The organism is Bradyrhizobium sp. SHOUNA76 (assembly GCF_023006445.1).
Classification (GTDB): Bacteria; Pseudomonadota; Alphaproteobacteria; order Rhizobiales; family Xanthobacteraceae; genus Bradyrhizobium.
The window spans coordinates 1-57,367 of sequence record NZ_JALBHA010000002.1; the positions used below are offsets into that span (position 1 = coordinate 1).

Here is a 57,367-nt window from a genome sequence, read left to right on the forward strand (position 1 = left end):
CGCCTTCTTCGACTCGATCTTGTCGCCCATGGCTGCAATCGCGCCCGGGTTCGGGCCGATGAAGACGATGCCGGCCGCTTCCAGCGCGCGCGGAAATGCCTCGCGCTCGGACAGGAAGCCGTAACCGGGATGCACGGCCTCGGCGCCGGTCTTGCGGCAGGCCTCGACGATCTTCTCGATCACCAGATAGCTCTCGGCTGCCGCGGGCGGGCCTATCAACACGGCCTCGTCGGCCATCTCGACATGGAGGGCGTCGCGATCTGCCTCGGAATAGACCGCAACCGTCTGAATTCCCATCTTGCGGGCAGTCTTGATGACCCGGCAGGCGATTTCGCCGCGATTGGCGATCAGAATCTTCTTGAACACAGCTCTTCCTACAACGGCAAATTGTCGTGCTTCTTGGCCGGAATTTCCATCTTCTTGTCACCCAGCATCGCCAGCGCTCGCGCGATCCGCTTCCTCGTCGAATGCGGCATGATGACGTCGTCGATGTAGCCGCGTTCGGCGGCGATGAACGGGGACAGGAAGCGGTCTTCGTATTCCTTGGTGCGCGCTGCGATCTTGTCGGGGTCGCCAATGTCACTGCGGAAGATGATCTCGACCGCGCCCTTGGCGCCCATCACCGCGATCTGGGCGGTCGGCCAGGCGTAGTTCATGTCGGCGCCGATCTCCTTGGAGGCCATGACGTCGAAGGCGCCGCCATAGGCCTTGCGGGTGATGATGGTGACCAGCGGCACGGTGCACTGCGAATAGGCGAACAGCAGCTTGGCGCCGTGCTTGATCAGGCCGCCATATTCTTGGCTCGAGCCCGGCAGGAAGCCCGGCACGTCGACGAAGGTGACGATCGGGATGTTGAAGGCATCGCAGAAGCGAACGAAGCGCGCGGCCTTGCGCGAGGCGTCCGAGTCGAGCACGCCGGCCAACACCATCGGCTGGTTGGCCACGAAGCCGACGGTGCGGCCCGCAATGCGGCCGAAGCCGGTGACGATGTTCTTGGCAAAGCTCTCCGCGATCTCGAAGAAGTCGCCCTCGTCCACGACCTTCAGGATCAGCTCCTTCATGTCGTAAGGCTTGTTCGGATTGTCGGGGATCAGCGTGTCCAAGGACATGTCGACCCGGCCGATGTCGTCGAAGCTCGGCCATTCCGGCACGCCGTCGGTGTTGTTGGACGGCAGGAAGTCGATCAGACGCCGCATCTGCAGCAGCGTCTCGACGTCGTTCTCGAAGGCGCCGTCCGCGATCGAGGAGCGTGTGGCGTGCACCGAGGCGCCGCCGAGCTCTTCAGCCGTGACGACCTCGTTGGTGACGGTCTTCACCACGTCCGGGCCGGTGACGAACATGTAGCTGGTGTTCTTCACCATGAAGATGAAGTCGGTCATCGCGGGCGAATAGACGTCGCCGCCGGCGCAGGGGCCCATGATGACGGAGATCTGCGGGATCACGCCGGAGGCGAGCACATTGCGGCGGAACACGTAGGAATAACCGGCGAGCGCGGCGACGCCTTCCTGGATGCGGGCGCCGCCGGCATCATAGAGGCCGATGATGGGCGCCCTCGCCTTCATCGCCATGTCCTGGAGTTTTGTGATCTTCAGCGCGTGCGTTTCCGACAGCGAGCCGCCGAACACCGTGAAGTCTTTGGCGAAGACGAACGTCTTGCGGCCGTTGACGGTGCCCCAGCCGGTGACGACGCCGTCGCCGGGGATCTTGTTCTTCTCCATCCCGAACTCGGTGGAGCGGTGCTCGACGAACATGTCGAACTCCTCGAACGATCCCTTGTCGAGCAGCAGCTCGATCCGCTCGCGCGCGGTCAGCTTGCCGCGGGCGTGCTGCGCCTCGATGCGCTTCTCCCCGCCGCCGAGCTTGGCACCGGCACGACGTTCCTCAAGTCCAGCGAGTATCCCCAACACAATCTTGCCCCTTACGCCGATGCCTGGTGCTGGAAGCGACCTTTGCAAAACTCTACGTTTCATGTAAACTTAGCTAACTCTCACAGAAAACTGGAGGGCCAAAATTGCTGATTTTTGCCTACAAACCTCTCGGTATTGCTAATTTTGCAAATGCGCCAAGCTAACATTTTTGCCGGCGATCGGGTCCGCCGACTTCGGAAGGCGCGCGGTATAAGCCAGGCGGAACTGGCCATAGCCCTCGGGATATCGTCGGGCTATCTCTGTCAAATCGAAGCCGATGTACGCCCCATCACGGGCGACGTTTTGCTTCGGCTCAGCCGACAGTTCGCACTAGACGTCTCCTATTTCGGCGACAATGACGACATGCGGATTGCGAGCGAGCTCCGCGAAACCGCAAGCGACCCTCTCTTTGGAGGCGGAGTGACGGGTGAGGAAGCCAGCGCTGCGGTACGCTCAGCGCCCAGCATCGCCAACCGATTTCTTCATCTCTACAGAGCCTATCTGGCACTAGAGGAAGAACACCGGACGCTGCAAACGACGATCGCGCAGGATGATGCGAGCACGGCGAGCCGCTTTCCTTACGATGAGGTCCGCGATTGGGTGCAGGCCAATCGCAATCATTTTGCACCGTTAGATCGAGCGGCCGAGCTCCTTGCAACAGATCAGCAGTTTCGCTCCGGAAGTCACGGCGAAGACTTTCTGCGATATCTGCGCGATTTTCGGGGCATTAGAGTTATTCGCTCGCAGCAGCCCCTCGATGCCGGCATGATCTGGCGGCTTGATAGCAATGCGAAGACCTTACATTTATCCGAAGGCGCACCGCTGGAAAGCCGCGTCTTTTGGATTGCCCACGTGATCGGCTTGATCGAGCAAGGAGAAACCATCGAGCGCCTTGTCCGAGGCGCCAAATTGAGCAACCCGGAGGCCTGCGCCCTCGCGCGCGTCGCTTTGGCAAACTATTTCGCCGGAGCCCTGGTGATGCCGTACGAGGTGTTTCTTCAAGCTGCTCGAGACACTCAATACGACATTGAGCGCCTTCAGCTGCGATTCAAGACCAGCTTCGAGCAAGTTTGCCATCGACTAAGCACCCTTCAGCGACGCCAATCTCCCGGCATTCCATTCTACTTCTTGAAGATCGATATCGCTGGAAATGTCTTGAAGCGAAGTAGCGCCACGCGCTTTCAATTTGCCCGCTTCGGCGGCCCCTGTCCGCTATGGAATGTCCATCAGTCGTTCGCGCAGCCAGGCCGAACACTCGTCCAACTTGCATCCACGCCGGACGGAACCACTTATCTTTGCATAGCGCGGACAGTTAGCCTTCCCAGCAATTCATATCTCGATCGGCCGCGGGCCGTGGCGGTGGGACTTGGATGCGAGGTCACTTATGCGGCTCAAACCGTCTACGCGAAGGGCATAAACCTAGATGACAAACAAGCCGTTGATCAAATAGGACCCGGATGCCGCGCATGCGAACGCATCGACTGCCGCCATCGCGCGCTGCCACCTATTGGCCGCGCACTGGACGTCGGCACGGCGGAGCGCGGCGTAGTTCCCTACAAGATCGACCTCCGTCGAGACTGACAAATTCATCGGCCTGAGCTCGATTTCGCTCGCAGCGGACGAATCCGCTGTCCTGGCATCTTCGCAGCTCGCCCAGAATAGGAGCTCGCCCCGGGGTGCGATCCCCACCGTCGCACATGGCTTCGACGGCCGCTGGATCCGCTATGCCGCCCTCCGTTGCGCGGCTAAGCGAGGGGCATCATCCTGCCTGCCAAGCGCCTGACTTCAACAAGAGCGGCATGCTGGACACCGTACCTGCTCCAGCAGCGGTGCGGCCTTCCGATCCGCCGTCAGCTTCATCCCGCTCGAGGCGAAAATTGTGGAAGAGATCTGGTTCCGCACGACTCATCCGATGGCTGGATGCATTTCGAAACCGGGAGTCCGTGCGCGGAAAGTGGCCGTTGATTGTCGATCGCCCGCATTCATGACGGCACCGAATCAATGCTCGCAACGTCGATCCAGGAGAGCCTGATAACGTAGTTCTGTTGGCCGCGGGGTTCGGCAAATATGCCGTGGCCCTCGACGGCTGATGGAGGGTGCACTGGCCGCACCGATCAGACCGCCTGGGCTCGCCGGCTCATACGGACTGGCGGTTGCGGAGGCGCTAGTTGACCAGGCTGCGACAGCCCCCTCAAGCCGGCTTGGCGCGCGGTCAGAATTGCCGTCGCCCCCCACTGCAGTCAGCAACTCTCGAAGGCAGCGATACTAGATACTTCTGCTGGCGGACCGGTCGCAACTGGGATTTCAGACTCGCCACGAAACGTTCGGTCGAATAGGCCGGCGTGTGTTCCGCGAGTATTGAATTGCCCTACGGACTTGGCAACGCGAGCATAACGTTGTCGATGAGCCGGGTCGAACCGACATAGGCTGCAGCACAGAGTGCCGCAGTCCGGCGCAGCGGACTGTGAGCGGCCTTGAGTGTATCGCCGTCAACAAGTTCGAGGTACTGAAGCCGGTCAACGACCTCCAAATGCCTCTTGGCAATCGCGACCAACTTTTCCACGTCGCGCTCCCCCGAGCGAAATTCATCAACGGCGGCGAGCAGCCCACGACTGATGGCAAGGGCTCGGCGGCGTTCTTCCTCGCTGAGGTACCGGTTGCGACTGCTCATCGCAAGCCCATCGGGTTCACGAACGGTTGGGACGGTGATGATCTCAATGGGAAGATTGAGATCGATCGCCATGCGACGCACGACCGCACATTGCTGAAAGTCCTTCTGTCCGAAGAATGCGACGTCCGGCTGCACCATGTTGAACAGCTTACAAACAACCGTCGCAACACCCCGAAAATGTCCTGGCCTGAAAGCGCCACACAACGGCTTTGCCAGCTCGCCCGACTCAACGTAGGTCTCAAATTGACTCGGATAGACCTCTTGAGCATCCGGCGCAAAAAGGACCGTGACACCGGCATCGCGGCACAGTGTCTCGTCGCGCAGGAAGTCGCGCGGGTAAGTACTGAGATCCTCGTTTGGTCCGAACTGAGTGGGATTGACGAAAATGCTGACCACGGTCACCTCGCATTGCGCACGGCTCGCCGCAACCAGCGCGAGATGGCCGTCGTGGAGATAACCCATTGTCGGCACGAATCCGACCCGTCCACCGGCGCGACGCGCCTGAGTGAGCGTCTGGCGAAGCTCAGAGACCGTCACAATTGTTTGCATGTCGAGCTATTACCTCATCAGGCTGCGTCGGAGGGCGCCCAGTTTGCGATTGCGTCGCCAAGGCCTTCGGGAAGCCGATAGGACTCCTGGCGGCCCGGGAATCCACCGCTGCGGACATCTGCCGCCCACCGCAAAAGCGCATCATGCAACAGCTGAAATCCCTCAACATAGGCGCGAACGAACTTGGGATGGCGACCTTCAGTCAGGCCCAGCACATCGTGAAACACGAGCACTTGACCGGAGCAGCCTGGACCAGCGCCGATTCCAATCGTCGGTATGCCCAGGATTTCCGTGGCTCGAGCAGCAAGCTCGGCTGGAATTCCTTCCAGCACCACCGCGAAACAGCCGGCCTGCTCCAGACGATGAGCATCATCGAGCAAACGCAGCGCCTCATCGGCTCTACGTCCCTGCACCTTGAAGCCACCCATGACATTGACGCTCTGCGGGGTAAGACCGAGATGGCCCATCACGGGTATCTCGCAATCGACCAGGGCACGTACCATTTTGATACGTTTTCCTCCGCCCTCCAGCTTCACCGCCGCGGCGCCTCGCTGCAGGAACCCGCCGGCGTTCCGTATGGTTTCCTCGACACTAAGGTGATAGCTGAGAAACGGCATGTCGGCGACGAGCAATGCACGAGGCTTGGTGCGCGCAACGGCTTCAAGATGATGGTTCATCATCGCTACGCTGACGGGCAGTGTGTTTTCAAATCCTAGGCAAACGTTGCCAACACTATCACCGACCAGGATGATATCGACGGCGGGGTCCGCGATACGTGCCGCGACCGCATCGTAAGCGGTGGTCATGACGAGACGCCGCCTCTCCTCCTTCCACCGCTGCAGAACGGGAATCGTAACACGTTCAGCCGGCTGCTCCGAAACATGGCTCATTTCCGATTCCCATCCATCGATGATCTCAATTCGATCCTGCACCGCGAAGTGGCAAGGCTTTAGTGTCGCCCAGCTCGCCTATTATTTCAAAACCGTAGTCTCCCGCAGAGTCCAAGGAGACCGAGTGGGTCAGGCGATCAGTTACCTGATTGCTGCGATCGAACGAGAGAATCCTTGGCTTCAAATCAACAATTCGCCGCTCGTCGAGGTATGCCGAACTGCAGATGATCAGTGGGTCACCTACCTAGCAGGTCCGCGCAGCGGCACCGTTGAGGACACAGCAGCGCGAGCCGCGTTTGCCAAAAATGACATATGTCGAGATGCGTGCCCCGGAGTTCTTGTTCCAGATCTCCACGAACTCCATCGGCAAAATTCCGGCCTCGTGACAGTGCTCGGGGTCGAGAGTAACGGAGCCGTGGTATTGAAGATCGGCCTCCGTAACATGGATACCGTGCAGCTTTGCAGCGAGTACTTTTCTCATCTGAACACCGTCGAGCTGAGGGTGGGGTCCTAGAGACTGCGCGATAACACTGTCAATCGGCTGAGAAAAAAAGAAATCGACGTCTTCAAAACGACCGAGGACGTATTGGGATCTCCTAATGATTGCGCGATCATCGAACGAGACATACTCGGCTGGTTATTCGGTCGTGCGAAAACACCGCCGGATGGAAGCTCCATGGGACGTCAGCCCGAGATAAACAAACGAAATGGCAGATCGGCAACCAGCAACGCCTTAGGCGCGCAACGGCGCTGAAGTGTTGCTTCATCATCCCGAAAGCAAACCTCTTCTCAACTTCCTGGCAAAACGTTGCCGACGCCGCCGCCGACAAGAACCACATTGAAAACAGCTTGCTCAAGCCGGGCGCAAACTGCCGTGACCGGCGCTGATTGCCAGGCGCCGCCCCTCTTGATTGCAGCGCTGAGGCTAGGCACTCGCCGAGCACAGCGGACAAATGGCTCATCCGGACCTCAACTCGTTGATTGCGCGAGGTATCGGCCAGCCGCCGGTGCGAGCTGGCAGCCGGCAATGACGTTATCAGGCACAAGATTCGGCCGGTCGGGTACGGGTGAAGTTCGACCGTCAGGGCATGACAAGAACAGCCTTCAGAACCTTTCCGGATTCTGAATCCGCAATCGCCTGATTGATCGACGCAAGCGGGTACGTGGTCACCATACGATCAAGGGGAAGTTGGCCTGTCCTGTAGTACCTAACCATCTCCGGTATGAATGTCTGAATGTCGGAGTCTCCCTCAACCACGCCGCGCCAGGTGAGACCGGCTCCGGAGAGCACATGAGATGGGATGCAATACTGTGTTCCCCTGGGGGGCGCAGCCAGATGGGCTCCTACGCCAAGCTTCCGAAGGCAATTGGTCGCCTCGGTAATTACCGGCGGATGGCCGGTCGTATCGATACTGAAATGCGCGCCCTTTCCTGTGATCGCCTTGATCTGCAGCGCGACGTCGGCCGAGCGTCCGTCGATCACGTGGGTGGCCCCGAAAGAGCGAGCGGCTTCCAATCGCTCCTGAACAAGGTCCACAGCAATGATGGGGCAACATCCCACGATTTTCGCCGCAATGATCGACGACATGCCGACTGCACCCACGCCGAACACTGCGATTCCAGTTCCAGGCGCAGGCTTCAGCACATTTAGCACCGTTCCCATCCCCGTCTGTATTCCGCAGCCCAGTGGGGCAAGCAATTCCAGGGGTAGCGAAGCGTCCACCTTCACCAGATTTCGCGGATTTGCGATCGCGTGAGTGGAAAAGGCAGCCTGCGAAAAGAAATGCTGTCCGATGGGCAGTCCGTTTTGACGAAGCGGGGCCCCTCCGTCCCGTTTGCCGGCGATATTGATCGCAAGAAAGTCGTCGCAATATGCTGGCCTGGCGCTAGCACAGCTCTCGCAGCGACCACAGGAGCCAAACGTCATGATCACATGATCGCCCGGCACAAGCGAGGTGATTTCGCTGCCAACTTCTTCGACGACGCCGGCTCCTTCATGACCAAGGGTCTGCGGAAAGGGCACTGGAAGGTGTTGAAGCCTCGCCGCGCTATCGGTGTGACAGATGCCACATGCATGAACCTTCACCCTGACCTCGCGGGCTGACGGCCGAACGAGCTCGCATTCCTCGATCACAAATGGCTGCTCAGAGGATCTGGCAACCGCTGCAAATACTTTCATTCCGGACCTCGATACGACCTTTGGGGCTACACGTTCGTCTCTTACTTCTCACACCTGCGCTTCACATGCGCGCCACTTGACTTCCACTGGCTCACAGCAGTGAGACTGGAAATCAACCTGCGCCGGACGCATCTTCCAAGGCTGCGGATATCTCCTCCCGCGGCATTCGCGTTCCTCGGAGAGGTCCTCGCTTAGGCAATCGTGCTGAGCGAGTTCTCCTTGATTTTCTCACCTCGCAATACAATCGCGAGGCGGCTGCTCTCGGTTTGCTTGCATCCTCGTCCTGCGCGACACGCACGTCATTGGCTACCAAAGCTCCCCTCATCGTGCCGCCACCACGGCGCCGTTGTCATCTGACCTCAAGACGATGCCTCCTGTTTAGGGCGCCGGAAACTTCTGCACTTCCTCGTATCTGGGATAGCCTTTCAAGACCCACCACTCGAAGATCCCGTATCCGTTCCTCTTCCCGTCGCTGAATTCGAACACGTTGTCGCCGAGCGTGCGCGCTTCCGTGCGCGTGCCGGCATCCGAGAGGTCCCACACATCGTGTTCGAAGTGATACGGCCCCTTGTCATCCCCCTGAAACCAGCCCCGATATCCCCCATACATCCCGCCCTTCAGGAAGTACCTCGCCGGGAGCGCGCGGAGAGTGAACTTTCGCGATTGCCCATTGGCGAACGTCACGATCAATGTACCGGACTCGACGGTCTGCCCGTGCGGGTCATTGGCCCAACGCAAATCATGTTCCACATCCTTGATCGCCCATTGGCCATCACGCGGCAGATCTTGCTTGAATACCAACTCGCCGGTCAGATACAGCGGTCTTCCAGGCTGGCTCTCCTGCATGAACAAGTGAAGGGCGCAATCGTCGAACTGCGCGACAAGCCACGTGAACAGGTGCGGCGGGTATTCGGACATCGGCGGGTGCGCAGGATCCGTACGCAGCTCGCGTCGCAATCCCCAGGAGTGATCCCGCTGCCCCCACCATGCATCGGCCGTAAGGTCAAAGCGCGTCTCGTGCAACTGGACCCAGCCCGAATAGCGGCCGCTCTGCTGATAGCGCGTAATGTCGTGCTGGAGGCGCAGGTTGCGCCGGACGGTGTGCCGGTTCTCTTCATGCGGATTCAACACCGAGCTGAATTCAATATCGAATGAAAGGCCTGCCTCATTCGGCTCCAGAACCAGCCTGTGACGTCGCAAGCCCTCCAGAACCTGAAAACGCAGCGGTCCGATCGCCGCGGACAGCGGGTCCGCCCCAAGGCGCTGCGAAAATCGTAAATTATGCTGCCGCTTTCCGACGGTGATGCCCGCATGTGCGTCAAACACATTGCGATTTGGATGATAGCCGCAGCCGACGTTCAGGATGACATCGCCACCTGGCACGGGGTGGGCAGAATACCAGAGTCGCTCCATCCAAGTCGGATCGCTCGTTCCAGTATAAGCGAAGCTGTGCGGGAGCTGATGCCCGATGAGGTCATCCTGCGGAACGATCATCTTGATTCCTCGGCGTCATGTTGAAGCGTCCCCAGAGAAACCGCCGGGGTCCGCTTTGCCTCTATCTCGTAGTGGAGCTTGATGTACTCGAGAATTGCCGTGCGTAAGGCCCAGACTGGAACGCCAGGCTTCGAAATGCATTCGGCGAGTTGATCCTGAAGCCGGCACAAATAGCGGTCGCCCTCATCGCGCAGGGCTTCAAGTACGGCACCAGGCAACGTTTTGTCCACGGAACGAAACGGCGGTCGCGACCAGTCGACCGACATCTCTTCCAAGACATCCACAATGTCGCAGAATGTGGCGGCCTGGGCCTCCACTTGCCGAAGCAACCAGTCGCGTGACCATTCGGTTCTGAGCCTGAGCTCGGACAACGTGGTCAAGACCGCCACAAGCTGACCACGACGAACCTCGTCCCGGACGGCCGGGAGCAAATGGTCGCGGAGCGCATCAATCGCGCCATCGAATATTCTTTGAAGATGCTGACTCACATGCGTTCCATCAGCTCGGCCAATTTTCTCAACACGAAGTGTCCGCTCGATCCCATCACAGGCAATCGTAGGTCATGCGAATGCCCGACGAAGAACGCGTGATTTCCCGAAAGACAAATGACAGCGAGCTTGAAGAGTGCGAGAACTTCGTAATACGCGATCGATTTCGGCCGGAGAGAAAGACCTGTTTTCCGCTCATAGCGCTCGAACACTTCCTCTCGCGGCAGTGCTCCGAAAAGCTTTGACGTTCGACCATTGAAATTCGGAAGCAATGCCCACCCCCAATCCTCGTGCGGATCTCCGATGTGCGTCAGCTCCCAGTCAAGAATTGCGTCGATGCTGTCGCGCGCCAGGAAATTGCCAAGGCGGTAGTCGCCATGCACGATCGATAGTTTGGGAGCGACCGGAGCGCTTTCGAGCAGCCAGTGATATACAAACCTCAATATCGGAAGTGGTCGCAGAGCGACCGTTTCGGCGATCTGGTTCCAGTGATCGACCTGACGCACGGCAATATCGCTGACGGTCGCCCCCAGGGCGGTATTCTCACCAAGCACTGCGACCCAGTCGATGTTATGAAGTCGCGCGAGGATATCTGTGAACTGCTCAGCCCATTTCGACAGTAGCGGGATTTGCTCCGGCAGCGGCGGCGCCCCCGCAAGAGTGTGTGGCGCGCCCGGAGCCTTTGAACAGATCAAGAAAGGTGCCCCGAGCTCCTTTCGATCGTCGCTGTAAAAAACCGGCTGTGGGACTGGCACTCCTCGGCCAAAAATGGCCGTCAGGACGTCGAACTCTGGCTTTGCCGCATAAGGCGGCAGAATCCCAACTGGAGGCGCAAGCCTTAAGACCAACTCGCGGCGGATCACACCGGCGGGTTGTTCAGCGAGAGTAAATCCATACGTCATCCACGAAAAACCGACCGGATAACGCGTAAGATCCTCAATCTTGAGGTCGCGCTGCAACTTCCGGCTCAGGAACTCCTTCAGGCGCGGTCCCAAGCTCACGACGTCGCCGTAGTCACTCGTCGCTTTAGCGAACAAGGACAATCCCTCCACGTTCCATCACGCACGAATGGGCGCTTAGCCGTTCCACTAAAATACCTAAGCAGCCAAGACTTATCGCTTGACGGGCTCCCAACTCGTCCCGTCAAACCGCTCGAGCTCAAGAAATTTCACGGGCTCGTAGTTGGTCGCGCTGGTATTGACGACGGCGCCGGGCAGCCCAAGCGGAAGCGGAAAGTTGTGCAGCGACTGAGCTTGCTTCAAGATATTCTCCCGCGACAGGTTGTTGCCGCACTGGCGGAGCACTTGTTCGAGAACCTTCGCAAATGCAATGCCCGAGGAGTTCAGATAATCGGACAGATCCGCGTCCGGTGTATGCTGCCTGGCGTACTCGCGCCATTCGTTCATCTCCGGATCGTCCTTCCAGCGCGGGTCTGTCGGATCCTTGAAAAACGCGGCTCGGAGAATTCCAGTTGACGCCTCGATGCCGGCTGGCTTGATCACAGACGTCAGGCTTCCGTTGCCGCTGAAGACATAGATCGCAGGCTTCCAGCCTATCTCATGCACTTTCCTGATGGTCTGTGCAGCGTGCTTAGGATAGGCAAACACCAACAAGATGTCCGGACGTGAAGCAGCCAGCGTCACGATCTGACTTTCGATCGTCGGTTCGGTCACTTCAAAGGATTGCGCTCTGATCTGGCTCTCCCGCTCAGATCCAAGGCCCTCCTTCAATCCGGCCAACAAGTCCTTTCCAAAATCGTCATTCTGGTAAATTACCGCGACCTTGCCGTCAGGTTTGGTCTTCGCGATGTCTTCGCCGTAGAAGCGTCCTTCCGAGCGCAACGTCGGCAGCAGCCCCATCGTATAGGGAAAGTGCTCTGGATCGGCCAAACTGCTCGATTGGGCAGCGGCAAAGAGCTGAGGGACCTTCTTTGAGTTAAGGTACTTGCGAACCGAGATATTGACGGCCGTTCCGAGCAGACTGAAGACGACAGCCACTTCGTCCTGCTCGACGAGCCGGCGGACCTGTTCGAAGGCCTTGGGGGGACTGAGCCCGTCATCGTAGCTGAGGAGTCGGATCTTGCGCCCCGATATTCCTCCTTTCGAATTGAGGTATTCGAAATACGCGATCTCGGACTTGTGGATTCTTGCAAATGCCGACGCAGGCCCGCTGTAGGGCGCAGTCTGACCGATGACTATCTCGCGATCCGAGACGCCTGGATTATTTGCTTCGTGGGCAGCGAGCTTGCCGCCCGTCCCCAAAGAAAGCACGACGAACAAACCAACCCAGAAGCCACTCCAACTACACTTCATCGCCGCTCAGCTCCCTGCATTTGCATTCCCTGCCGACGCGACAGCTCGCGGCGATCTCAAATTCTTGTCTTTCGCATAGATTTGCACGATCGTGCGAACATTGCAAGTCGAGCGAACTGAGACCGCCCGTTTCGCGCCGTTTGCGCCGCAATATTTCCGACGAACAGCCCGACCAGCGCCATAAAGCGGCACTGTTCAACCGCCGGAAAGTCCGCCTTGAATATTTCCTCTCCAATTCTATGATTTGCACGGTCGTGCGATAACATGCCGGGCCAGGCAAGCCGGGCGGCCGACCACGCACCTTCGGCCCCTCTCAACCACTTGGAAACCCAAATGCCAGTCGCAAACGTAGACGATGCAATTGCCGATCCCCATACGTACGCGGATCCGAGCGCCTACCACCAGCTATTCCGCACTTTGAGAAGTGAAGACCCAATCCGTTGGACCGAACCCTCCGCCTGCCGCCCGTTCTGGACTGTGAGCAAGCATGCGGATATCCTCGACATCGAAAAGCAATCCGACCTGTTTGCGAATGCACCTCGAACGCTGCTCCGCACGCGCGAGCAAGAGGAGCAGGTTCGCAAATTGACGGGATCGGTGCAGGCGGTCCGTACGCTCGTGCATATGGACGAGCCGGATCACCGCCTGTATCGGCAGCTCACGCAGGCCTGGTTTATGCCCGCGAAGCTACGTTCGTTGGAGGAAGGCCTCGCCAGGCTGGCCTCGGAATTCGTAGACAGAATGGCCGCAAAGGGCTCTGAATGCGACTTCGCTCGCGATATCGCGATGTGGTACCCCCTGCGCGTGATCATGATGATCCTTGGCGTCCCTCCTGAAGATGAGGCGCTGATGCTTCGGCTGACGCAGGAGCACTTCGGCGGTGCCGATCCGGACGTGAACAAGGACGGAAAGAAAGATGCAACCAGTGCGGTACGCGGCTTCTTCGAGTACTTCAAGAACCTGACGGACGAGCGACGCAAGGCGCCGGGGGACGATCTCGCCAGTCTACTCGCCAATGCCGAGATCGACGGCAAGCCGATCAGCGATTTCGATCGTAGCTCCTATTACTTCCTTATAGCGACTGCCGGCCATGATACGACGAGTTCATCCCTCTCCGGGCTGCTCCTCGCGCTGCTTGAGCATCCCGACCAACTGGCCAGGCTCCGAAGCGATCCGTCGCTCATCCCGTCGGCGGTCGATGAGGGAATACGCTGGGTGACGCCGGTGAAGCACTTCTTCCGGACATCCACGGCCGACTGCACCTTCCGGGGACAGAAGTTCAAGAACGGGGACTCCTTGATGCTCTGCTACTGGTCCGGCAACCGCGACGAAGACGCTTTCGTGGATCCCTTCTCATTCCGCATCGATCGTACCCCCAACCGTCACCTCGCATTCGGCTACGGCATTCATCTTTGCCTGGGTCAGATGCTGGCAAAGATGGAGATCCGCGCCCTGTTGAAGGAAATCGTCGCGAGGGTCGGACAGCTCGAACTGAATGGAAAGCCTGAGTGGCTGGTTACCAATTTCGTTGGAGGGCTGAAGAGCCTGCCGATTTCATACCGGATGAATTGAACGGATTTAGCAAAGAGAAAGCCGCCGAACAGGTTCGGCGGCGTTCTTTTGTGGTCACGGCAGGATAATCAGCTTCTTTAAGTTGGGCCGATCGGAATAGAGACGTTGTCAAGGGTCGCCAGAGCGAGTCGAGCGAGCTCTTGGGAAGCGGGCCGCGCCGGCGGTCACGACGCCATGTTGATGACCTGCAGTTGGGTAAATTCCGCCAGGCCATCTTCGGCCAGCTCCGCCCCTATGCCGGACTGCTTGGCGCCCCCGAATGGAATTTCCAGCGCCATATCCGCATGCTTGTTCACCCAAACCGTACCTGCCTCCACGCGCTTGGCCAGCTCATACGCCCGATCTGGCAGGGCGCACCAGATGGACGCTCCCAAGCCGTATGGCGAGGCGTTGGCACGCGCCACTGCATCTTCTGGGTCGGTATAGCGGATCACCGGTAGCACCGGACCGAACTGCTCGCCATCCACCAACTCCGTGCCTTCAGCGATGTCGCGAACGATAGTCGGATAGATAAAGTACCCCGGTCCAGCGAAGGGCCTGTCGCCCGCGATCACTTTGCCCTGCCCTTTGGCTTGCGCAATGATCGCAAGCACTCTCTCGTATTGTGACTTGTTCTGCATCGGCCCCAACTGCGTTCCTTGCGCAAGACCATCGCCAACGATGGCGTCCCGGGCAAGATTGGCCAATTCGTCGCACATCGCATCGTAGATCTTGTCGTGAACATACAGACGCTTGATGCCGATGCAAATTTGACCGTTGTTGGTGAAGGCGCCCTGGAAGAGCTTCGGCGCGGTCTGCTTCGGGTCGACGTCATCCAGGACGATTGCGGCGTCGTTACCACCCAACTCAAGCGTGATGCGCTTCAGCGTCGAGGCCGCTCCCTGCATCACCTTCGCGCCGGTGGCGGTTGACCCCGTGAACGAAATCTTGCGCACATCAGGATGGGCCGTAAGCCAGGCCCCCAGGTCGTTGGTGCCGGAGATGACATTGATCACACCTGGCGGCAATGCTTCGCTGATCAGCTCGCCCAGCTTGAGCGTGGAAAGCGGGGTAGATGGCGCCGGCTTGAGCACGACGGTATTGCCCGTGATGAGGGCGGGAGCAACCTTCATGGCCATCAAGATAAGGGGAAAATTCCAGGGCACGATCGCGCCTACCACGCCCAAAGGCCGCCGGTGCAACTCGACCCTTCGGCCTTCGCTTTTGACGCTCCGCATCGGTAAGTCAAGGTTGGTAAAGTTGCGAAAGAACGTCGCCGCGCCCATCACTTCTCGCGTGGCATCGGCCAACGGCTTGCCCTGCTCCTGGGTCAGCAAACGCGCCAGCTCGGCGGCATTGTTCTGAATAATGTCAGAAACAGCCCGAACCGCCTCCTTGCGCTTTCCGATCGGGGTCTGGCTCCACGCCGCGAAGGCATGCTTGGCCGCAGCCACGGCGTCATCAAGTTCAGTCCGCGAGGCGACAGGACACTTCGCGAGCACCTGCTCGGTCGCCGGGTTGATGACATCCATAGTCTCACGCGTTAAGACCGGTTGTCCGCCGATGAGAAGACTAAAAGCCACGACATCCTCCGCTCAATATGGGTGTGGTCGCGCCTGGCTGGAGATGAAAGACCAGTGTAAGGGCGCCCCAAGAAGGCAGAGCCCAGATCCGTCGAAGACACCCGGACCGGTCCGGCCTCCAGTGCTGAATGGCATAGCTCTTACCCGCCTGCCCCAGGGTCGTTAAGACGATCGTTTATTCTCTCGCGACCATCAAGTCCGGTGCGTGCGTGCATAAGTTTGTGCAAGAGATGCAATCGTTGCGCATGGTGGCGCAAGCCGCTGGAAGCTTCCTGGGCATCCGACAGAATTCGCGGTTTATCGGTCGGGTGTCGCGGTGCCCCATTGCCGCGGACTCATTCCATATTGCGCGCGGAACAAGCGCGCAAAGTGTGATGGATCCGCAAAACCAAGATCGTAGGCGATCCTGGTGACTGTGGCGTCCGTCAGACTTGCATTGCGCAGGCGGCGCGCCGCTTCCTTCAATCTCTGCTCCCGGACGTATCCCATGGGAGTCTCGCCTACCTGGCCGAACAGATTGTACAAGGCGCGACGCGAGACCCCAATTGCATGTCCGATGTCTTCCGGTCTCAGTGCAGGATTACTCAACTGAGCCGCGACCAACTCCTTTGCACGCCTCAGCTTCGCCGGCAGAACGTCCGGCTTGCCCTTGTCCCGATATGTCGGGGCAGACTTGTTGAGGACAGAGTCCAATAGATCGACCAGCAACAATTCGAATGACTGCTGGGCCCGCAGACTGAGCTCGGTGGACCGCTCCAGCAACTCGGTCAGCATCGCCGCAGCCATGTCACCATCTTCGCACGGCGATAGGAGACGACCGCCCTCCCCGATGAGATCCGCCCACGCGCCGACGTGCCGTTCAGGCAACATGATCCCGATGCACCGTCCGCCGTCCCGCACCCCGAATTCGCAAGGGGATGTCGCTTTGACCAGCACCCAACGGCCGGCGGTCAGATCGATCACGTTGTGCGACTGAGCGAGGCTCGCGGCGCCCTTTGCCAGCCAAAGCGCAAAATACCGATGCTTCGCGCATCCCTCCACGTAAAAGCCACGCTGTCCCTGCCTAAAGCCGGACTGACGCACATGCATGTCCACCAGCGTGGTATCGGCGATTGCGTCGAAGCGAGCGCTCAAGGAAAGCCGCCCGGTTCGCTGCGCAAATCGTGCACCGACAAAGTGCGGAGATATGGCTTCGAACCAATCGTCTGGAGAGGCAAACGATCGATAGCCGGGATGGAAGGGCTCGATCGGCGTTCCGAACGTCAGAGGCATCTCCGGCTCAGCACCAGCAGACCAAGGCCAAATGTGGCAAGGCTCGTTCGGAGCTTGTCTTGCTTCCAGGTCCCGCGAATCCGTCCGCCTCGAGGCCAGGTCGCCTTCCATACGACTCCCTCCCTTCAACCCTCGCGAAACCGATTGGTTGGCCGGTTCTCATGCCGAACCTGTTATTGCCATACAATTTGCACATTCGTGCGGTTATGGTCAATAGGGAGCCCTGCCGAGATTGTCGCAGCGGGGAACGACGGACCTTCCAGTCTTATGCTCCTGCCCGATTGTGCGAACGCTGCAACCGTTTGCGGCGAACGCCGGCCGCGGCGCCGCCCAGTCCGCCGGTTGGGCTTGTAGATTCGCTGCGGTCCCGCCCCCGAGCTTTTCCGCAGCTCCTCTCAAAACACAGCGATATCAGTCCGCGCTTCGGCGGAGCCTGTAGCGGATGGGCAGGCGCTTCAGGCCGGTGATCAGGTTCGCTTTGATCCAGTCCGGATCTCCGTCAAGCTCGATGTGCTCGAGGCGAGACAGCAATTCACGGTATAGCGCCTTCATCTCCATCTTGGCCAGATGCATGCCCAGGCATAGATGGGGGCCGTAGCCAAACGCCACGTGACGGTTCGGAGTGCGATCCACCTTGAATGCAAACGGCTCGGGAAACACCTCCTCGTCGCGGTTTGCCGAAGGATAGCTCAACATCAAGGAGTCGCCCGCCTTGATATGCTTTCCGCGCAGGACATAGTCCTCGGTCGCCGTCCTAAAGAAGTGCGTGACAGGAGACACCCAGCGCAACATCTCCTCGATAGCCGCCGGGAGCAAATCAACGTTATTCCTCAGCTTGGCGAGTTCTGCGGGGTTTTTCAACAATGCAAGCAGTCCGCCTGCAACGGTCGAGCTTGTCGTATCATGCCCGGCCGTTGCTATGATGAAGTAGTAGGATGACGCCTGAAATTCACCGATATCCTTGCCGTCCAGCTTGGCATTGGCGATGACGGTCGCCAGGTCATCGGTGGGATTTTTGCGCCGCTCTGCCGAGAGCACGCCAAAATACCGGAAGAACTCCTGGATCGCCGCCTGACGCGACGCGACGCCGCTAAGAGCGCCGCTCATCTCGGAATCGAACGATCCCGTTACGGCCTTGGTCCACGCAAGCATCTTTTGATCGTCCTCGCGAGGGACGCCAAGGATCTGCATGATGACGCGAAGCGGATACCAGACGCCGACGCTATTTACGAAATCGCAGGATCCGTTCAGTTCGTCCATCTTGTCGACGAATTCCGTTGCCAGGCTTGCAAGATTGCCTTCCAGCTTGCGAAGGTTTGGCGGCATAAACCACGACTGAGCAATCGCACGGTGAGGTCGATGCTCCGGATCGTCCATGTTGACGAGCATCCGAAGCGGGTTGGTGCTTCCCTTCCCCGAGCCGGCGCGCACCTTCTCCTCTTCCTCGATTGATACGAGGTTCAGTCGCGGCCAGTTGATGAACTTGTCGTTTTGGCGCTCGATCTCCAGCACATCGTGATATTTCGATACCAACCAGAACGGCCGATAGCCTTCGGGCTCGGTCCAGCGCACCGGCTCTTCGGATCGCAGCTTGGTGAAGATCTCCTCGTAAGCCTCCGGCGCAGCGTAGGTTTGGGGATCGACGATGATGTCGTCCAGCCGTCGCGGTTGCATATGGTCCCTTCCTATTTTCGGGTATGACTAGCCCAAAGGGACAGGTCCTACCGGCGTACTCGTGCAAAACTTCGTGCCGGCAGTGCAATTCCTCACAACGGCCCCGGTCCCGGCATGCTCCTGGCAGGCCATTTTCGCACGATCGTGCTATTTTTCTTGTCAACATTCGAACGATCGAATACTTCTCGTCATTGCTGCTGTGTCGTCCCTTCCATTTGGAGTGGTCAAGGAGGCCTATCGGTTCCTCAGCGACCGGGGCGGATCGTCTGGTCAAGACTGCCGTTGAGCCACGCCGATATCGATCGTCGCCCGATTGAGCGATAGCAAGTGAAGCCGCAGCCATCAGCCTCCAGAAGGCTGGTCTTGCCCAGGGTGAATGAAAGGACCGACGTGCCTAAGCTCCCCCCGACCATGCTTGCAGTGAGGGCCCCCGTCCCGGGTGGTCCCGAGGCACTCTTGATCGAAGAATGTCCGATTCCCCTGCCAGGCCCGCACGAGGTTCTGATCAGGGTGGCCGCAGCCGGATTGAACAGGGGCGACATCGCGCAGCGACGCGGTCACTACCCGCCTCCCGCCGGTGCAAGCGACATCTTGGGCTTGGAGGTCGCGGGCGAAATCGTTGCCAGGGGAAACCGCGTCTCGCGATTCAGCCTCGGCGCCAACGTGATGTCGCTGGTTTCGGGAGGCGGCTATGCACAGTACTGCCTGGCTCACGAAGCTCACAGTTTCGCCGTTCCTTCACGGCTCGCCGTGCTGGCGGCCGCGGCGGTGCCTGAAGCCTTCATGACGGTCTGGCACAACGTTTTTCAACGAGGCCGTCTGCAAGCCGGGGAAACGTTGCTCGTGCATGGAGGCGCTTCGGGAATCGGGGTCACCGCGATTCAGCTTGCCAAGGCATTTGGAGCGACGGTCATCGTCACGGCCGGTTCGGGGAAGCGATGCGACATCTGCCGGGAACTCGGCGCGGACGTCGCAATCGACTACAAGAATGACGATTTCGTGCTTGAGGTGCTGCACGCGACCAACGGAGCGGGCGCCAACGTCATCCTGGATATGGTCGGCGGGGAGAACATCGAGAAGAATTTCGAGGCAGCCGCCGTTGAAGGACGTATCGTACAGATCGGATTCATGGATTCGCCGGTCGCCAAAGCCAGCTTCCGCACCCTGATGCTCAAACGTCTCGTCTACACCGGCTCCACACTTCGGCCGCGATCGGTGGAAGACAAGGCTCGCCTGGCCCATGCGGTGGAGACGAACGCCATCCCCTTCCTTCGGCAAGGAACTTTCAAACCGGTGATCGACCGGAACTTTTCGCTGCATCAGGTCGTCGAGGCCCATCGGCACATGGAAAGCGGCCGGCACATCGGCAAGATCGTGCTAGAGGTCGGCTAAAGTTGGAGCTGCGCGTTCAAAAGCACCACTCTATCGGCCGAATTTTTATCTTTCGCCTGACCAACTCGCTTTCGAGCTCGCCGGCCCGCTTCTTCACCGCCTCACCGTGAGCAAAGACGAGCTTTACGCCCCTATTCAAAAGCGCACGATCTAGATCCACCTGCTTTCGGATAGATTCATAGTGCGCGACGAGACTCTCGTCATTCAACTTTGTGGACACGACGCAAGTCCCCTATTCGAGGTCTCGTGGGAGCCAGAGAAGCTCCTGCGCAACGGCAAAGCGAGGTGCCGGTCGACCGGCTTCTGCCAGACCAACGGAGGGGCAAAGCGACCGCAACTGACGAACGCAGGAGCCTCCTTGCTTCAGGGCTCCTGTCGCACAAAAGAGATCATCCCGACTTGCCGCACGTGGAAGCCCTCGCGGCTTGCGCCACTATGCTGCCAGGAGCTTGGCATTGCGCTCGATAAGACGCACGATCTCTTCACGTTGCGTCCGCGGCGCTCCGAGCAATTCGGCGTTGGCGCGCGCCCGTTTGTAATACAAGTGGTTCGGCATCTCCCAAGTGAACCCGATCGCGCCGAAAACCTGGATATTGCGGTGGGTTGCATCCCGATAGGCCTCGCTTGCGTAGCTTTGGGCCATCGCGCAGGCCAGATCGACGCGCCCGTCGTCCTCGGTCAGCGCCCACGCGGCATAGTGCACGCCGGCGGTTGCGCATTCGCTGATGCCCGCCACCTCGGCCAACTGGTGCTTGATCGCCTGGAAGGAGCCGATCGGACGGCCGAAGGCGACGCGCTCCTTGGCGTAAGCGACGGCATCCGCAAGAGCCTTCTCCGTTCCCGCGGCGCTTTCGGCCGCAAGGAGTAGATACAGACGATTGCGGATCCAGCCCCATGTCTCGGGGGCGGTTTCCTCGAGCAGCTCGCCACGCGCGCCGTTGAGCCGAAGAGAGCAGACCTGCCTCGTCGGATCTCGCCAGTCCAGAACCTCGACGGCGACGCCTTTTGCGTTCCTGTCAATCAAGAAAAACTTGTCGTCGGCACCGATCTTGGCCATGACGACGATCTTGTCGGCGGACTGTGCATCGACCACGAACGATCTGCTGCCCGATAGGAGATAGGATTCGCCGTCCTTGAGAGCCGTGGCGTCGGATTGATCTGCTGCGATCGATCCGTCGGAGTTCGAAACGGCCAGTGCCAGCTTCAACCTGCCGGCAGCCACTTCGCCCAGCAGCTCTGCCTTTTGCTTTTCGTTGCCTGCCCGCTCGATCGCCCAGGCGCCGGCGAGCGTGCCGAACAAGGGTGCAGCGGCCAGGGTCCGGCCCATTTCGCCAACGATCATGATGAGATCGATATAGGTCATTCCGAGGCCGCCGAAGCGTTCGGGAATGACGATGCCCGGCCATCCCAGCTCGACGATCTTCGGCCAAAGCTGATCGTATCCGGATTGCTCCACAGTCGCGCCCGGTACCAACAATTTCGCGAGGCTGGCCTCCTTGGCAAGGAAGTTCCGTGCCACGTCCCGAAGGGCCTCGTTTTCCTCGCTGAGCGTAAAATTCATGGTGAATACTCCTTATCCTCAGCTCGCGGCTTTGAGCGGTGTGCGCGCGCTCTCGTCGAAGGGTACTCTGGCGGTCGGATCGACATCGCGAGGCAAACCCAACATCCGCTCTGATACCGCGTTTTTGAGGATCTCCTGAGTACCGACGCCGAGCGTCGCAGCAGGGGCGAACCAGTAAGAGTAGTCCCAATTGCTGAAGAGCCCGTAATTGCCCTTCGGCAACGGCAACACGTCTGGCTTTCGGACCATTCCTTCCGGGCCTTGCGTTCGTTTGGCGAGGTCCGACAGCCGTTGTCCATGTGGTGAAGCCAACATCTTCCCGACGTTCGCTTCAAGACCCGCCGGCTTGCCGTTGATGCGGTTGCTGAGGTTGCGGTAGGTCAGTAGCCTCAGCAGTTCCCCCTCGACGTAGAGTTTCGCCGCTTCGTCGCGAACCAGTGGATCTTTGATCTTTCCCGTCTCCATCAATCCTGTCATGAGTTCGCGCGCGGTGGGACCAAAGCCCCACACCGCCCCCGGCTTCGTCATGCCCATGCGTTCCGTCTGCAGCTGTTCCAACACGATCCGCCATCCGTCTCCTTCCCTTCCGAGAAGTCGATCAGCCGGCACGCGGACATCCGACAGGAAGACCTCATTGTATTCTGGCTCTTCCCCCGTCATATCGACGATGGGCCTGACCTCCACGCCTGGAGTTTTCATGTCAATGAGGAAGACCGACATGCCCTTATGTTTGGGTACGCTCGGATCCGTGCGGGCGATCAAAACGCCCAGCTTCGCCTTGTTGGCGACCGAATTCCAGGTCTTCTGACCGTTGATCACATAGTGATCACCCTCCTTCCGAGCCGTCGTTCTGATCGCACCCAGATCCGATCCACCAGATGGCTCGCTGAAGAGCATGCACCACTTGGCTTCACATGCGAGCGCCGACGGCAGAAACTTCTGCCTCTGCTCCTCGGTCCCGTGGGTCAGAAGTGATTGTCCACACTGATTGACCGCGATCGAATTGACCTTCATCGGGTGCACCACACCGGCGCGCTCAATCTCCTGGTCGATAATGAGCTGCAACTCAGGCTCGGCACTCAGCCCCCAGGGAGCAGGCCAATGCGGCACGACGTATCCCTGCTTGGCCATTTGAGCATAGGTCGGATTGGGATTCGCCTCGAACCATTTCCGCACCTCAACGCGTCGAGGATCATCCTCCGCCGGCAGATTGAAATCCATCGCTCGTCTCCTCTACGCCTCGTGGGCCGGAGTCTACCTCACCGGCCGGCTCTCTTTTCGCACGATCGTGCGATTATCGCAACTGGGAAAATGCCCTTCTCCGGTCTTTTACCCCCGGCGGGCCAGCGCCTCGCGAACCAGAGCCAACCTGTCGTTGCCGAAGTACATATCCGTACCGCCGACGAATATGGTCGGCGAGCCGAAGCCGCCACGCTCCATCAGCTCGGCAGTATTGGCCTTGAGCTCATCCTTGATTTCCGGCCTGGCGATGCCGGCGAAGAACTCGTTCGGCTCGATCCCCACTCTCGCGCAGATATCACTCAAGACATTATCCTGAGCGATATCCTGGTCGAAACCCCAGTAGGCTTCGAACGTTGCGCGTGCGAACGGCACCGCCTTCTCCTTGCCGACCCATATGCAGCCACGCATGGCCTTGACGCTGTTCACAGGAAAAACGGCGGGATGCCATTTGATGGCAAGGCCGGCCGCACGGGCCCAATCGCCGATATCCTTCTTCAGGTAGTTCGTCTTCGCTGGAATCGGATTGTCGCGCCTGGCGTACACCGACGGATTAATGGTATTGAAGACGGCGCCCACCAGGATAGGCCGCCAAACGATGTCGACGCCGAACTCCCTCGCCAGCGGCTGAATGTTATGAAATGCGAGATAAGTGAAGGGACTGGAACAGTCGAAGAAGAATTCGATCATTCGGCCTGAGTTCCTCTACCTTTTCGAAGTACACCGTCGCCTCTGCTGGTGAGCAGTTGCTTGGCGCGCTCACCGAAGATATTGCGGCGCGCCTCTTCGTCGAGCGGTTCCTTGACAGATTTCCCCACGGCAAGCCCTGCCTGCACTTGGCTTCTGGCTCTTACCTCAGCGTACCACCGCTTTACGGCCGGAAAGTCATCGAGCGTGAACCCTTGCGCCTAGTGGGTCATGGCCCAGGGGAAACAAGCAATATCCGCGATCGAATAATCGCCGGCGACATACTCACCCGTTACAGCAAGCTGGCGATCGAGCACACCGTACAGCCTGGCTGCCTCGTCGCGATATCTGTCGATGGCATAGGGGATCTTCTCAGGCGCGTAGAGGGCGAAATGACCGTGCTGGCCAAGCATCGGTCCGAAGCCGCTCATTTGCCACAACACCCACTGAACGACGCCGGAGCGGCCTCTCGCGGTGCAAGGCAGCAATTGACCCGCCTTCTCGGCGAGATAGATCAGTATTGCCCCGCTCTCAAACACCGATAGCGGGTCTCCGCCGTCGCTTGGCGCGTGATCCACGATGGCCGGAATCCGGTTGTTCGGGCTGATTTTCAAAAACCCTGGTTCGAACTGGCCGCCACCGCGCAGGTCGACCGGAAGCACCCGGTATGGGAACCGAAGCTCCTCGAGCATGATCGAGATCTTCCACCCGTTTGGCGTAGGCGCGAAGTAAAGGTCTATCAATCGGTCAAGCTCCCCTACCGGAATTCGGCTCCGCCCGACGCGGGTCGTCCAACAACCCCTGATGACAGATGCCGAAGATCGGTTCGTGCACGTCGTCATATGCTCGAGCTTCGCGGAAGCATTCTGCTGTCTTCGCTCGTTGCGTCGAGTGCCGGATCATCAGTTCAACCCTTCAGCTGGGCTCATCCCACGGAGATGGCCACTTTTCCGAAGTGTTTCCCGGAAGCCATGTAGTTGAACGCTTCCTTTGCTGCCTCAAAGGGGAAGATCCTGTCGACGACGGGCCGCATCTTGTTGTTTGAAACGGCGGCGACCATTCTGCGAAGATCATCGACGGACCCCACAGTCACGCCCTGGATGCGCTGTTGCTGCATGACGATGAGAGGCAAACGGAGCTCGCTCGCTGCGCCGCCCGCGAGGACCCCGATAAGGGCGATCGCGCCCCCGATCCGCGTCGCTCGTATCGATTCGTTCAATGTCCCAACGCCGCCCACTTCGACGACCAGATCGACGCCGCGGGCGTTTGTCATCTCTCGCGCGAGCTTGCCCCATTCAGGCACTTTCTTGTAGTTCACGGTCTGGGTTGCTCCCATCGCCTTCAACTTGGCCAGCTTCTCTTCGCTGGAAGAGGTCGCAATTACCTGCGCTCCCGAAAACTTGGCAAACTGAAGCGCAAAGAGCGAGACGCCGCCCGTTCCCTGGGTGAGAACGACGTCTGCCGGGCCGATCCCGCCGAATTTTGCCACTGCGCACCAGGCGGTTAGAGCTGCACATGGCAAGGACGCCGCCTCCGGGTCGGATAGATGCATCGGTGCAGCCACGAGGCTGCTCTCTGCGAAAACGCGGTATTCCGCGAGGACGCCCTCGACGGAGCCGCCCAATGCGCGCGACAGCTTTTCCGCCGTCGGATCGCCGCCGAGCCAACTCTCGAAGAAGCTGGCTATCACCCGGTCTCCGGGGCGAAACTTCGTGATGCCTTGCCCCACTTCTTCCACTACGCCAACAGAATCAGACAAAGGCACGAGGGGGAACTTCTGACGCGAGCCATATCCACCCTTGACAGTGAGAAGATCCCGATAGTTCAACGTCACAGCGCGGATGCGAACCAGTACATCGTACGGTCCGCAGGCGGGCACCGGCCTATCCACAAGTCGCAGGCCAGAGATTCCGGAGGCATCCTGTAGCTCGTAAGCCTTCAATCCCGTTCCTCCTATCTGACCCCCGGCGCACGAATAAATCGGCCCGGCCCATGCATTACCGCACGATCGTGCGATTTTACATGGTTCAAGGAACGAAGCAAGCGGGACCTCGCGCATCACGAGCCTCGGCAAGCGCGGCTCGCCTTCCCTCAGGCCGCGCGAACGGCGGTCAGGAATTCCTCCACGACGCCTTTCAACCTGTCGCTCTCCTTGGACAGGAGCTGAGCTGCCGACAGGACCTGATTGGAAGCCTCCCCTGTCCGCGCGGCGCCCTGGCTCGCCTCTGAGATGCTTCTCGATACGTTGCCGCTGCAGGCCGCCGCGTATTGAACGTTCCTGGCGATTTCCCGCGTCGCGGCGCCCTGCTCCTCAATCGCCGCGGCGATTGCTGAAGACGTCTCAGACATTCGACCTATCGTGGCGCCAACTTGGCTGATCGTACGCACTGAATTTTCGGTCGCAGCCTGCATCTCGGATATCTGCGCCGCAATTTCCTCGGTCGCCTTGGATGTCTGGGAGGCAAGCGCCTTGACCTCGGAGGCCACGACTGCAAAGCCTCGACCGGCCTCTCCCGCCCTGGCGGCCTCGATCGTGGCATTGAGAGCCAAGAGATTGGTTTGCTCGGACACGGCGCCTATCATACGGACGACGTCGCCAATCCGCGCCGCGGCCGCAACCAGGGTCGAGATGCTCACATCGGTATCCTTCGCCTGGCGCACGGCCTCCTGAGCGATCGCATTCGACTCCTGGACCTGCCTGCCGATCTCTGAGACGGAGGAACCGATCTCTACCGTAGCGCCGGCAACCGAGCCGATGTTGGCCGACACCTCCTTGGATGCATCGGCCGCGCCTTCGGAACCAGCCTGCGTGACAGCGGCATTTGATTTGAGCGTACCGGCAGCCCCCTCCAGATCGACAGATGAAGATGTCAGAGAGCGAACGACCTCTCCAATTGTGCTCTCGAACGCGACCGTAACGCGCTCGATCCTGGCGGACCGCTGCAGTTCGGCCCGGGAACTCGCTAACGCCGCATCATCGGCCGCCTTCTTTTCCTTCAGCGCATCTCTAAAGATCCCCAGGGCATCTGCGATAACTCCGATTTCCGTCCGCTCTCCCTGATGAGGGATCCCAACCGTGAAATCGCCACCACTTAACGCTCGCATCGGAGCAATCACCGAAGCGATGCCACGCGACACATCTCGCGTCAGCGTAAATGCCGTCATCAAACCGGTGATGATCGTCAAGATGAGCCCGGCCAAGACCCAGCGATAGGCCGAGGTGTAAGTATCGGCTGCCGCCCGCCCAGCTTGCTCAGCTCCACGATTGTTGAATGCAACGATCTTCGCGAGAAATTCGTCCGCCTTCAAAGCCGAAGGAGATATCTTCCCATGAAGGTCCCGCGCCGCCGGTTCATTTCCTTTTCGCGACGCAACCAAAACCTCTTGCGTGCCAGCGTAGTAGTTGAGCCAAGCAGCCTTGAACTGATCATAAAGCGATCTCTCCTCACCCTCAGACAACATGGGCTCGTAAGCATCGAAGGTCGTCTGCAAAGACGCCATCAGGAGGTCGAAATTCTTGTCCATGGCGGTTTTCCCGGCAGCGTCAACCGCCAGGATATGGGCCCTCACTACGCCGCGATAGGTCAGCGTCCAAGCCCTCAATTCGCCGGCCAGCCTGACACGCTGAAGCCAGCGCGTCTCGATGTCGATCGTACGCTGGTTGATGTGCTCCATCTGCCGAATGGAGAACAGCCCCAGGCCTGCTGCCACGGCCACAATCACGCAGAAGGCGCTCACGATCTTTGTTCGGATCGATAGCTTAGTGAACATCTCTTGCCCCCAAACAAGCGGCCGCGGCCGGCATATCCCAGCTGCTTTATTGGTCATCCGTCGTGAATTTCAGGTAAATTATTCGTACGACCGTGCAATTAAGGAGAGATTGCAGCTCCCGCGCCGCACGATCGTGCAGAATGAGATGGATTTGCCCCGATGCGGTGCTAGAATGACGCCGCCGCAGAATGCGTGAAGTACCTACTGCAAGGGATCGTTCCGATGAACACCATCCGGATCATGGTGCCGGTCGAGAAGATCGAGAAGACGATTTGGTTCTACACGGATGGGCTCGGTCTTGAGGAAGAGCCTCGCGCCGACGGGGTCAAGGTGTTTACGGTGGCCGGGCAGCAGCGTATCGAATTGGTGACTCTTCCGGGAGCGCTGGCGGAGACGCGTACGAACATCCGATTTCACGTTCACGGCATCCAGGAATGCCTTCGATATCTCGTCTCGAGCGGTCACTTGTCTCGCACCGCAGCAAGCGCACCTTGGACGCGCGAGTACGAGATGGACATCACCGACCCTGCTGGGAATGTGATCACATTGCTTGACGCGGACCGGCCGGCTCCGAAATCGGGGAAATGCCCTAATTAACCAGAAGGACCGTCGATCCGGCTGCTTTCCGTTGCTCCACTTCGTGATGCGCCGCGGCGGCCTCGCGTAGCGGATAGCTGCCCCTCAACGTGATCTTCACCGCTCCGCTTCGTACCACATCGAACAGGTCATGAGCGGTCGCAAGGAGGCTCGCTCGGTCCGACGTGTACGCACTGAGGCTCGGTCGCGTGACGAAGAGAGATCCCTTCGATTGGAGCAGGCCGAGATCCATCGGTCCGACCGGACCGGACGCCTGCCCGTAGAGAACGGCGAGGCCCCGGGGCTGGATACAGTCCAGCGATTTCAAGAAAGTTGCCGCGCCAAGGCTATCGAATACGACCGGAACCTTGGCTCCGCCGGTAATTTCTACCACCCGACTCTCGAAATTCTCCTGCGTGTATACAATCACATGATCGCAACCGTGCTCTTGCGCCAGCGAAACCTTGTCAGTCGAGCTGACCGTCCCGATAACTCGCGCTCCGAGATGCTTTAGCCACTGGCAGGCTATCAGTCCGACCCCGGAGGTCGCCGCGTGGAAAAGAACCGTATCTCCGGCCCTCGTGTTGTGAATCCGTTTCACGAGGACCTGGGCGGTCATGCCCTTCAGCATCATGGCCGCGGCTTGTTCGAAGGCGACCTCGTCTGGAAGTCTTACTGCCAGGTGAGCCGGAATCACGCGTCGCTCCGCATAGGCGCCTGCACCGCCACCTGCATAGGCGATCCGGTCACCGACGGCCAGATCCGTGACCCCGGGTCCGACTGCCTCAATCATGCCGGCCCCCTCGTTGCCTAAACCGCCGGGCAGTTGAATGGGTATCGGCGAGCGCCCCCGCCGCTGCGAGATATCCATGAAGTTCACGCCGACGGCGACGTGCCGGACGAGAATTTCACTGCGACCGGGCGAGCCGAAATCGCAAAGCTCCCACCGCATGACCTCCGGACCGCCATGCTCGTACACTCTTATCGCGTGCGTCATTCGCTTCTTCCGGATCGCAAATTGTCAACCTGCTGGCGCCAGTACCGTCCGCCGCGGCAGATGGACATCGTCCAGCAAGCTCGCCCCGGCGATGCACGACGCCGGCCCCCAAAGCTCCAGCAACGTCGATATCCATAGACGCCATCGCGGCTGCGCCAGATCCCTCCTCGCGACAGGCCGAGGGCCATTGTCCTGCAACCTCGCCGCCTGACCAGCGACCTCGATATGCGATTCGAAAGCGCCGGTGCCGAGCACAGCGGCGCCCCTCCATCTCGATAAACTGACGGAGAGGGCTTGGCAGCTGGTTGGCGTACCGTGCGCCTGAGGGCTCAAAGGCATCTACTTTCCCGACGCGTCTTCGATTTGCTTAGCTATCCACATTTCGCACGATCGTACAACTCCTCCATTCCGCTTGCGGCCGGTTGCCAAGTGCAAAAAGCCGTATTATCGATCTTCGCACATTCGTGCGATTTGTTCTGCAACATCACCCCTCTCCGCGAGGCGCCCCATGTCCATAGATTCCGAAACCTTCTCGCTGCTGCGCGACACCGTCGCACGGTTCGTCGCCGAGCGCCTCATTCCGCGGGAGCGCGAGATAGCGAGCCTTGAGCGCCCGCCGGCGGACCTCCTGCAGGAGGTCCGGGATATCGGTCTTTTCGGCCTAACCTATCCCGAGGAGTATGGCGGCCTCGGCGTCGATGCGTTGCAGGAGGTGCTGATCGGTTTCGAGCTTGGACGGGCCAGCCCCGCCATGCGGAATTTCATCAGCATCCACAACGGCGTGGCCGGTCAATGCCTCCGCCACGCCGGAACCTCCGGGCAGAAGGAACGCTATATGAGCCGGCTCGCCAGTGGCGAACTGATTGCCGCCTTCGCACTCACAGAGCCTGACGTCGGTTCGGATGCAAAGGCGGTGAAGACCACGGCCAAACGGTCGGTCCAGGGCTGGACGATCAACGGACGGAAGCGCTTCATATCCAATGCGAACTTCGCAGGTCTCTTTACGGTATTTGCCCGGACGACGGACGAGACCGGAAAGACTTCATTGAGCGGGTTTCTGGTCGAACCCGGCACCCGCGGCATGGAGATCGGCAAGCCGGAGCGCAAGATGGGGCAACATGGAGCGCCTATATGCGATGTCGTCTTCGAGGATTGCCACGTGGAGGATGATGCTCTCCTGGGCGGAAAGCCCGGGGTCGGTCTCGACGCAGCGATGAAGGGGCTCGATAGAGGAAGACTGTTCATCGCCGCTTGCTGCGTCGGTCTGGCCTACCGCCTGATCGAGAATGCGACCGACTACGCCAACGGACGGCAACAGTTCGGCGTTCCGATATCGCGCCATCAGCTCGTGCAGGCCATGCTCGCTGACTCCCTTACCGAAGCGTTCGCCGCACGAGGGATGGTGGAGACTGCTGCGCGAAAGGCGGTGGCCGGCGAGCGGATCACCTGCGAGGCATCGATGTGCAAGCTTTTCGCCACCGAAATGGTCGGCCGAGTGGCAGACCGAGCTGTTCAGGTGCATGGCGGTAACGGATATATCGCGGATTACATGGTCGAGCAGCTCTACCGTGACGTAAGAGTGCTGCGCATCTACGAGGGCACCAGCCAGATCCAGCAGGTCATCATCGCCAAAGATCTAGCGGCAAGGCGCACGCGAGGCGAGACACTGTTTTGACAACGTCGGGGCGCAGGCGGTTTAGAGGTGCGCATCGTCCCTCTTCGCCGCTTGCCTCCATGACCCTCGCGGAAGGGGAGATTGTCACTTCAACGCCTTCGGTACATCGCGAGATCGGTCGGCGGGAACCATCTTGTAGACTCCGCTCGCGCGGAGCAGCGGAACCCCGCCGCTTACCGCCAGTCCCTGAATGAAGAACAGGGTCTTGGAGCGCTTCAACACCGTCGCCTGTCCTTCGACCCAAGAGCCCTTTGCGCCGGACGCAAGAAAGTCCATGGACAGGCTCACCGTCAGCAAGAATTGGCTTTCCAAGCCTCCTTCTCGCATCGCCGTCAACGGCATCTGCATGTCGAGAAAGGTACCTAGCCATCCGCCGTGGCAAACACCGACGGGATTGCAATGCGCTGACGAAACGCAAAACCCCAAGGTGGAATCGGAGAGCCGCAAATAGAGTGGCCCATTCCGATCGGCGAAAGCACCCGCGTTCCGGACGGTAACGAACCCGTCCGGAACATCTCCGTTTTGCTCGCTCGTCGTCGAAGAAGATTGCATGCTTCGATCCGTCTCCTTCGCGGCAGCCGCTACAGAGCTAGTTTTTGGGCGGCATCGGAATGCCTGCGCCGATCCGTTTCGATCCCCACATGCAGATGCTCGTCGGCTCGAACGCGAAGCTTCGCGGACGATGCGTCTCCTCGTCCTCGATCTCGTCCACCCCGACAGAATACTCGAACGTCATGCCGTCCGGACCGGTGAAATAGAGAAAGCGCGCTCCTGACGTGGGGTGTCGGCCAGGCCCGAAGATGATGGGTACGTTCTTCTCGCTCAGGAAGTAGTACGACTTCAGAACATCGTCGTTCGTCGCGACCTGGTGGTTCACGTGCTGAATCCCGGGCCGGGTCGCAGGGGCAAGCGCGAGCGTATGATGTATCGCGTTTACGCGAAGCAACGCCAGATCTCCAATCCGGTCGCTCACCCTGGCATTGCAGACCTGGGTCCAGAACCTCTCGTCCCGGACCGGGTTCGTCGTGTTCAACCCTATGTGGCTGAATCCCGTGATCCCGACGTCCCTGGTCGGGAAATACCGGCGACCACTCAGATCTGGGCGCACCACCAATTCGATGCTGTTGCCCGTCGGATCCTTGAATCCGATGAATGCCTTCACCATCCGCGAAGCGCATTCTTCCGCTGTCCCGGCATGCACAGCGTGACCCAGGGTTTCCAATGTGGCGGCAGCCGCCTGCAGCTGTTCCTCGCTTTCAACCTCGAAACCGACAGTCTGCTCCTCCGGATTGCCATCCGAATAGTAAAGTGTATGGGCGCGCTCGTCCGACCGAAGATAAACGCCTTTTTTGCTTCGATCCGACACCTCCAGTCCGAGACAGCTCGTGGCGAACTTTTCGGCCGACTCCAGGTCCGCCGTGCCCAGCCTGACGTAGGTGATCTCCTTCAGCTCGATCATTCGAACCTCCTCTTTCCCGGTTAGATCGTGGACGCGCGGAGTTCTGGAACGTCCGCGCAGTGGCTTCCCCAAAGGCACAACGACTCGTTTCGCAGGTTGAATTGACGCGGTCTGCGGCCACCGACATTGTCCATCCCATGGACATACGAGAACATGAGGTTGTCCGGTCCTTGGAAGCGGATGAAAGTCTGTCCCGAGGCGGTCTCGCGGCCCGGGCCCTGCAGCACCTTGATTTGACGCTCCTTGAGGAAGTAGTTGGCCTGCATCACGCAATCGAAGCTCTCGACGTCGAATGCGACGTCCAGGATGCCATTGCGTTTAGACGGATAGAGCACCACCCTGTGGTGCCGGTCGTCGATCTGAAGATATGTGATGTCGCCCGCCCTGTCGCTCACGCGCGCGTTCAGCACTTCGGTCCAGAACTTCAGGTCCTGCGAAAGCGCGACGGTTCGCAGGCCCACCCCCTGGAAACCGGTGATTCCGGCATCCCGCGACGGGAAGTAGCGACGCCCGCTTTGCGCGGGCCGCGCGACGATATCGATCTCGTTGTCCGATCCGTCTTGCGTGATCAATGCGCGTCGCACATGACGACGCTTGCACTCATCCGCATCGGCCTCGCGAACTGGATATCCTGCCGCTGCGAGCAACTCCTTGGCTGTATGGAAGTCGGCCTCGTCCGTCAGCTCGAGCCCCAGGCTTTGCCGATCGGGAGAGCCCTCCGTAAGGCAGACGCGATGGCACATGCTGTCTGAGCGGAACGCGGCTTCGCCATGGGCACCCCCTACCGGTTCGAGCCCGACCGTTTCCTTGGCAAAGCGCGCACTCTCCGCCAGGTTCGAGACCCCAAGACGCACATAGCAGACCTGGGCGATGGAGATATTCTTCATGGCCGCTCCTTCGTCTTTTTCCGTCGCCCGATGCCGGCCGTCCGCGTCATTGCGAGGGCCACGACAGGCGCGTTTCGGCATCCGGGGTCATCGTCGGCGCGATCCGGCGCGGCATAAACTCTCGCCAATTGCTCTGCCGCGAGCCGGGTCGAAAGATAGGCTTTGACCATATCGGTCCATACGCGAACCAAATGCTCACGCCGAGCCGGATCGTCATCGATAAGACGCCGCATCACGAAGCCGCGGACGATGCCAAGTGTTAGCGCGAGGATGTCGCTCGCAATGTCGTTGGGTAGTCCTCTGGCCTCCAACGCTGCGATCCAGGTTTTTTCGACGAAGAACCGGGATCGCCGGGACGATTTCCGGACGAATTTCCGCAACTCTCCGTCGGCCTCGCCGAAAACGAGACCCATTTCGATAAAGAACCCCTTGCCGAAGAAGAAATCCGAAGCGTCCGCGACGATCGCCGCGATGATGGCGTCGGGATCCGGCGCACGCCGGGCAAACCGAGCGCGCTGGTTGCTCATTTCGGTGGAGCGCTCGTTAACGTGCTGGAAGGCTGCAACCACCAGATTGCGCTTGGTCGGAAAATGATGCAATTGAGCTCCGACCGAGACGCCGGCTTCTTTGGCCACGTCGCCCGTCCTCAACCCTGCCGTTCCCTTGCGCGCCATGATGCGGACCGCAGCATCCAGGATGAGCTTCTGAGTGGCCTGCGACCGCTCCGCCTGAGTACGTTTCCCGCCGGATCGGCTCGCCTGACGCTTCTTCCGCTCAATAGCAGACATAGACGTCTCCATCGACGACTTCCACTGGAAAGGTCTTAAGCGCGATACTGCACGGTGACGTCAACGCGGCCCCCGTCCGGACATCGAACGTTCCGAAGTGCCAACTGCATTCGACCACGTGGCCCGAAAGCAAGCCCTCCTCGGAAAGTGACGCCTCGCCATGCGTGCAGGTGTCGGAAGTGGCGTAGATCGTCTCGCCCACCCTGTACAGGGCCACCCGCTGACCGTCTGGCAGATCGACGCCCTTGATGTCTCCCTCGTTCAACTCGACAGATTGACAGATCTTCACACGATTGCCGGTCTCGGCGGAACTCATAGCATCGTGCTCCCACCGTTGACGCTGATGACCTGGCCCGTGACGAAGGACGCTTCCGGCGAGGCCAGGTACGCGACCATGGATGCGACCTCTTCCATCTCGGCAGGGCGGGCCATCGGTATGACGTCGAGATATTTCCGCATCGACTCTGGCGCGCTCGCCATGGCCTTCTTCACGTTCTCCGTCGCCACCATACAAGGGGCCACGACGTTGAAAGTAATGCCCTCGGCAGCAAACTCCCGGGCAAGGCCGGTGGTCATTCCATGAACCCCGCCCTTCGCGGCATTGTACCCCGCGTGGTTCCACAAACCGTTCCGGATGGAGTCTGCGCCGACGCTGACGACGCGGCCGTATTTCTTCTTCCGCATCTCGGGCAGGGCGTAGTAGGTACTCCATACCGCCGTCCAAAGATTGCGGTCGACGGTGGTGCGCAGAGTTTCTGGCGTATGTTCGAGAAACGGACGAAGAATTCCCCCGCCCGCGTTGCTGACCAGAATGTCGATCGTACCCAGATTCTTCAACGCCGATTCGACCATTGACTCGACGATGGCTTCTTTCGACAGATCGCCGGCGAACGCCACCGGCCTCGGTCGACCAGCCGTTGCGAAGCGATCCGCCGCCGATCGAATGCCCGCCTCGTCAACATCTGCAATGAGCAGCCTTGCGCCTTCGCTCTGTAGCCGCTCCGCAATCGCAAATCCGATGTTCTGCGCGGCACCCGTCACGATCGCCGCCATTCCTTCCAGTTTTTGGGACAATTGGTTGCTCCAGTTGATGTGTCGGGCTTAGAGCACGATGCTGATGCGGCCGGCTGGCCGCAGCGCATCCGCATCCAGAACACATCGCTTGCTCTTGATCTTGAAGCTCCCATCATGTGGCATCAGTCGATAGGCGCTGCTGCCCAGATAGAGATCGGTGACCCCGTCTTTGCTGCGATAGGTCGTGAACACGGCCGAAACATCGATGTCATGGTCGGAACGCGACTTGAGGCGGACGTTTCCGACGATGTGACGTGTCTTCGAGTGAGGAAACTCCACGTGAGCCGTTCGCTTCATGAGGCGCTTGACGCGCTCGCCGAGCCGAAAACGGTCATCCGCAATATAGAACAAGCTGGTGTCAGGATTGGCGCCGGCCGGCAGATCCATGCAGGGAACTTGGTATTCGGCGTCCTCCGTGAAGAGTTCGAGCCATTCCGGCAGCCGCCACTGGTCCAGCAGATCGGCTTCATGGAAGAGAAAATCCTCAACATCCGCGCGGGTCACTTCGGTTGTCATTGTCGTTCCTCCTCAAGCTGCAACCGATGACTTCTGCGGAACGGGTGCCGGGAACATCATCCGATTCCATTGCGTCCAGAACGCGCGCATCTGGAGCTCGTCGCGATGTAGCGGCCTGTCGGTATTCATTCCCTTCGAGATGTCGTTCCAGGGCACATCCTTGAAATTGGAGAAGCCCCGCTGACAATGCTCGAGTGCTTCCGCGTCGTCAGGCGTCGCGAATCCCCCGGGCCCGAGAAATTCGAGAAAGTTCTGCAGACGATACTTGCTCAGCCATTCGCTCTCTCCCTGCGGGGCCAAAGACCACGAGGAGACCTGCATGTAGTCAGGGGCCGACGGATAGTAGGTCCTGACGGTGACCGCCATGATGTCGTTGATGACGAGATTGGGGAAGATGAACAGGTTGCGATTGAGCTTTGCGATGCGCGTGGCCCGCTGCTGTCCTACCCGGCTAGCAAGTTCAGCAAAGATGCTGTCAAGCTCGGCACGCCCCTTCTCGCCCCAGGCCGCGATCCAATGAGCAACAGGTCGTCCCCAGGGCGCGGGATACTCGATCACGGCGTGCCCGTTTCCGAGGTCGTAGCCATATCCTGGAGGACGGGTGGCCGGATCGCCGATCGGCGCTCCCGTCGTTCCGCCGAGATAGTCAAAATAGGACGCATGCGTCGTCGTCGCATGATAGCCATCGACGCTGTTCTCGGTCAGGAGCTTCCAATTGGCCCTGATCGAATATTCTTGCGTACCCGGCGTGATCGACATGCTGCGACTGGTCTGATCGCAAATCAGATTGATGTATTCTTTCGCGCCAGCCAAGTAGTCGGAAAGCGGCATGATGTTGCGATCGAACGAGACGAAATAGAGATCGCGATAGGATTCGAAGCGCGGAACCGGCGTCATGTGCGAGGTTTCGCGCGTCTTGAAGTCCTCATTGTAGCCCTCTTCGCCGGGCTGGCTCCGCAACTTGCCGTCAAGGCCGAAAATCCAGCCATGATAAAAGCACTGGAAGGATTTTGTGCTCCCCTTCTTTTCCCGGCAGACCTGCATGCCACGATGGGGGCATGTGTTGAGAATTGCGCGCGGCTCGCCCTTCGCATCGCGTGTGAACAGGATACCGCGGCCGGCGACGTTACGGGTAACGAAATCGCCCGCCTTGGAGATTTCGGAGCCATGTCCCAGATACAGCCAGCTACGCTCGAAGATCCGCTCCCTCTCGGCGGCGAGGATCTCCGGATCGACAAAATTTCTTCTTGCCACCTTGAAGATATTTTTCGACTGATCGACGAGAATGGCAGGCTCGTTTGGAGTGGCGGTCGCGTTCATGTCTTTCTCCTTTAGTCAGGATACGAGTGCTCGCTTGAGATCAAAGGTCGGGTTTTCGAGATCGCTCCGTGATGGGCGCTTGCGCATACTCACCAATCGCCGAAGTACGGCCATGTCCTTCGGCGAATTGATCGTGGCGCCGCCGACAACCTCGCCGTCGCGGAGACCGATGACGCAGAATTTGGGACCCTCAGTGTTGCCGCGAACGATCTCCTCGACGCCGTTCAAGGTGCCAACTACCTGAAGGTTCACGTCGTACTGGTCCGTCCAGAACCACGGCGTCGGCTCGTAACATTGCTCCAGACCGATCATTGACTTGGCGACGGCCGCAGCCTGATCCTGAGCGTTCGCCCAGTTCTCTATCCGCATCCACCGTTCGTTGAACCGGCTCCACTGCAGCGCAACGTCTCCCGCTGCGTAGATTCCCGGGATGTCCGTCGCGCCGGCAGAATCGACCCGGATGCCGGACTCGGAAGGCAAGCCGAGCGCGCGGGCCAGATCGAGCGAGGGCTCAACCCCTATTCCGATCAGGATCAGATCTGCCGCGCAGAACGTATCGTCCGATAATCGAACTCCACCTTCGACATTGGCGACCGCCGTCTTTCCCAAAATGAACGACACACCCCGGTCGGCGTGCAGCCGCCGAAAAAAAGCGCTGATGGTCGACGATCCCACCTGCGCAAAGACGTCCGCTGCCGCTTCGACGACGGTGACTGGGCAACCGCGCGACACGGCAGCGGCAGCAACCTCGAGGCCAATCACCCCGCCTCCGACAAGAAGCACGCGCTCCCCTGCGGCCATCCTGTTCCGCAACGCGATCGAGTCGTCGATGTCCCTGAGGTAAGCGACGGGAACCGGTCCAACCTCCAAGGTGGTCAGGCGCCTCGGCCGCGTACCGGTCGCCAGCAAAACTTTGTCGAACCGAAACTCCCGACCATCCTGCAGCGCCAGAACGCGACGTTCCGGATCGCACGCGACCGCATTCGCTCCGACTTGGAGGTCGACGTCGATTTCAGCCCACTGTTCAGACGACCGGATAAACTTTGGAGCGGCTCCGTCGACCAACATGGATTTTGACAGCTGTGGCCTCTCGTAAGGCAGATGCCTTTCGCCCCCGATCAATGTGATGGGCCCGGCGAATTGTGCAGCGCGCAAAGCCTCCGCGGCCCGGCCACCCGCTTGCCCCGCTCCGATGATTGTTATGGATCGCTGACCGTCAGACAATTAAGACCTCCCGGTCTTGGCATCGCGCTATTCGCACGATCGTTCAAATTCTCGTTGACAAATGCATATAGACGGTCCAACCAGAATGTAAAGACGGGAAATGAAAAACCGTCTGACCGCACGGTAACTGGTGTGGAGGCAGCAAGGCTCCTTCCAGGCCGCTCGATGACCCCCGGAGGGCGGGAATGCAAAAGATCGACGTCCATACGCACGTTGTCCCGGACGTCCTGCCGGCCGATGCGGCCAAGAGCGAGGCGTGGCCAAGCATCGAGATCCGCGGGCACGATGACGCTGCGGTGATGGTCCGGGGCAAGGTCTTCCGGGCGATCGATTCACGCTCCTGGGACGTCGATCGACGCATCAAGGACATGCAGAACGACGGCGTCGACGTCCAGGTCCTTTCGCCGATGCCGGAATTGCTTTCGCATTGGCTTCCGACCGAGGAAGCCGACCATCTGTGCGGCATCATGAACGCGAAGATCGCCAGGATGATTTCCGCTAAACCGGACAGGTTCCGCGGCATCGGAATGGTACCGATGCAGGACGCCGAACTTGCGGCAAGACGGCTCCACGATGTCCGCTCGCACGGCCTGCTTGGAATCGAGATCGGCACTCACATCAACGGGACCCCGCTGGGGGACGAACGATTGCACCCGGTCTATGCGGCGGCCGAAGAACTCGGACTGGTCGTGTTCGTCCACCCGCTGCATCCGACCGGCTTGGAGCGCATCGGCGGAAAGAGGGAATTCGCCGCCATCTCGGCCTTCCCCCTCGAAACCGCCTACGCGGCAGTGTCCCTGATCGGCGGCAGGATTTTTGAACGATTTCCCAAACTGCGGGTGCTGCTCAGCCACGGCGGAGGCGCCACCGCCTGGATCTTTCCAAGAATCGATTTCGCCTGCTCGGCGGGCAGCCTCCTGAGGGAATATCTTCCCGAAGCTGCGGCGATGACAGTGAAACGCTTCTGGTACGACACCATCACCTACGACAACGAGGCCTTGTCCTATCTTGCCTCACGCGTGGGGAGAAATCGGCTCGTCGTCGGCTCCGACTACCCGTTTCTGATCCGGCAGCCCAGACCCGCGGCCTTCGCGCAAGCCGCCCTTCCTCAAGTCGATTTCGCCGCGAACACCGCTGCGCTGTTCGGCCTATGATCGAGCGGATAGGCGTATCATTCAAGGACTTCGATCGATGAAGACATGCCGCTCCGAGCCGAAGTTAGCCCTGTTCGGCCGTATCCCGCCCAGAACCCCGGGCCGGTCGGACGCGGAGGTACCCAGCGAGGCGGCGCTGGGCCCAACTCGCTACGCGCGTATACCACACACCTACTTCTACTCCGATGACGAGGCTGACGCCGCTTATGGTCTTCTGGATATCGAAGTGTCGCTGCAACGACGAGGGAATGGAGAAATCTGGCTCGAGGCTTACTGCATCGGTGACGGATTTCAGAGCGGCCGCGGCTCAGGGAGCAAGCATCCGCTGCGCTTCGAGCTCCGATGCGGCGACAAGTGCCTCGCCGGTGCCGAGTGGCGTTACCCAGCCGTACTCTGCGGGCACTTCGATCCCATGATGTTCGCGACCCGCGTCGACTTGTCTGAAAGCGAGTTCGAAGCCGTCGATAGTGTCTATCTGCCCGCGACGTCCGCTGAGGCTGAGAGTTGCATCGGAGCGCCGGCGGTCTTCGGCGGTCCCGAAGGACATTGATGGCCCAGTAGGGCCGCAGCAGAAAGGCAGTAAGAATGTCGAAAAGCGCATCGAAAACCACGGACGCCAGCGTTCTGGAAGCGGCGGACGCTCTGCAGCAAGCCGAAAGCCGGCGAACGCAGATTCCCCCCCTCGTCGCACGACTGGGACAGGGAAACGTGGCCGCGGCCTATGAGGTGCAGGCGGAGCTTACTTCAAGGCGGCTCGCAGCCGGCGGCCGCCTTGTCGGCCGCAAGATCGGGCTGACGTCGAGCGCAGTTCAGCAACAGCTAGGCGTGAACGAGCCGGACTTCGGCGCCCTGTTTGTCGACATGGAGGTCGAGCAAGGCGGCTTCCTAGAGGCCAAGACTCTCATTCAGCCCAGGATCGAAGCCGAAATTGCGCTTGTTCTCGAGCGAGATCTTGAGCGTCGGGACACGACAATGTCCGAACTGATGCGCGCCGTCGCCTTCGCCGCACCCGCGCTCGAGATCGTCGACAGTCGTATCCAGGACTGGAAGATCAGTATCGTGGATACGATCGCCGACAACGGCTCCAGCGCCCGTTTCGCGCTCGGCAACTCGATCAGGCGGCTTACGGACCTCGATCTTCTCACTTGCGGAATGGTCATGACGAAGAACGGCAACGTTGTTTCGGTCGGATCCGGGGCTGCCTGCCTGGGACATCCGCTGAAGGCGGCTCTCTGGCTCGTGCGCCGGCTGGCTGCGAATGAAGACGGCGATCACCTGCGCGCGGGCGACGTCATCTTGACTGGAGCGCTGGGACCGATGGTGAGCGCCACGGTGGGCGAAGAGTACGAGGCGCGAATTTCGGATCTCGGCTCCGTAAAAGTCCGCTTCGCCTGACCGTCGACCAACATCTTTGCTCTTCGAAAGGATCATAAATGGCCAAAATGAAGGTCGCCATCATAGGTTCGGGAAACATCGGCACCGACCTGATGATCAAGGTGATGCGGTACGGAAAAGCGCTTGAAATGGCTGCGATGGTGGGCGTCGATCCATCCTCGGACGGGTTAGCGAGAGCTCAGCGCCTCGGAATATTCACGACACATGAAGGCCTGAAGGGACTTCAGAAGTCCGACATCTATGCAAATGTCGGTCTGGTTTTCGACGCGACTTCTGCCAAGGCTCACGAAGTCCATGCTGCGGAGCTCAAGAAGGACGGAAAGCTCGTGCTTGACCTCACGCCGGCGGCGGTCGGTCCGTATGTCATTCCTCCTGTGAACCTCGATAAGGTGTTGAGGGAACCGAACCTGAACATGGTCACATGCGGCGGTCAGGCGACCATCCCCATGGTCGCCGCCGTGAGCCGGGTTGCGCCTGTCCCCTATGCCGAGATCGTTGCTTCGATTGCATCGCTCTCGGCGGGACCGGGAACGAGAGCGAATATCGACGAATTCACCGAAACCACCGCCAGGGCGATCGAGTCGGTTGGCGGCGCCAAACGCGGCAAAGCGATTATCGTTCTCAATCCCGCAGAGCCACCGCTGGTGATGCGCGACACGGTTTATTGTCTGACTGAGACCGATGACACCGCATCGATCCGCTCGTCGATCCACGAGATGGTTGAGCGGGTTCAGGGATACGCCCCGGGATACCGACTGAAGCAGGACGTCCAGTTCGACCCTGTAGAGACCTTCCCCGGCTCAACGGCGAAGCATTTGACCAAAGTCAGCATCTTCCTCGAAGTCGAGGGAGCAGGCCACTATCTGCCGACTTACGCTGGCAATCTCGACATCATGACTTCGGCAGCTCTCGCGACTGCCGAACGCCTCGCGTCGCAAGCGACAATGGAGAAAGTGGCATGAAGCCCCGCCTGTATATTCAGGATGTCACGCTTCGTGACGGTATGCACGCCATCCGTCACCAATACACCATCGATCAGGTCAGAAGCATCGCCGGCGCGCTGGAAGCAGCCAGGGTGGACGCCGTGGAAGTCGCTCACGGTGACGGCCTAGAGGGCTCCTCGTTCAACTACGGCTTCGGAAAACATTCTGATCTCCAGTGGATCGAAGCTGCGGCCTCGGTCCTCAAGCATGCCACACTGACGACGTTGCTGATCCCCGGGATCGGAACGATTCATGATCTCCGGACGGCGGCCAAGGCAGGCGTCCGCTCGGTTCGTATTGCGACACATTGCACAGAAGCGGACGTCGCCAAGCAGCACATCGCGGCTGCGCGGGATCTCGGACTAGACGTCGCCGGCTTTCTCATGATGGCGCATATGATTCCGCCGGAATCACTGGCCGAGCAGGCGAAACTGATGGAGTCCTATGGTGCCCACTGCGTCTACGTCACTGACTCCGCAGGCGCCCTGCTCGTGAATGACGCGGCTGCTCGGGTCCAAGCGTTACGGCGTGCGCTGAAACCCGAGACAGAGGTCGGTATTCACGCTCATGAAAACCTCTCGCTCAGCGTGGCAAACTCGCTCGCTGCCGTCGACCAGGGGGCTGTGCGCGTGGACGGCTCGCTCGCCGGAATGGGGGCCGGTGCCGGCAATACCCCAATCGAGGTGTTCGTCGCCGTGGCGGACAGGCTCGGCCTCAACCATGGCGCCAACCTGTTCAAGTTGATGGACGCAGCCGACGACCTCATCCGCCCCCTTCAGGATCGCGCGGTCCGGGTCGATCGGGAGACGCTTTCCCTCGGCTTTGCTGGCGTCTACTCGTCCTTCCTCAGGCATGCCGAACGGGCCGCGCAACGCTACGGCGTGGACTCACGCGAGATTCTGCTCGAACTTGGCCGACGGCGCATGGTGGGCGGTCAGGAGGACATGATCGTCGACGTGGCGCTCGATCTGGTGAACAGCGACGCTTCGCGGCGCCGCGCGGTCTGATCTCGGTTCGCATCTGAAGACCCAGGGCGAGTTTTCGCTCCTGGGCTCTTTTGCCGCAGCACGCCTTTTTCCCCGCAAATCCCTCACAGCCAGGCACAAAATTCAATTTGCACACTTGTGCGATTTTTTAGGCTCAGCTACGAGGATCAGAAAGGACGCCTGTTTAGTCATTCCGATATTAGCGACTATCCGGGCACAGCCTGTGATCCAAGGGGAGCTCCATGCATTGGCGGTCCAAGGAAATCTCGATCGTCGACGATAGAATTCCGCTCCTCGCGGTACGCCAAGTCAACGTCATCTTTGGCGGCATCGTCGCGCTCAACGGCGTGTCCTTTGACATGCACAAGGGCCAGATCCTTGGGCTCATCGGCCCCAACGGCGCCGGCAAGACGACGCTTTTCAACTGTCTGTCCCGGCTCTATCAGCCGTCGTCCGGCGACATCCTGATGGAAGGCGCCAGCATCCTGACGCGGCCGCCGCACCGGATCGCGGAAATCGGCATCGGCCGCACCTTCCAGAACGTGGCGCTGTTTCCGAACCTGTCGGTGATGGACAACGTCCGCGTCGGCGCCCATTCGAAGACCTCCAGCGACATCATCAGCGACTCCCTGAAGCTTGCCTGGATCCGCCGCAGCGAGACCGACGTCAACAGGAAGGTGCACGAGATCCTCGCCTATCTTGACCTCGAGGACGTCGCCCATACCAGCGTCTCCGGCCTGCCGTTCGGCACGCAGAAGCGCGTCGAGCTGGCGCGCGCGCTCGCGGCCGATCCGAAGATCCTGCTGCTCGACGAGCCCGCCGGCGGCCTCAATCACGAGGAAGTTTACGTGCTCGGCGACCTCATCCGCCGCATCCGCGACGAGCGCCACATGACCGTGCTGCTGGTCGAGCACCACATGGGCCTCGTGATGTCGATCGCCGACCACGTCGTCGCGCTGAATTTCGGCAAGAAGCTCGCAGAAGGCACGCCCGCCCAGGTACAGGCGGACCCCGACGTCATCAAGGCCTATCTCGGGAGCAAGGACCAATGACGACACTGCTCAACGTCAAGGACCTGCGCGCCTATTACGGTCAGGTCCAGGCGCTCCACGGCCTGTCCTTCTCCCTTAACGAAGGCTCCCTGACGGCGCTGTTGGGCGCCAACGGCGCCGGCAAGACCACCACGCTGCGCGCGATCTGCAACATGGTGCGCTCGACCGGCGGCATCGAGTTCGACGGCAAGCCGCTGAACAACCGCTCCACCGAGAGCATCGTGCGGTTCGGCATCGCCCACGTGCCGCAGGGCCGCGGCACCTTCACCACCATGACGGTGGAGGAGAACCTCCAGTTAGGGGCCATCACCCGCAAGGACAGCGCCGGCATCGTCTCCGACATCGAGCGCATGTATGCGCATTTCCCGGTGCTGAAGCAGCGCCACACCCAGCAGGCCGGCACGCTCTCCGGCGGCGAGCAGCAGATGCTCGCGGTCGCCCGCGCCCTGATGCTGCGGCCGCGGCTGATGCTGCTGGACGAGCCGTCCTTCGGACTCGCGCCGCTGGTGGTGCGCGACCTGTTCGGCATCCTCGGCAAGATCAATCGCGAGGACAAGGTGTCGATCCTGGTGGTCGAGCAAAACGCCCAGCTCGCGCTGGAGCTCGCCGACCAGGCCTATGTGATCGAGACCGGCCGCATCGTGATGTCGGGCAACGCCAAGGACATCGCGAACAACGAAGAAATCCGCAAATCCTATCTAGGTTACTGAGGGAGCCGGGACAATGGAGCTGTTCACCAACCAGGTCCTGGCTGGGATCGCCACGGGCGCGATCTATGCCTGCATGGCGCTCGCCGTGGTCATGATCTACCAGGCCATCGACCATCTCAACTTCGCGCAAGGCGAGATGGCGATGTTCTCGACCTTCATATCCTGGCAGTTGATGCAATGGGGCGTGTCCTACTGGGCCGCCTTCGTGATCACGCTGGCATTCTCCTTCGTCGCCGGCATCGCGATCGAGCGCATCCTGTTCAAGCCGCTTGCGAAAGCGCCGGTGCTGACCAACGTCGCCGGCTTCATCGCGCTGTTCGCGATCATCAACTCCTCGGCCGGCCTGATCTGGGACTTCACCATCAAGCAGTATCCGACCCCGTTCGGCTCCTCGCCGTTCCTGGGCAGCCAGCTGATCTCGACCCACCAGGCCGGCATGATCGGCGTCACCGTGCTGCTGCTGCTCGGCCTCTATTTCTTCTTCCAGTACACGCGGATCGGTCTTGCGATGCGCGCAGCCGCCTCGGTGCCTGAATCGGCCCGCCTCGTCGGCATCAACACGAGCTGGATGATCGCGCTCGGCTGGGGCATGGCGACCGCCATCGGATCGATCGCCGGCATGCTGATCGCACCGGTGGTGTTCCTCGAGCCCAACATGATGGGCGGCGTGCTGATCTACGGCTTTGCCGCCGCGGTGCTCGGCGGATTGTCGAGCCCGTTCGGCGCCGTGGTCGGCGGCTTCCTGGTCGGCGTCTTCGAGAACCTCGCCGGCACCTACATCCCCGGCGTCGGCAACGAGCTGAAACTCCCGATCGCGCTCGCGCTGATCATCTCCGTCCTGGTCGTCAAACCCGCTGGCCTGTTCGGCCGGCAAATCGTCAAGCGAGTTTGATCATGAGCGCTGCAGAAGAAGTCGTTGCAGAAGGCCACCAGGCGGTCGAGGCGGTTCCGAAGCGAGCCATGACGCTCGGCACGGGCACCTCGCTCCTGGTGCTGGCGGTGCTGTTGCTCGTTCCGATGTTCGTCAAGAACTTCATCATTTTCCAGATGACGATGCTCCTGATCTATGGACTCGCCGTGCTGGCGTTGAACATCCTGACCGGCGGTTCCGGCCAGTTTTCGCTGGGCCAGAGCGCGTTCTACGCCGTCGGCGCCTATACCTCCGCGGTGCTGATGGAGCACTTCAACGTCAACTACGCGCTGACCATTCCGGTTTCCGCCGCGATCTGCTTCGGCTTCGGGTATCTGTTCGGCAAACCGGCGCTGCGGTTGTCGGGCATCTATCTCGCGCTTGCGACCTTCGCCCTCGCGACCGCGATGCCGCAGCTGCTGAAGCTGAACTTCCTCGAGCACTGGACCGGCGGCGTGCAGGGCCTCGTCGTCACCAAGCCCGACGCGCCGTTCGGTCTGCCGATGTCGCAGGACATGTGGCTGTACTACTTCACGCTCGCCGTGACGCTCGCGATCTACATCTTCTCGGTGAACCTGCTGCGCTCCCGCTCGGGCCGCGCCTTCATGGCGATCCGCGACAACGAGATCGCGGCCTCCTCGATGGGCGTCGACGTCGCACTGTACAAGACGCTGGCCTTCGGGGTGTCCGCCGGCATCACCGGCGTCGCCGGCTCGCTCGGCGCCATCGCGGTGCAGTTCGTGGCGCCCGACAGCTACACCATCACGCTGGCGATCTCGCTGTTCCTCGGCATGGTCGTCGGCGGCGTCGGCTGGCTGCCCGGCTCGTTCGTCGGCGCGGCCTTCATCATCTTCGTGCCGAACATGGCCGAGAGCATCTCCAAGGGCCTTTCCGGCGCAGTGTTCGGCGTGTTGCTGTTCCTGGTGATCTTCCTCCTGCCACGCGGCTCCCGCCAGATCCTCGACCGATTGACCGCGCGATGAAGAAAGCGAATCTCGGATTGGCTGACTTCAGAAGTCCCACCAGCGGCCTTCAGGCCTCAGTTAGGAACGATGAGGCACACTGACACTGGCGTGATCTCTGGCTGCCACTTCCGAGAGGGGCTCTTCCACTGACCCATATCCAGCATCTTGGGGAATGGTGAGCACCCTGCCCCCGGGGCGCTGCTCGATCCTGGATTGGACCGTGACGACGGGCCGTTGCTGAGCGCGCGATAGCGCTTCGTTGACACTGCGGCTCTCCGCCAGCAACTGAAGGTTAAGACGGGTCGGAAAGCCGACAATCCGCTCTCTGGCCCGGCCGAGCCGCAACGCCTCAGCAGGCGCGATCCACTCCGCATTTGTGATCTCAAGACCATCGGAAACGGCCTGTTGTTCCGAAGCGACGGCAATCAGATAGAAGTGGGTATCGAACCGCTTCGGCATCGCTTCGGGCGTTATCCAATGGGAGAACGGCACGAGCTATTTCGCGTCAAAGACGATCCCGGCGCTACGGGCAAAGGTCAGAAAATCAAGGTGACCCTGGCGGATTTCGCGGCGCGCGGTCGTTGCGGTTTCAGCGGCGCAGTCACGAGAAGCCGAGCTTCGCGCCATGAGCAGGCCCGTCTCCTCGAACACCTCACGAATGGCGGCTATTCGCAGAGCACGCTGATCAGCCGGCACCGAGTGCCAGCCATCGACCGTCTCTCCCCATCCGTCATTGCCGTCCTCGGGGTCTACCTTTCCGCCAGGGAAGACCAGAGCGCCGGCAGCAAATGTAGACTGCTGGTGCCGGGTCACCATCAGCACCTCGAAAGCCGGTCTATCGCGAACCAGCAAGACCGTGGAGGCGGGAACGGCCCTTGCCGGCGTGGTTCTTTCCATGGCAGGTCATCTTCTTTCTATCGATGGTGGAAGGCGAGTCCAGGCCTGACACCGCCGGCGCCTAGACCGCGGAGACAAGGGTAGCGCCCCCCGAGACCCGAATGCATTCACCGGTGACGTATCGCGACAGGTCGGTAACAAGAAACTCCAGGACCCCGGCACAATCTTCCGGTGTTCCCAGCCTGCGCATAGGCGTCAGATCAGCATGGGCTTTCGTTCCCAAATTGCGGGCCGCGGCTTGCGCCTTGATGCGCGCGCTTTCGATGATCCCAGGCGAGATGCAGTTGACGCGGATGCCTTCCGGTCCGAGCTCGACCGCGAGCGTTTGCGTGTATCGGATAACCGCGGCCTTGGCGCTATTGTACATCGCCAAACGACCGCTCGAGGGCGTTCTATCAACGCCGTTGGTGGCGACATTCACGATGGCCCCGCCCCGTCCGCGCATCACCGGGACAGCCGCCTGGCAGCAATGGACCATGCTGTAGAAGTTGGCTGCAAAGAGCTTCTCAGTGTCCTCCAACGGGCTCTCGGAAGCCCGACTTCGATCAATCGGAGTAATCGCCCCCCCTGCGTTGTTGACCAGTATGTCTATTTGCCCCATCTGCTCAAACACCGTATTGACCGCGCTCCGCGCAGCGTCCCGTTGTGAGAGATCGGCCTGGATTCCGATGCTTCTACCGCCAAGGCGTTTGACTTCCTCCATCACACTCTCGGCGGAGAGCTTCTCTCCGTGCTTCGAGGCGACGTCGAGATCGACATCGACGATGGCCACGTCGGCTCCCAGGAGCGCCAGGCGCAACGCGTAGGCCCTCCCGATCCCGCCCGCTCCGCCGGTCACTATGGCGACCTTTCCCTGCAGCTTGTCCATGCCTGCTGTCCTCAGTTCAGCGCGCGACCGCCGTTCACGGCCAGATTTTGGCCGGTCACGTAGGCAGCTTCGTCGCTCGCAAGATAGGCGATCGCGCTGGCGATCTCCTCAGGCAGACCGATCCGCCCCATCGGCACCGCATTCACGCTTCGCCCAAGCACATCGGGTGGCAGCGAATCCGTGGCCGCCGTTTTGATCGGACCCGGTGACACCGCATTCACGTTTACTCCAAAGGGCGCCAATTCCACGGCCAGGCTCCGCGTGAAGCCGATGACGCCCGCTTTTGCGGACGCGTACTCAACCATCTTGGGCGTTGGCACAAGCGCGATGCTCGAAGCGACGTTGACGATCTTTCCGTACTTGCGGTCCCGCATTCCCTGAACGACCTGGCGAGTGCAGAGCATCGTGCTGAGAAGGGTAACATCGACGATCTTTCGCCATGTCTGCGATGTGGATTCGACGAACTCCGTGTTTCGCCCGCCACCCCCTCCGCCGACGCCGTTGACGAGCACATCCACGCGTCCGAATCGCGACAAGATGCGATCGAAGGCGGCAGCGACCGCATGCTCGTCGGTGCAATCGATTTTCATGCAGACCGCCGAGGCGCCCGCGATTTCAATCATTGCCCCGATGCGATCAACGGCGGGCAACACGTCGATGGCCACGACCGCCTGCGCGCCTTCTCTCGCCAGCCGCAACGCCGTCGCTCCACCGATCCCACCTCCCGCCGCGGTGACGACGACAACCTTTTCGGCAAATCGAGGGGCAAAGACCGTCGGTGAATGCTCAGTCCCCATCTACTGTCTCCTTCCAGGGAAATCGTGCGGCTGTCATCGAGCGGAACCAAGATGGCGATCGGGATCGGGTCTCGATGGCATGCCTGGCCTCGGCCGATCGCCAGCCGCCGCGCCTGCGACCCTGCCCGAGATCGCCGCCTTGCCGAGGGCCGATCCACTGAGATACGATCTGCCGTGAAAACCTCCCAGAATTTCGCCGGCCGCAAACAGACCTGGAATGATCTCGCCGAATACATCGAGAACCTGCATCCGGGAATTGACCGTAAGACCGCAATAGGTGGCGGTGATCGCATTCGCGCAAGGAAACGCGTAGAACGGCGCCGAGTCTATGCCGGACAGCGGCGACGCGCTGCCATAGGCCGGCGCGCGCCTTCCGAAATCGCGATCCACTCCGCCATCGAGCAGGTCGCGATTGTATCTGAGAACGGTCTGCCGCAGCGCTCCCTCCGGCACGCCGATCATTTTGCCGAGCTGGTCGAGATCGAGTGCAGTCAGTATCAATCCTCTTTTTAGCGCTCCCTCATAGTTGTTGATGGACGACGTCGAGACAGACTGCGCGATGACCTTCGAATCGAACAACTGAAATGCGATGCCGTTGGGTTGGCGAGCGCATGACGCGCTTAGCGACTTGTAATTTGCCGATTCGTCAGCGAACCGTACGCCATCGCGGTTCACCATGATGGCGCCTCGGTAGATCGGGAACAGCAAAACTGAGTCCTCGTCCGGTCCCTGCTCGGTGTCCGGAAAACGGCTTGCCGCAACGCCGAAGGTGGCGGTGATATAGCCCATGTCGGCTTGGCCGGCACCGACGCGACCGGCCATCAGGAGGCCATCGCCCGTGTTTCCGGTGCCCCCCAGTTTGAACGCAGCCGAAAGGCCCGGCGCATAGGTTTCGATCAGTCTGGCACTGCGGGAAAAGCCGCCGGTCGCCAGGATGACACCCTTGCGCGCGTGGATCTCTTTTGGGGCACCGTCGACGTTCACAAGCGCGCCGACGACTGCTCCATCTACTGTAATCAGCCGCCCAGCGGCGGTTCGATCGACATATTGGATGCGATTCTCGGCCTCCACTCGCATGTGAAGCGCCTTGATGGCTGCGCCCTGAGCCGTACTATGGACGCGAGGGACCGCTCCTGGGGTCGACGAGATCCCGAGCGAAAACACCACGCCATTGCTGCGCAGCCATTCGTAAGTCTCGAGTTGCCTGGCGACGTAGGTCTCGATGAGTGCGGGGTCCGCCTTCCCGCCGCCGACTTCGCTCATGTCGCGCCTGAGTGCTTCCGGTCCGTCCACGATCCCGCGGGCGGCTTGCAGATCGGTGCCGGCAAAGGCAAACCCGCCCCCGGCCAGTGCCGAGCTTCCGCCGGCAGACGCCGTCTTTTCGATCAGAACCACTTCGGCACCGCATTCCGCGGCCGCCAATGCCGCACAATGGCCGGCAAGGCCGCTTCCGCAGACCAATACGTCGGTCGACCACGTCATTCTGCGATCTCCCGCGTGCTAGGCTTTGTCGCGCCGTACGCAGCATCCCCGTGACCGGTCACAAGTCTCACCAATCCGGCCGCCCCCTGATCACATGAGGAGCCGCGCCAGGCCACGTGCATGTCGGGGCGAAGAAGAAGGAGTGGTTGCTCGTAGACGTCTCGAAGACGTGGCTCGTCGAGTCTGAGGATCTGGAGCGGGGCGCCGAGCTCGCAGAAGGATTGCTCTATGACGCGAACGTCGGCACCTCCCGAAAGGTCTAGGAGCGTGTAACCACTTCCGATCACGTCCTGTACCGCGCGCCCGTCCTTCAACCACATGTGCGGCAGCCGCACCCCGGGTCTTGCATGGGGTGTATATCTGGTCGTATCCCAATCGGAATCGTCGTGCGCTTCCGACACGATGATCTTGGAGCCGTGATAGCTATACCCCAGTTCGACACCAACCATCTCGTGTACACGGCGATGGTGCAGGTCAGCCGTCCGTCCGATTTCAGCCCGCAATTGCGAACCGGCCTGCGAATCCTGATTCACCTCCGGGCGCCAAAGCGCGCGCCACATGCCCATTCCGGCTGCAGCCCAACCTGAAGCCTTGACGTTGCGTGCTCCGACCTTTCGGCGCTCCCACTCGTAGCTGTCCAAAAGTTCAGGACCGCCCCAGCCCGCAATCGTGCCTGCCAGCTTCCATGAGAGATCGAGCGCGTCTCCTACTCCGGTGTTCATTCCGAGCCCGCCCGTCGGAATCACCAAATGAACGGCGTCGCCAGCCAGAAGAACCCGGCGCTCGCGATAGCGCTCGGCTAGCAGCAGATGCAGCTTCCAATTTGCGACGTTGATAAGGTGGAAATCAAATTCGAAGCCGACTCGCTTACGTACCTCCTGCTCGATGTCAGCTCCTTCGGGTACGGCGGAGTTCAGAGTGAACTCCTTGCGATCGCCTTGAACCACGAATGCGCTGGCTTGCTGATCGGCGACATAGTAGTGCCGTCCCTTCCCTATCGGGATAAGCTCGTAGAGCTGCTCCGACCGGAAAAAGATCTGCCGAGTGGCGCGGATGCCGCCCTGCCCCTCCAACTTGATGCCCAGGCGCTTCCGCACCGTGCTCGTGCCGCCGTCGCAGCCGACCAGGTACGAGCATCGCACCGACCGTTTGAGTCCGTCCTGGGACATCAGGGCCGAAACACCTCGTTCGTCCTGTTCGAAATCCGTCAGTTCGCACGCGTACCGGACGGTCAGGTTTGGGGTTGCCTCCGCGACCTCCTTCAGCAGCGGCTCGAGCTTGTTCTGAGAAACGAGTTGATAAGGCTCCAGCGGCTCAGAACCATCCACGCAGCTTGCGATCTTCGCTCTGCATTCCGCGACACTGGGATAGCGAAGGTGTGCGAGAGGAGTGTCGGTCAACCTCGTAACGATGAACACGTCCATGGACGCATCGGGCGGGTATCCCAGCTTCCGGACCTCATCCGCAATGCCCATGCGGCGATAGAATTCCATGGTCCGGGCGTTGGATCGGTCCATTTTCGGCCATGGCTTGGTCACGGGATCCCGCTCGACCAGGAGCGTTCGCACTCCTCGCCGGCTGAGATCGATGGCCAATGTGAGCCCGACCGGTCCCGCCCCCACCACGACGACGTCGAACGTTTCCATGGCACCTCCCCCGGCCGGGCGGATTGGCTCCGCTGTTCGGCACGCCTGACCTCGGTTCAGCTCACGACGCCTGCTCCGCGCAGGCGCTGTATTTCCTCGCCTGCGATGCCGATGCCTCGAAGTATTTCGTCGGTGTGCTCGCCGATTTTTGGCGCGCGCGCGTCCAGTGTCACCGGCGTCTCACCAAACTCGGCACAAAAGCCGAGCGTTCGAATCCTGCCGAATTCGGCGTCTTGGAACACCGGAAACGTTCCGTTGTGCTTCGCTTGCGGATCCTCGAAGAACTGCTCCAAGCTGTTCACCGGTGCCATGGGCACCTCGTTCTTGCGGGCCGCTTGCAGGAACTCTGCAGACGTCATCCGAGCAATGCTCGGCGCCAGCTCGTCATTGAGCTCACCCACGTTCTTCAGTCGATCTCCCGGCTTCGCGAAACGAGGGTCGTTCAGCAGATCGGCCCGATTCACAGCCCTGCAGATCCCGCGAAACTGATCGTCCTGGATGATCAATCCGATCACCTTGCCGTCCAGCGTATCGAAGACCCTGTAGATCTGGCGCAGTGGCGGCGGCGCTTCTCGGGAGTCCAGGAAAGTGTGGTTCTTCATCTGCTCTTGCGCGATGAAAGAGGCCCAGGCATCAAGCATCTTGACGACGACCTTCTGGCCTTTGCCACCGTTCCTCTCGCGTTCCCAGAGCGCCGCCAAGGCCGACATCGCTGCTGACATGGCCGAGACCTTGTCGGCGACCGCATTGCGTATCGGCTCCGGACTTCCTCCGGCGCCCTGGATGCCCATGAAGCCGACAAGACCTTGAATGACCTGATCGTACGCCGGTTGATCGCGATAGGGACCGTCCTCCCCGAAGCCCTTGATCGACAGATACACAAGACCGGGATTCTCCGCCTTGAGCTGGTTGTGGCTCAGGCCAAGACGATCCGTCACGTCCGGGCGGAAGTTCTCGATCAGGAGATCGGCGCGCAGCGCCAGCTGCTTTGCCAGCCGGCGGCCTTCCTCCGACTTGAGATCGATCACGATGCTGCGTTTGTTTCGGTTATACTGGGAGAAATAAGCGCCCAAACCCCTGTGGTGCGGGAAGACTGCCCGCATCACGTCGCCACCGATCGCTTCGACCTTGACGACATCTGCTCCCAGATCTGCGAATATCTGGCTTGCCATGGGTCCAGAGACCATCGTGGAAAGATCCAGCACGGTCAGCCCTTCGCAAGGACCGCCTCGCCTTCTTTCGACGTCCGTCATACGATGTCCTTTCGAGACGAAACTGTCTGCCTGCTAGTTCAATTCCTTCTGGGAGTAGTTCAGAAGAGACCGCGCAATGATGAGCCGGTTGACGTCGCCGGCGCCTTCGAAGATGTCGAAAATGCGCGCGTCTCGGAACCACTTCTCGGCGAGATATTCTTCCGACAGGCCTTCCGGCCCCAGCAGCTCCATGCATCCTTGCGTGATCTTGCGGGCCGCCTTGCCGCCGAGCGCCTTCGACATCGCCGCCTCGACCTTCGTGGCGCCGTTGTTGGTCCCTCCGACGTGCTCCAGCCATTTGCATCGAAGGATTGTCAGCGAAGTCGCTTCATAGAGCGCCTCCATTCGGATCAGTCGATCCTCGATCGCCGAGCGCGCCCTGATACCTTTTGCATAATCCAGCACCTGCTCCTTGCCGAGGAGCTTTTCCCGCGTAAATTCAAGCAGAGATCCCGCGACGGCGAGGCCCATCGCCGCAACGCCCGGACGCGTTCCGTTGAATACGATCATCGTCTTCTTGAAGTCGACGTCGATCTTGTTGATTGACGGCACCCGGCAGTCTTGCAGCACGAAATCGGCCGTATCCCAGCTGCGGATACCCATCTTCTTGACCTGGCCGAGCTCGGTGAGACCCTTCATGCCTTTCTCGATGACGAAGCCCATGAACGGCCGCGCGCCGTTCTTCTCTGGTCCCCGCACGAGAACCAAGGCACCATCGGACGCTCCGAAGGCCGAACAGTAGATCTTCTCGGCGTTGAGGATCCACTCATCCGTCGCCTCGTCGTAGCGGGCACTGCCGCGGATCATCGACGGATCCGATCCGGCCCCCGGCTCCGTCAGAGCAATTGACAACAGCTTGTTGCCGAACAGCTTGCGTTGCTCGTCGTTGCCCGCGTACCGAACGATCTTGTCGCCAAGGTGCTTCTTGATCCTGCGCATCCTGACGTCGCCCCGAGCGGTCTCCATCGTGACGAGGTGCTCGACGATCACCCTGCCGCTCGTCTCGGCCTCGATAGCGTCGAGCATCTCGAGCGGATCGGGACGATCCTTCACCTCGGCGAAAACCTTGGGCTCGATTTCGTCCTCGTGCTTGTCGTAGTACCGCGAATACGTACGACCGATCTCGGCCTCGTCTCTGGCGAGAGCGGCAATCTTCTTGTCGGCGTCAGTAAGGCTGAAATCCACCATGTCCCGTCTCCTCTCAAACGCCGGCAATACCTTCAAGAACCGAAAGTGAGCGCGCGTTGCGATACCACATCTCGATCGGATGAGCCCTAACGAAGCCGTGGCCGCCGAACGCCTGCACCCCCTCGTCCGCGATGCCGAGCACCTGCTCCGCCGCATAGGTGTAGGCAAGTTGAGCCGATCGCGTTGCATTTTGCGACGTCTCCAACTGCCAGGCGGCATACCAGCTCATCCAGCGCATGGCCTCGACCTCGATGTGCATGTCGGCGATTCGAAAGGCGATGGCCTGCTTACGCGCCAGCGCCGTGCCGTGGACGACGCGATCCTTGGTATAGGGAATGACATATTCGAGGACGCTGCGGCCAAGACCCGTGGCGATGGCAGACAGCCCCACTCTTCCGGCATCGATGATCTTCTGAACGTCACAGCCGTTATGTTCACCCAGGCGCATGGAAGCAGGCACCCTGACGCCCTCAAAATGGACCTCTGCGAGCCCCAGGCCGACGAGGCCGAGCGTTCCCTTCGGATCCTGCACCCGCACTCCCTTCGAGCCGCGCGGCACGATGAACGCGTCGAGGCTTTCTCCGCTTTCTGCGACCACGAGAAAATGTGAACATTCGGCCGCAAGCGGCACAAACGCCTTCGTCCCCTCGAGCACGTAGTCGTCACCGGCCTTGGGGGCCCGGGTCCGCAGACGAGAGACGTCGGCGTCGAACGAAGGCTCCATTACCAGCACGGCCGCGGCCTTGTACGCCGGACCTGCGAATTCCTTGACGATCGCCTCGCGCTGCTTCGAGGAGCCCTGGTCCACAATCGCTTGGACGAATCCCATCGGCGCCGCGAGCGCCAGCGCCAAAGTCGCGTCCCCCGCGGCAAGCTCCTCGAGCAGGATGGCATTCAGGACAGGCGAGCGCCCCTCTTCCGCAGCCTGCGCCTGCACGATTTCGGTCGACCAAAGTGTATCGAGCACGTCTCGCCCGATCTTTGCGTCGTCATCCGCCTTTCGCGCCATCGGACGCAGGACATTCTGCCCGAACTCGCGAAGCGTCGATTGCGCGATCTGCTGCTCTTCTGACAATTCAAACGTGATCACGCTGTGCGCTCCTTGAGGTATTCTTGATCGAAGGTTCAGGACATTCTTAGAGATCGTCGAGCGCGACGGGCTTCGAGATCGGAACCCATGTTCGTCCATCGAATCTGGCAAGCTGAAGATTGTGAATCGCACGGTAGTCGGTCGGGCTAATGGATACTTCGATCCCGTCGACGAAGAGCGGAGGCACGATGCCGCGAATGGTCGTCGCCTGCTTCAGCAGGTTTTCCCGCGTGAGTTCGTCGTCGCATCGCTTGAGTACCTGCTCGATCATGTAGGCATTGTTGTAGCCAGGAACCGTGGTGGTATTCTCGAGAGCGACGTTCGGAAGATACTTCCTGGCAAACTCGATGTAGTCCTTCACCGCGGGCGTGTCGGCTTCGGCGGGATCCGTGACATTGCGCTCCCAGCGCGCAGTGATGAGGCCGATGGAGTTGTCTAATCCAGCCGGAACAAGCGTTGTACCAATCGAGCTCGCGTTCCCCGCTATGACGTAAAGTGGCCGCCAATCCAGCGCAGCCGCCTTTCGGATCCCCTGCGCCGCAAACTTCGATTGGGTGATCTGCACGAGGACGTCGGCTCCGGACGCCTTCAGCTCGACAATCTGACTTTCGATCGTGGGCTCGCTGAGCTCGTGGGACAACTCCTTGACGATCATCGTCTGAGCCCGATCGCCCAGACTGGCCCTGATGCCCTTGACGAAGTCCCGGCCCAGATCGTCGTTGGAGTAATGAAGAGCTATCTTCGCCGACGGCTTCTGTTCGAGCACGTACCTGCCGAAAGCTTTTCCCTGGGCCACGTACAGCGGATAGAATGGTACGATCCACGGATAGTTCTTCGGATCGTTGAACTTCTCGATGCCGGAGGTGAGAAACAGATTCGGAACGCGCTTCGAATTGAGATACTTCTGGACTGCCAAACCGGGAGCTGACCCGAACGATCCGGCAATCGCAAACACCTCGTCGGATTCGACAAGCCGCCTCGTCTGCTCGAGCGCTTTAGCCGGACTGAATGCATTGTCGAGCGAGATCAGGTTGATCATTCGCCCGTTGATTCCTCCGCGCTCGTTGACCATGCGGAAGTATGCCGTTTGTGCCTCGCTGTAGACCGCCGCGCTCGAGACCGGACCGCTATAAGCGCCGGTCGTACCGAGCTTGATCTCGGTGGCGGTAACGCCCACTTCTTGACGCCCAGCCTGAACCTGGGTGATGCCCCAAGACGCCGTCGCCGCAAGCGAACAAGCCCCTCTCAACATGTGCCGGCGCGAAATGTGACGCACCTTCATCCTCCGGTCCTACCCTCGTGGGCTTGATCCTCCATAGGCCAAGGACGCACCTCAGGGCAAGCATAATTTGCACGACCGTGCGAAATGCAACGGAGCCATTCGCGTTCATGCGGCGAGGCCCTTCGGATCGCCCCCCGCACGCATATCCGTCGCCCCCCGCGGCCTCCTCGGCAAGGCGCCGGAGCTGGATAAGGCGCCAATTGCCGGAGGCATCGGCTTGCAATTGCGTCCCGGCTGTTTTCTAGTGAAAAGGTCTTGAATCGCCGGATTCCCGGGCGGAAGGAACATCATGGCCAAAACGGCAAAAAAACCGCAGAAGCGTCCAGGCAGAATCGCCCGGCAAGCCGATCTGCTGACGACCGTCTACAAGGTCGTTTCCGAATTCGGCATCGATGCAGCCAGCATGCGGCAGATCGCGACGAGGGCGAAAGTCAGCACCGGGACGATCAACTATCATTTCCGCAATAAGGAAAGGCTGGTCATGGAAGCGCTCCAGGCGGCCTATCAGAAGACACTCCCGGATGCGGACTCTTCGCACACGCCGCTTGAACGGCTGAAGGGATTTGCCTTCGGGTATATTCTGCACGAGCCGAACGACCGTTTCTGGCGGTTCTGGATGAACTACACGGTTTACGGTTCGAGGAACGAGGAGCTCCGCAACCATCAGGTCCATTGGTTCAAGAAGCAGCAGGCGTTCTGGACAAAGCTGGTAAAGGAGGCCGTCAAGAGCAATGAACTGCCGGAGCAGCTCGACCCGGCAGATACGGCCGAGCAGCTCCTTATCTTTGCACATGGCCTCATGGTGCGGCAGATACTTCAGCCCGACAAAAGGAGCCAGGCCCACTGCCGGAAGCTACTCGAGCAATACTTCGAACGCCTTGAAACGGAAACCGGCGAGCGTAAAGCCGACGTCGACGGTTCGCGAGAACTCACCGTGCTGTCCCGTCGAGGTAAGGCGGCCGCCTAGTCGAGC

The 57,367-nt window shown here is 60.3% G+C and carries 52 protein-coding genes and 2 pseudogenes; 15 read left to right on the forward strand and 39 right to left on the reverse strand.

Going from position 1 to position 57,367, the window contains the following annotated elements; genetic code table 11:
• Both MOV74_RS00595 and MOV74_RS00600 read right to left on the reverse strand, forming a co-directional pair.
• On the reverse strand, positions 1–366 hold a 366-nt coding region (locus MOV74_RS00595), incomplete at its 3' end, for a biotin carboxylase N-terminal domain-containing protein (RefSeq protein WP_309486766.1).
• An 8-nt stretch (positions 367–374) separates the two neighbouring features.
• Positions 375–1,907, reverse strand: a complete 1,533-nt coding sequence (locus MOV74_RS00600; RefSeq protein ID WP_404979098.1) for an acyl-CoA carboxylase subunit beta — start codon at positions 1,905–1,907, stop codon at positions 375–377.
• A 150-nt stretch (positions 1,908–2,057) separates the two neighbouring features.
• Here MOV74_RS00600 and MOV74_RS00605 point away from each other — a divergent pair, with 150 nt between their 5' ends.
• Positions 2,058–3,488, forward strand: a complete 1,431-nt coding sequence (locus MOV74_RS00605) for a short-chain fatty acyl-CoA regulator family protein (protein ID WP_246916513.1) — start codon at positions 2,058–2,060, stop codon at positions 3,486–3,488.
• A 787-nt stretch (positions 3,489–4,275) separates the two neighbouring features.
• On the opposite strand, the gene panC is transcribed toward MOV74_RS00605, so the two are convergent.
• The 8 genes and pseudogenes from panC to MOV74_RS00645 form a co-directional block, all read right to left on the reverse strand.
• On the reverse strand, positions 4,276–5,127 hold the full coding sequence (gene panC / locus MOV74_RS00610; protein WP_246916515.1) for a pantoate--beta-alanine ligase: 852 nt from the start codon (positions 5,125–5,127) through the stop codon (positions 4,276–4,278).
• Positions 5,128–5,144: 17 nt separating this feature from the next.
• A complete protein-coding gene (panB, locus tag MOV74_RS00615; RefSeq protein WP_246916517.1) occupies positions 5,145–6,017 on the reverse strand; it encodes a 3-methyl-2-oxobutanoate hydroxymethyltransferase in 873 nt (290 codons plus the stop codon).
• Positions 6,018–6,042: 25 nt separating this feature from the next.
• Positions 6,043–6,498, reverse strand: a pseudogene (gene panD, locus MOV74_RS00620) (aspartate 1-decarboxylase).
• A 600-nt stretch (positions 6,499–7,098) separates the two neighbouring features.
• Positions 7,099–8,196: an NAD(P)-dependent alcohol dehydrogenase gene (locus MOV74_RS00625; RefSeq protein WP_246916519.1), complete on the reverse strand. Its 1,098-nt coding sequence runs from the start codon at positions 8,194–8,196 to the stop codon at positions 7,099–7,101.
• Between the two features lie 378 nt (positions 8,197–8,574).
• Positions 8,575–9,690, reverse strand: coding sequence for a hypothetical protein (locus MOV74_RS00630; RefSeq protein WP_246916521.1), 1,116 nt, complete (start codon positions 9,688–9,690; stop codon positions 8,575–8,577).
• Positions 9,687–10,178 carry a hypothetical protein gene (locus MOV74_RS00635; RefSeq protein ID WP_246916524.1) on the reverse strand — a complete coding sequence of 164 codons (492 nt, stop codon included), beginning with the start codon at positions 10,176–10,178 and terminating at the stop codon, positions 9,687–9,689. The genes MOV74_RS00630 and MOV74_RS00635 overlap by 4 nt, the downstream gene beginning before the upstream one ends.
• Entirely contained in the window at positions 10,175–11,215 is a 1,041-nt protein-coding gene (locus tag MOV74_RS00640; protein WP_246916526.1) for a phosphotransferase family protein, read from the reverse strand. Before MOV74_RS00640 ends, MOV74_RS00635 begins: the two co-directional genes overlap by 4 nt.
• A gap of 75 nt (positions 11,216–11,290) precedes the next feature.
• Entirely contained in the window at positions 11,291–12,490 is a 1,200-nt protein-coding gene (locus MOV74_RS00645) for an ABC transporter substrate-binding protein (RefSeq protein ID WP_246916528.1), read from the reverse strand.
• Positions 12,491–12,823: 333 nt separating this feature from the next.
• Here MOV74_RS00645 and MOV74_RS00650 point away from each other — a divergent pair, with 333 nt between their 5' ends.
• The gene (locus tag MOV74_RS00650; protein ID WP_246916530.1) at positions 12,824–14,062 is read left to right on the forward strand and encodes a cytochrome P450; all 1,239 of its coding nucleotides are present in this window, start codon (positions 12,824–12,826) and stop codon (positions 14,060–14,062) included.
• A gap of 164 nt (positions 14,063–14,226) precedes the next feature.
• Here the strand turns inward: MOV74_RS00650 and MOV74_RS00655 are convergent, their stop codons facing one another.
• From MOV74_RS00655 to MOV74_RS00665, 3 genes are all read right to left on the reverse strand, one after another.
• Positions 14,227–15,573, reverse strand: coding sequence for an aldehyde dehydrogenase family protein (locus MOV74_RS00655; RefSeq protein ID WP_246916663.1), 1,347 nt, complete (start codon positions 15,571–15,573; stop codon positions 14,227–14,229).
• 348 nt (positions 15,574–15,921) lie between these two features.
• The gene (locus MOV74_RS00660; protein ID WP_246916532.1) at positions 15,922–16,896 is read right to left on the reverse strand and encodes an AraC family transcriptional regulator; all 975 of its coding nucleotides are present in this window, start codon (positions 16,894–16,896) and stop codon (positions 15,922–15,924) included.
• Positions 16,897–17,307: 411 nt separating this feature from the next.
• The gene (locus tag MOV74_RS00665; protein WP_246916534.1) at positions 17,308–18,570 is read right to left on the reverse strand and encodes a cytochrome P450; all 1,263 of its coding nucleotides are present in this window, start codon (positions 18,568–18,570) and stop codon (positions 17,308–17,310) included.
• Between the two features lie 390 nt (positions 18,571–18,960).
• Here MOV74_RS00665 and MOV74_RS00670 point away from each other — a divergent pair, with 390 nt between their 5' ends.
• On the forward strand, positions 18,961–19,962 hold the full coding sequence (locus MOV74_RS00670) for an NAD(P)H-quinone oxidoreductase (protein ID WP_404979099.1): 1,002 nt from the start codon (positions 18,961–18,963) through the stop codon (positions 19,960–19,962).
• 433 nt (positions 19,963–20,395) lie between these two features.
• On the opposite strand, the gene MOV74_RS00675 is transcribed toward MOV74_RS00670, so the two are convergent.
• The 6 genes and pseudogenes from MOV74_RS00675 to MOV74_RS00700 all read right to left on the reverse strand — a co-directional run bounded on the left by MOV74_RS00675 (position 20,396) and on the right by MOV74_RS00700 (position 27,220).
• Positions 20,396–21,523, reverse strand: a complete 1,128-nt coding sequence (locus tag MOV74_RS00675; RefSeq protein WP_246916536.1) for an acyl-CoA dehydrogenase family protein — start codon at positions 21,521–21,523, stop codon at positions 20,396–20,398.
• 18 nt (positions 21,524–21,541) lie between these two features.
• The gene (locus MOV74_RS00680; protein WP_246916538.1) at positions 21,542–22,744 is read right to left on the reverse strand and encodes an acyl-CoA dehydrogenase family protein; all 1,203 of its coding nucleotides are present in this window, start codon (positions 22,742–22,744) and stop codon (positions 21,542–21,544) included.
• A gap of 108 nt (positions 22,745–22,852) precedes the next feature.
• Positions 22,853–23,452 (reverse strand): 2-hydroxychromene-2-carboxylate isomerase, encoded by a 600-nt coding sequence (locus MOV74_RS00685; RefSeq protein WP_246916540.1) that lies wholly within the window; start codon positions 23,450–23,452, stop codon positions 22,853–22,855.
• A pseudogene (locus MOV74_RS00690) lies at positions 23,449–24,192 on the reverse strand (glutathione S-transferase N-terminal domain-containing protein). Before MOV74_RS00690 ends, MOV74_RS00685 begins: the two are co-directional and overlap by 4 nt.
• A gap of 182 nt (positions 24,193–24,374) precedes the next feature.
• Complete coding sequence (locus MOV74_RS00695) at positions 24,375–25,391, reverse strand: NAD(P)-dependent alcohol dehydrogenase (protein WP_246916542.1); 1,017 nt, start codon at positions 25,389–25,391, stop codon at positions 24,375–24,377.
• Between the two features lie 149 nt (positions 25,392–25,540).
• Positions 25,541–27,220, reverse strand: a complete 1,680-nt coding sequence (locus tag MOV74_RS00700) for a methyl-accepting chemotaxis protein (RefSeq protein ID WP_246916544.1) — start codon at positions 27,218–27,220, stop codon at positions 25,541–25,543.
• Between the two features lie 222 nt (positions 27,221–27,442).
• On the opposite strand from MOV74_RS00700, the gene MOV74_RS00705 reads away from it, so the two are divergent.
• Positions 27,443–27,817 (forward strand): VOC family protein, encoded by a 375-nt coding sequence (locus MOV74_RS00705; protein WP_246916546.1) that lies wholly within the window; start codon positions 27,443–27,445, stop codon positions 27,815–27,817.
• Here MOV74_RS00705 and MOV74_RS00710 read toward each other — a convergent pair.
• On the reverse strand, positions 27,810–28,793 hold the full coding sequence (locus MOV74_RS00710; protein ID WP_246916549.1) for a quinone oxidoreductase: 984 nt from the start codon (positions 28,791–28,793) through the stop codon (positions 27,810–27,812). The genes MOV74_RS00705 and MOV74_RS00710 overlap by 8 nt on opposite strands.
• A gap of 508 nt (positions 28,794–29,301) precedes the next feature.
• Here MOV74_RS00710 and MOV74_RS00715 point away from each other — a divergent pair.
• Complete coding sequence (locus MOV74_RS00715) at positions 29,302–30,468, forward strand: acyl-CoA dehydrogenase family protein (protein WP_246916551.1); 1,167 nt, start codon at positions 29,302–29,304, stop codon at positions 30,466–30,468.
• Between the two features lie 84 nt (positions 30,469–30,552).
• Here MOV74_RS00715 and MOV74_RS00720 read toward each other — a convergent pair whose 3' ends face one another.
• Genes MOV74_RS00720 through MOV74_RS00760 form a run of 9 tightly spaced genes read right to left on the reverse strand, consistent with a single transcriptional unit; the run spans position 30,553 to position 37,736 of the window.
• Complete coding sequence (locus tag MOV74_RS00720; RefSeq protein ID WP_246916553.1) at positions 30,553–31,020, reverse strand: PaaI family thioesterase; 468 nt, start codon at positions 31,018–31,020, stop codon at positions 30,553–30,555.
• Positions 31,021–31,057: 37 nt separating this feature from the next.
• Positions 31,058–31,927 carry a VOC family protein gene (locus MOV74_RS00725; protein WP_246916555.1) on the reverse strand — a complete coding sequence of 290 codons (870 nt, stop codon included), beginning with the start codon at positions 31,925–31,927 and terminating at the stop codon, positions 31,058–31,060.
• 20 nt (positions 31,928–31,947) lie between these two features.
• Positions 31,948–32,814, reverse strand: a complete 867-nt coding sequence (locus MOV74_RS00730; RefSeq protein WP_246916557.1) for a VOC family protein — start codon at positions 32,812–32,814, stop codon at positions 31,948–31,950.
• Entirely contained in the window at positions 32,811–33,602 is a 792-nt protein-coding gene (locus MOV74_RS00735; RefSeq protein ID WP_246916559.1) for a TetR/AcrR family transcriptional regulator, read from the reverse strand. The genes MOV74_RS00730 and MOV74_RS00735 overlap by 4 nt, the downstream gene beginning before the upstream one ends.
• Positions 33,589–33,918 (reverse strand): non-heme iron oxygenase ferredoxin subunit, encoded by a 330-nt coding sequence (locus tag MOV74_RS00740; RefSeq protein ID WP_246916561.1) that lies wholly within the window; start codon positions 33,916–33,918, stop codon positions 33,589–33,591. Before MOV74_RS00740 ends, MOV74_RS00735 begins: the two co-directional genes overlap by 14 nt.
• A complete protein-coding gene (locus MOV74_RS00745) occupies positions 33,915–34,676 on the reverse strand; it encodes an SDR family NAD(P)-dependent oxidoreductase (protein WP_246916563.1) in 762 nt (253 codons plus the stop codon). Before MOV74_RS00745 ends, MOV74_RS00740 begins: the two co-directional genes overlap by 4 nt.
• A 27-nt stretch (positions 34,677–34,703) precedes the next feature.
• A complete protein-coding gene (locus tag MOV74_RS00750; protein ID WP_246916565.1) occupies positions 34,704–35,192 on the reverse strand; it encodes an aromatic-ring-hydroxylating dioxygenase subunit beta in 489 nt (162 codons plus the stop codon).
• A 12-nt stretch (positions 35,193–35,204) separates the two neighbouring features.
• Complete coding sequence (locus tag MOV74_RS00755; RefSeq protein ID WP_246916567.1) at positions 35,205–36,512, reverse strand: Rieske 2Fe-2S domain-containing protein; 1,308 nt, start codon at positions 36,510–36,512, stop codon at positions 35,205–35,207.
• A 15-nt stretch (positions 36,513–36,527) separates the two neighbouring features.
• Positions 36,528–37,736 (reverse strand): NAD(P)/FAD-dependent oxidoreductase, encoded by a 1,209-nt coding sequence (locus MOV74_RS00760; protein ID WP_246916569.1) that lies wholly within the window; start codon positions 37,734–37,736, stop codon positions 36,528–36,530.
• 185 nt (positions 37,737–37,921) lie between these two features.
• Between MOV74_RS00760 and MOV74_RS00765 the strand changes: the two genes are divergently transcribed.
• The 9 genes from MOV74_RS00765 (at position 37,922) to MOV74_RS00805 (ending at position 45,909) form a co-directional block, all read left to right on the forward strand.
• Positions 37,922–38,890, forward strand: coding sequence for an amidohydrolase family protein (locus tag MOV74_RS00765; protein WP_246916571.1), 969 nt, complete (start codon positions 37,922–37,924; stop codon positions 38,888–38,890).
• A gap of 37 nt (positions 38,891–38,927) precedes the next feature.
• Positions 38,928–39,440, forward strand: a complete 513-nt coding sequence (locus tag MOV74_RS00770) for a hypothetical protein (protein ID WP_246916573.1) — start codon at positions 38,928–38,930, stop codon at positions 39,438–39,440.
• Positions 39,441–39,475: 35 nt separating this feature from the next.
• Positions 39,476–40,285, forward strand: coding sequence for a 2-keto-4-pentenoate hydratase (locus MOV74_RS00775; protein WP_246916575.1), 810 nt, complete (start codon positions 39,476–39,478; stop codon positions 40,283–40,285).
• Positions 40,286–40,323: 38 nt separating this feature from the next.
• The gene (locus tag MOV74_RS00780) at positions 40,324–41,247 is read left to right on the forward strand and encodes an acetaldehyde dehydrogenase (acetylating) (RefSeq protein WP_246916577.1); all 924 of its coding nucleotides are present in this window, start codon (positions 40,324–40,326) and stop codon (positions 41,245–41,247) included.
• Positions 41,244–42,275, forward strand: coding sequence for a 4-hydroxy-2-oxovalerate aldolase (gene dmpG / locus MOV74_RS00785; protein WP_246916579.1), 1,032 nt, complete (start codon positions 41,244–41,246; stop codon positions 42,273–42,275). Before MOV74_RS00780 ends, dmpG begins: the two co-directional genes overlap by 4 nt.
• A gap of 221 nt (positions 42,276–42,496) precedes the next feature.
• On the forward strand, positions 42,497–43,306 hold the full coding sequence (locus tag MOV74_RS00790; RefSeq protein WP_246916581.1) for an ABC transporter ATP-binding protein: 810 nt from the start codon (positions 42,497–42,499) through the stop codon (positions 43,304–43,306).
• A complete protein-coding gene (locus MOV74_RS00795; RefSeq protein ID WP_246916583.1) occupies positions 43,303–44,016 on the forward strand; it encodes an ABC transporter ATP-binding protein in 714 nt (237 codons plus the stop codon). Before MOV74_RS00790 ends, MOV74_RS00795 begins: the two co-directional genes overlap by 4 nt.
• A 13-nt stretch (positions 44,017–44,029) precedes the next feature.
• Positions 44,030–44,908 carry a branched-chain amino acid ABC transporter permease gene (locus tag MOV74_RS00800; protein ID WP_194404503.1) on the forward strand — a complete coding sequence of 293 codons (879 nt, stop codon included), beginning with the start codon at positions 44,030–44,032 and terminating at the stop codon, positions 44,906–44,908.
• A gap of 2 nt (positions 44,909–44,910) precedes the next feature.
• A complete protein-coding gene (locus MOV74_RS00805; protein ID WP_246916585.1) occupies positions 44,911–45,909 on the forward strand; it encodes a branched-chain amino acid ABC transporter permease in 999 nt (332 codons plus the stop codon).
• Positions 45,910–45,969: 60 nt separating this feature from the next.
• Here the strand turns inward: MOV74_RS00805 and MOV74_RS00810 are convergent, their stop codons facing one another.
• From MOV74_RS00810 to MOV74_RS00855, 10 genes are all read right to left on the reverse strand, one after another.
• Positions 45,970–46,350 (reverse strand): hypothetical protein, encoded by a 381-nt coding sequence (locus tag MOV74_RS00810; RefSeq protein WP_246916587.1) that lies wholly within the window; start codon positions 46,348–46,350, stop codon positions 45,970–45,972.
• A 36-nt stretch (positions 46,351–46,386) separates the two neighbouring features.
• On the reverse strand, positions 46,387–46,788 hold the full coding sequence (locus tag MOV74_RS00815; RefSeq protein ID WP_246916589.1) for an NUDIX domain-containing protein: 402 nt from the start codon (positions 46,786–46,788) through the stop codon (positions 46,387–46,389).
• Positions 46,789–46,849: 61 nt separating this feature from the next.
• A complete protein-coding gene (locus tag MOV74_RS00820; protein ID WP_246916591.1) occupies positions 46,850–47,656 on the reverse strand; it encodes an SDR family NAD(P)-dependent oxidoreductase in 807 nt (268 codons plus the stop codon).
• An 11-nt stretch (positions 47,657–47,667) separates the two neighbouring features.
• Entirely contained in the window at positions 47,668–48,453 is a 786-nt protein-coding gene (locus tag MOV74_RS00825) for an SDR family oxidoreductase (protein WP_246916593.1), read from the reverse strand.
• A 33-nt stretch (positions 48,454–48,486) separates the two neighbouring features.
• Positions 48,487–49,935 (reverse strand): FAD-binding protein, encoded by a 1,449-nt coding sequence (locus tag MOV74_RS00830; RefSeq protein WP_258719474.1) that lies wholly within the window; start codon positions 49,933–49,935, stop codon positions 48,487–48,489.
• Complete coding sequence (locus tag MOV74_RS00835) at positions 49,932–51,581, reverse strand: FAD-dependent oxidoreductase (protein WP_246916597.1); 1,650 nt, start codon at positions 51,579–51,581, stop codon at positions 49,932–49,934. The genes MOV74_RS00830 and MOV74_RS00835 overlap by 4 nt, the downstream gene beginning before the upstream one ends.
• A 56-nt stretch (positions 51,582–51,637) precedes the next feature.
• Positions 51,638–52,834, reverse strand: a complete 1,197-nt coding sequence (locus MOV74_RS00840; RefSeq protein WP_246916599.1) for a CaiB/BaiF CoA-transferase family protein — start codon at positions 52,832–52,834, stop codon at positions 51,638–51,640.
• A gap of 33 nt (positions 52,835–52,867) precedes the next feature.
• The gene (locus MOV74_RS00845) at positions 52,868–54,022 is read right to left on the reverse strand and encodes an acyl-CoA dehydrogenase family protein (protein ID WP_246916601.1); all 1,155 of its coding nucleotides are present in this window, start codon (positions 54,020–54,022) and stop codon (positions 52,868–52,870) included.
• 13 nt (positions 54,023–54,035) lie between these two features.
• Entirely contained in the window at positions 54,036–55,223 is a 1,188-nt protein-coding gene (locus MOV74_RS00850) for an acyl-CoA dehydrogenase family protein (protein ID WP_246916603.1), read from the reverse strand.
• Entirely contained in the window at positions 55,159–56,394 is a 1,236-nt protein-coding gene (locus MOV74_RS00855; RefSeq protein WP_246916606.1) for an ABC transporter substrate-binding protein, read from the reverse strand. The genes MOV74_RS00850 and MOV74_RS00855 overlap by 65 nt, the downstream gene beginning before the upstream one ends.
• A 289-nt stretch (positions 56,395–56,683) precedes the next feature.
• Between MOV74_RS00855 and MOV74_RS00860 the strand changes: the two genes are divergently transcribed.
• On the forward strand, positions 56,684–57,361 hold the full coding sequence (locus tag MOV74_RS00860; protein ID WP_246916608.1) for a TetR/AcrR family transcriptional regulator: 678 nt from the start codon (positions 56,684–56,686) through the stop codon (positions 57,359–57,361).
• Positions 57,362–57,367: the final 6 nt, after the last annotated feature.

What these genes read in the sequence shown, in the direction of transcription:
- MOV74_RS00860 (WP_246916608.1), top strand. Translation starts at nt 56,684, where the DNA reads ATGGCCAAAACGGCAAAAAAACCGCAGAAGCGTCCAGGCAGAATCGCC.
- MOV74_RS00650 (WP_246916530.1), top strand. Translation starts at nt 12,824, where the DNA reads ATGCCAGTCGCAAACGTAGACGATGCAATTGCCGATCCCCATACGTAC.
- MOV74_RS00855 (WP_246916606.1), bottom strand. Translation starts at nt 56,394, where the DNA reads ATGAAGGTGCGTCACATTTCGCGCCGGCACATGTTGAGAGGGGCTTGT.
- MOV74_RS00730 (WP_246916557.1), bottom strand. Translation starts at nt 32,814, where the DNA reads ATGAAGAATATCTCCATCGCCCAGGTCTGCTATGTGCGTCTTGGGGTC.
- MOV74_RS00830 (WP_258719474.1), bottom strand. Translation starts at nt 49,935, where the DNA reads ATGACGTGGTCGACCGACGTATTGGTCTGCGGAAGCGGCCTTGCCGGC.
- MOV74_RS00675 (WP_246916536.1), bottom strand. Translation starts at nt 21,523, where the DNA reads ATGAATTTTACGCTCAGCGAGGAAAACGAGGCCCTTCGGGACGTGGCA.
- MOV74_RS00660 (WP_246916532.1), bottom strand. Translation starts at nt 16,896, where the DNA reads ATGCCTCTGACGTTCGGAACGCCGATCGAGCCCTTCCATCCCGGCTAT.
- MOV74_RS00645 (WP_246916528.1), bottom strand. Translation starts at nt 12,490, where the DNA reads ATGAAGTGTAGTTGGAGTGGCTTCTGGGTTGGTTTGTTCGTCGTGCTT.
- MOV74_RS00835 (WP_246916597.1), bottom strand. Translation starts at nt 51,581, where the DNA reads ATGGAAACGTTCGACGTCGTCGTGGTGGGGGCGGGACCGGTCGGGCTC.
- MOV74_RS00750 (WP_246916565.1), bottom strand. Translation starts at nt 35,192, where the DNA reads ATGACAACCGAAGTGACCCGCGCGGATGTTGAGGATTTTCTCTTCCAT.
- MOV74_RS00805 (WP_246916585.1), top strand. Translation starts at nt 44,911, where the DNA reads ATGAGCGCTGCAGAAGAAGTCGTTGCAGAAGGCCACCAGGCGGTCGAG.
- MOV74_RS00705 (WP_246916546.1), top strand. Translation starts at nt 27,443, where the DNA reads ATGAACACCATCCGGATCATGGTGCCGGTCGAGAAGATCGAGAAGACG.
- MOV74_RS00790 (WP_246916581.1), top strand. Translation starts at nt 42,497, where the DNA reads ATGCATTGGCGGTCCAAGGAAATCTCGATCGTCGACGATAGAATTCCG.
- panB (WP_246916517.1), bottom strand. Translation starts at nt 6,017, where the DNA reads ATGAGCCATGTTTCGGAGCAGCCGGCTGAACGTGTTACGATTCCCGTT.
- MOV74_RS00630 (WP_246916521.1), bottom strand. Translation starts at nt 9,690, where the DNA reads ATGATCGTTCCGCAGGATGACCTCATCGGGCATCAGCTCCCGCACAGC.
- MOV74_RS00655 (WP_246916663.1), bottom strand. Translation starts at nt 15,573, where the DNA reads ATGGATGTCATCAACCCGGCGACCGAGCAGGTGCTCGCGAAGTGTCCT.
- MOV74_RS00700 (WP_246916544.1), bottom strand. Translation starts at nt 27,220, where the DNA reads ATGTTCACTAAGCTATCGATCCGAACAAAGATCGTGAGCGCCTTCTGC.
- MOV74_RS00720 (WP_246916553.1), bottom strand. Translation starts at nt 31,020, where the DNA reads ATGCAATCTTCTTCGACGACGAGCGAGCAAAACGGAGATGTTCCGGAC.
- MOV74_RS00810 (WP_246916587.1), bottom strand. Translation starts at nt 46,350, where the DNA reads ATGCCGAAGCGGTTCGATACCCACTTCTATCTGATTGCCGTCGCTTCG.
- MOV74_RS00795 (WP_246916583.1), top strand. Translation starts at nt 43,303, where the DNA reads ATGACGACACTGCTCAACGTCAAGGACCTGCGCGCCTATTACGGTCAG.
- MOV74_RS00815 (WP_246916589.1), bottom strand. Translation starts at nt 46,788, where the DNA reads ATGGAAAGAACCACGCCGGCAAGGGCCGTTCCCGCCTCCACGGTCTTG.
- MOV74_RS00725 (WP_246916555.1), bottom strand. Translation starts at nt 31,927, where the DNA reads ATGATCGAGCTGAAGGAGATCACCTACGTCAGGCTGGGCACGGCGGAC.
- dmpG (WP_246916579.1), top strand. Translation starts at nt 41,244, where the DNA reads ATGAAGCCCCGCCTGTATATTCAGGATGTCACGCTTCGTGACGGTATG.
- MOV74_RS00755 (WP_246916567.1), bottom strand. Translation starts at nt 36,512, where the DNA reads ATGAACGCGACCGCCACTCCAAACGAGCCTGCCATTCTCGTCGATCAG.
- MOV74_RS00820 (WP_246916591.1), bottom strand. Translation starts at nt 47,656, where the DNA reads ATGGACAAGCTGCAGGGAAAGGTCGCCATAGTGACCGGCGGAGCGGGC.
- MOV74_RS00765 (WP_246916571.1), top strand. Translation starts at nt 37,922, where the DNA reads ATGCAAAAGATCGACGTCCATACGCACGTTGTCCCGGACGTCCTGCCG.
- MOV74_RS00775 (WP_246916575.1), top strand. Translation starts at nt 39,476, where the DNA reads ATGTCGAAAAGCGCATCGAAAACCACGGACGCCAGCGTTCTGGAAGCG.
- MOV74_RS00800 (WP_194404503.1), top strand. Translation starts at nt 44,030, where the DNA reads ATGGAGCTGTTCACCAACCAGGTCCTGGCTGGGATCGCCACGGGCGCG.
- MOV74_RS00740 (WP_246916561.1), bottom strand. Translation starts at nt 33,918, where the DNA reads ATGAGTTCCGCCGAGACCGGCAATCGTGTGAAGATCTGTCAATCTGTC.
- MOV74_RS00770 (WP_246916573.1), top strand. Translation starts at nt 38,928, where the DNA reads ATGAAGACATGCCGCTCCGAGCCGAAGTTAGCCCTGTTCGGCCGTATC.
- MOV74_RS00840 (WP_246916599.1), bottom strand. Translation starts at nt 52,834, where the DNA reads ATGACGGACGTCGAAAGAAGGCGAGGCGGTCCTTGCGAAGGGCTGACC.
- MOV74_RS00825 (WP_246916593.1), bottom strand. Translation starts at nt 48,453, where the DNA reads ATGGGGACTGAGCATTCACCGACGGTCTTTGCCCCTCGATTTGCCGAA.
- MOV74_RS00715 (WP_246916551.1), top strand. Translation starts at nt 29,302, where the DNA reads ATGTCCATAGATTCCGAAACCTTCTCGCTGCTGCGCGACACCGTCGCA.
- MOV74_RS00845 (WP_246916601.1), bottom strand. Translation starts at nt 54,022, where the DNA reads ATGGTGGATTTCAGCCTTACTGACGCCGACAAGAAGATTGCCGCTCTC.
- MOV74_RS00735 (WP_246916559.1), bottom strand. Translation starts at nt 33,602, where the DNA reads ATGTCTGCTATTGAGCGGAAGAAGCGTCAGGCGAGCCGATCCGGCGGG.
- panC (WP_246916515.1), bottom strand. Translation starts at nt 5,127, where the DNA reads ATGCAAACAATTGTGACGGTCTCTGAGCTTCGCCAGACGCTCACTCAG.
- MOV74_RS00680 (WP_246916538.1), bottom strand. Translation starts at nt 22,744, where the DNA reads ATGGATTTCAATCTGCCGGCGGAGGATGATCCTCGACGCGTTGAGGTG.
- MOV74_RS00665 (WP_246916534.1), bottom strand. Translation starts at nt 18,570, where the DNA reads ATGCAACCGCGACGGCTGGACGACATCATCGTCGATCCCCAAACCTAC.
- MOV74_RS00685 (WP_246916540.1), bottom strand. Translation starts at nt 23,452, where the DNA reads ATGATCGAATTCTTCTTCGACTGTTCCAGTCCCTTCACTTATCTCGCA.
- MOV74_RS00605 (WP_246916513.1), top strand. Translation starts at nt 2,058, where the DNA reads ATGCGCCAAGCTAACATTTTTGCCGGCGATCGGGTCCGCCGACTTCGG.
- MOV74_RS00625 (WP_246916519.1), bottom strand. Translation starts at nt 8,196, where the DNA reads ATGAAAGTATTTGCAGCGGTTGCCAGATCCTCTGAGCAGCCATTTGTG.
- MOV74_RS00780 (WP_246916577.1), top strand. Translation starts at nt 40,324, where the DNA reads ATGGCCAAAATGAAGGTCGCCATCATAGGTTCGGGAAACATCGGCACC.
- MOV74_RS00710 (WP_246916549.1), bottom strand. Translation starts at nt 28,793, where the DNA reads ATGACGCACGCGATAAGAGTGTACGAGCATGGCGGTCCGGAGGTCATG.